The organism is Streptomyces wedmorensis (genome assembly GCF_000716445.1).
In the GTDB taxonomy this organism is placed as follows: Bacteria; Actinomycetota; Actinomycetes; order Streptomycetales; family Streptomycetaceae; genus Streptomyces; species Streptomyces wedmorensis.
Map to the genome: position 1 here is coordinate 57,672 of NZ_JNWK01000035.1, position 57,671 is coordinate 115,342.

Below are 57,671 nucleotides of genomic sequence, written 5' to 3' on the forward strand. Positions count from 1 at the left end.
CGCTCCGCTCGGCCCAGCAGGCGTCGTGCACCAGCGTGGAGGGCAGCAGCCCGGCGGTGAACCTCACCGACCCGTCCTCGGCCAGCGACACCAGGCCGGCCCGCTCGGCCGCCGCGAGGTCGGCCTCCGCGTTGGGTCGCCCGGCCCGGCGGACCAGGGTCGCCGAAGGGCGCAGCGCCAGCGCGGCGAGCAGCAGCGTCTCCCGTACGGCGGCGGGCGCGGCGCCCAGGAGCTGGCGGGCGAGGTCACGGGCGCGGCCGGAGAGGGTCAGGGCCTCCGCGTGGTGCACCGGGGTCCGCGCGTCGGCGAGGGAGCGCCCCACGGCGAGCGCGAGGCGCGGATTGCCGCCGCTCGCCCGGTGGATGCGGCCGGCCATCCGGGACGGCAGCCGGTGGTGGATGAGGAGTTCGGCGATCTCGTCGGCGGCCAGCGGCGGGACGAGCAGCACGTCGGCCTCGGACGGCACCCACAGGTGGGTGGCGTGCGGGTCCTCGGAGCGGTACGGCTCGCGGTAGGGCTCGTAGGCCTCGCCGTACGGTTCCGGGGTCTCCACGGCCACCACGCGCAGCGCCGGGGGCGCCAGGTGGAGGGCGAAGCGCAGCAGGTCCGCGCTGTCCGCGTCGACGTGCTGCACCCCGTCGACGACGAGCAGGACGGGGCCGTGGCAGGTCAGGGCGCGCAGGATGCGGGCGATGCCGAGGCGCAGTGCGATGGGGTCCCAGCCGCCCGCGTCGATCGGTGCCTCGCGGCACAGCATGGCGACGGCGGTGCGCTGGGGGCCGGGCAGTTCGTCGAAGACGCCGGAGGCGAGGATCCCCGGGGCGGGTGTCGCCGGTCCGGGACCCGTGGAGGACACCGTCGCGGCGACGGAGGCGACCAGCGCGGCCGCCGCTGCGCCGGGTATGTCCCGGTCGGACGGCAGGGGCGCCAGCCACAGCACGGTCTCGCCGCGCGCCTCGGCGCGGCCCGCCTCGGCCAGGGCGAGTTCGGTCTTGCCCACGCCTGCGGGGCCGGTGAGCAGGGCGCGGCCGCGTGCGTGGAGGGCCCGTTCGAGCCGGCCGAGGAGTTCCTCGCGCCCCACCGGGGCAGCGCGGTGCGGTGCTGTCGTCACTGTCCACCACCTCCGGCCCTCGGGTCCCGGCCCATGAGCCCCGTGCGCAGAGGATACGGAGCCCACCGGGAGAGTCCAGGCCCCGTGTCCGGCATACGGACAGAGGGCTCCGCCGCGACGTGCTCGCCCCATGCCAGAACGCGCCCGTGGTATAGACCACGAGCGCGTCGCTGACCAGCAAGGATGCTGTTGTGGGGGGTGGTTCAGTGGTGTGTCACCGGTGGATCAGAAGGTGAGGCTCCACGAGTCGATGTAGCCGGTGTCACCCGAGGCCACATCGCGGACCTGAAGCTTCCAGGTGCCGTTGGCGACCTCGCTCGACGCGTCGACCGTGTACGTGGTCAGGACGTTGTCGGCGCTGTCCGAGGAGGAGGACGCCTTCAGGTTGCGCACCGTGCCGTCGGGGGCGATCAGGTCGATGACCAGGTCCCCGCGCCAGGTGTGCTTGATGTCCACGCCGACCTTGAGGGCGGCGGGGGCGTTGCCGGTGCGGCCGGTGACGGCGATCGAGGACGACACGGTGGTGTTGTCGGCGATCGTCACGTCGGTCGCGTTGGTGAAGACGTTGCCGCTCGGCGGGGTGGTGCCGAGGACCGCGTCGACGGACTTCGCGGTGTCGGCGATGCCGGTGCCGCAGCCGCCGGTGCAGGTGCCGGGCAGCGGGCGGGCGTTGGTCTTGATCGCGGACTCGATCTCGGCCGGGGTGAGGGTGCTCTTGGCCGACTTCAGAAGGGCGGCCAGGCCCGCGATGTGCGGGGCCGCCATCGAGGTGCCCTGGTAGGGCTTGTAGTTCTCGGTCGACTGGGTCGTCGTGCCCGAGTTCAGCGTGGAGTAGATGCCGTTCTCGGGGGTGGTGACGGTACCCGGGGTGTCGGTCGAGCGACGGGTCTCGCCGCCGGGCGCGGACACGTCCACGATGGTGCCGTAGTTGGAGTAGTACGACCGGTTGCCCTCACGGCTGGTCGACGCCACGGTGATGACGCCGGAGCAGTTCGCGGGGGTGAAGCCGGAGGCGTTGGCGTTGCTGTTGCCCGCGGCGACGACGACGGTGGTGCCGCGCGAGACGGCGCCGTTGATGGCGGTCTGGTAGACGCTCGGGCAGGTGGAGCTGGCGCCGCCCAGGCTCAGGTTGATGACCTTCGCCGGGCTCGCGTTGGCCGGGACGCCCGGCACGGTGCCGCCGGAGGCCCAGGTGATGGCGTCGGCGATGTCGGAGGACGAACCGCCGCACTTGCCGAGCACGCGCACGGGCTGGATCTTCGCGTTGTACGCGATGCCCGCGATGCCCTTGGTGTTGTTCGTGGTCGCGGCGATGGTGCCGGCCACGTGGGTGCCGTGCCAGGAGGAGTTGGAGGCCTTGGAGCCGGTGCCGCACTCGCCGTCGGTGGCGTTCCAGTCGCCCTCGTCCTTCGCGTCCGCGTCGCGGCCGTTGCCGTCGCGGGCGTCGGCGGACGTGGAGATGAAGTCGTAACCGGCGACGACGTTGGACGCCAGGTCCGTGTGGGCGGCGTAGCCGGTGTCGATGACGGCGACGGTGACGCCCGTGCCGGTCGTCTTGTCCCAGGCCGCGGGAACGTTCATGCCGCCGGTGGCCTCGAAGAGGTCCCACTGCTTGGCGTAGTCGGTGTCGTTCGGGGTGACCGCCATCGCGTAGGCGCGGATGTCGGGCTCGACCGAGGCGACGGACGGGTCGGCGCGGAAGGCGTCCATGACCTCCGTCACGTCCTGCTTGGTCGCGCTGTCGCCCAGGTCGACCAGGGCGCCACCGCCGGCGAGGCGGCGCTCGAAGGAGAGCTTCTCGCCCGTCTTCGCGGCCTTCTCGGCCGTGTCGCTCTTCGCGGCGGTGTTGGAACCGGCCTCGGCGGCCTGGCTCTTGTAGGTCACGATGACCTTCTCGACGGGGGCGCTGGGAAGCGCCCGCATCGTCTGCGAAGCCGGAGCCGGCTTCGGGGTGGCAGCGCTCGGGGCGGCGGCGATCGCCCCGGTCGTGGCAGCGGCGCCGAGGATCGCGGCGCTCGCGACCACGGATATGACTCTCCGCCTGGAACCGTTCAAGGTGTGGCCCTTTCGAGTACGACGTAACTGCGGAGCAGTGGCGGCGGCGCGGGTCACACGGGGCGAAGTGGGGTCGCGTCCGAGGTTCCCTGGGCTTGGGGGGCCCGTGCGCCGCCACCGGCGCGACGGCCCGGGTCAAGGCCGTCACCGGCGGACATCACCCTCCGCATGCACCTGTCAGGGTGCGCTGGGGGGATGATATCTGCCGGTGCGGAGGACAGTAGGGAACGGGTGGGTGAACTCGATACGGGGAAAACCCTTGTCACCCCTCACGGGGCTGCGGGGGTGCGGTGAGGGGAGGCGACCCGGTTCCCGGCGGGGGAGGGCGCGAGGCCATCCCGGGGGTCCGCGCGACGATTTGGGCAGACACCGGAATTATTGATTCCGGAGTGCCGTCGCCCCGAACGATACGGCCTTCCTTCCGGCGGTACGACGGCGGGGTCACCCCCTCATTCCGAGGGTCCCGGGCGACCTCGACCCTCTTTCCGGGGTTGCGTGGCCGGTTGGGCCGCATGTCCGCACGCGGAGGGATGGTGCCCGTTCTGGGAGTACTGATACGGATTGCTCGGATTCACTGCAAATCGTGGTGAATCATGGGGAGATGGTGGGGATCCCGGCGGTAACAGGACCCGGGAGGCGAGCCCTTGGGGTGGCGTGTTCCGAGGGGGCTCACCCCTCGAAGACGTCAGCCCAGTTCGAGGGTGGTGACGCCGAATACGCGCTCCCGCGCGACGGGGCGGACGGGTCCGGTGTACATCCGGGCCGTCTCGAAGGTCGGCTCCAGGCCGCGTTCCAGGGCGAGGCGGGCGGCCGCCGGGTTCGCCTCCGGCATGTCCACCGCGATCCGGTCGGAGCCGAAGTCCCGCGCGGCGCCGGCGAGGGCGTCGAGCAGGGCGGCCGCGTCGGCGGCGGTGTCGGCGAAGAGCGGCCCGACCCGGGCCTCGTCCTGCGCGGGGCGGACCACCCCGTAGCCGGTCGGGCGCCCCTCGGCGACCCGGACCAGGGCGCGGTGGCCCGGCGTGCCCAGCCAGGCGGAGAGGAACCGCGGGCGGTCGGCGTGGTGGCACGCGGCGTCGTACGCGGCGAGCGCGGCCGGATCCACCAGCTCGGCGCCGACGACACCGGCCACCGGACCGTCGGGCGCCGGGACCTCGCCCACGTACCGCGCCGTGCGGTACGCCGTCGTGAACCCGGACCGGCGGTAGTTGTCCTGCTGCGCCGGCACCCCGTCGAGCCCGACGGACCGCCCGCCCGCGTGGGCGAGCGCGGTCCGCCAGGTGGTCAGGCCGTGACCGAGGCCGCGGAACTCGGGGCGTACGAGATAGAAGCCGAGGAACGCGTACGCCTCGTCGTAGTTCACGACCGAGATGGCCGACACCGGCTCCCCGTCGACCCGCCCGAGGAAGAAGCCCCCGGGATCCTGCGCGAAGAACGCCGGCGCGTCCGCCAGGCCGGGGTTCCACCCCTCCTCGGCGGCCCAGGAACGCACGAGGTCCCAGTCCCGCAGCGTTGCGGGCGCGACGGAGAGCGAACCGGTGGAGGCGGAGGTCATGCGGGTTCCTTCGGCGGCCGGGAGCGGGCGGACGTGCGGAAACGGGGCAAAGCGCGCCGAGCATAGCGCCGTTCCGCGCGCCCGCCGCCGGACGCCGATCGATTTCGGCCGGGCGCGCGGGGCGGCCGCGGCGCTCCCGCGGGGGCGCGCGGGGTGGGCGGGCGCGGTTCTGCGCGGGGGCGGCCAGGGGCGGCGGGAGCGGTCCGGCGCGGGGGCGGCCAGGGGCGGCGGGAGCGGTCCGGCGCGGGGCCGGGCCTCCTGGGTCCTGTCCGGCGGTGGCCGGGGGTCAGCAGACCAGGCGGAGGCGGGGGGTGGCGACGGTGAGGTGGACGGTCTGGCCCCAGGTGAGTTCGAGGGCGTCGGACTCGACGCCGTCGCCGAAGGCGACGAGGCGGTCGGACTCGACGGTGAGGCGCAGGCCCTGGCCCGCGGCGAGGAGGCCCTCGACGCGGGTGGTGCCGGTGGTGGGGGACGGCCAGGCCTCGCGGACGAACCAGGCGAGCCGGGCGTCCGAGGGCGCGGGCAGGGCGAGCGCGCTGGAACGCTGCTCCCACAACGAGCGGAGCCAGCCGGTGGCCCCGGTTCCGGTGCCGACCAGGACGCCGGACGAGGCCTGCGGTTCCGGCGGCAGGTCCGTGCCGTCGAGCCCGAGCGTGTAGCGGGCGGTCTGGTGGCCGGGCGGGCCGACGTAGATCTCGTTGAGGGCGAGGAGCCGCTGCGCGTCGTCGGTGACGGCCTCGACCATCGTCAGCTCGTCGACGGCCGCGCGGGCCTCCGCCGCGTACGGCAGCAGCCGGCGTGCCTGCGTCGAACGGTGCCGCACCAGGACGCCCGGATTGCGCCCCGGGTCGGCGTCGATGCCGACGACCGGCTGGCCGGTCAGGTACTTCGCCGCGTTGGCCACCAGTCCGTCCTGACCGACCACGACGACGACGTCCTCGGGGCCGAACAGGAACCGGTCCAGGTCGGCGCGCTCCACCCGGGTCTGGCGCCATGTCAGCGGGACCGCGCCCGCCACCTCGGCGAGCGCCCGCCGGGCGCGCTCGTGCCGTTCCCGGACGGCTTCGACCGAACGGCCGCGCGCGGTGAGGAAGAACGCGGCCTGGCCGTGCGTGCCGTGCCGGGCGAGCAGCTCCTCGTACTCCGTGGTGCGGTGCACGAGCACCGCGCGCGGCGCGAGGCTCACGACCCGGCCCCGGCCCCGGTACCGGCTCCCGTTCCGCCCTCGCCGAGCCTGGCGAGCAGTCCGGTCAGCACGTCGGGGGAGAGCGTGAGGTGCTCGATCCGGGGGAGGTTCTCGGCGGCGCGGTGCACGGCGAGGGCGTGCAGCGTGGCCGGCGCCACCTCGGAGTGGGCCCGCAGCCACGCGGACTGCGCTCCGGCGCGCGCCTCGCCGACCTCGCGGGCCGCCTCCGCCTCGGCCCGGGCGAGCCGGACCTTCCGTACGGCCTCGGCCTCGGCCCGCACGGCGTCGGCGGCCGCGTTCTCCTCGGCCTCGCGGCGCGCGTTGGTGCCGCGCTGCTCGACGAGCCGCTCCTCCTGCCGGGCGAGCTCGATCTTGCTGGCGAGCTCGTTCTCGGCGATGGCGCGTTCGCGCTCGACGGCGACCGCGCGGCGCTCGTACGTGGCCCGGTCGGCCTCCTGCTGGATCTGCTCGCGGGCCGGGGTGCGCAGCGCGCGTTCGACCTCGGGCTCGGGGCGGATCGCGACCACCCGGACCGCGACGACCTCGATGCCGGTGGCCGGCAGGCGCGGTTCGGCGCCCAGTCCGGCCGTGATGCGGTCCCGTACCGCCGCCACGCCGTCGACCAGGGCCGCCGCCAGCGCGGTGCGGGCGAGGACGTCGAGGGCGTGCTGCTGCGCGGTCTCGGTGAGCAGGGTGGCGATCTGCTCCAGCGGCGCGCCCCGCCAGGCGCCGGTGTCGGGGTCGATCGAGAAGTCGAGCCGCGCGGCCGCCGTTCCCGGGTCGCCGATCCGGTAGGTGACCGTGGCCTGCACGCTGACGTCCTGGAAGTCCGCGGTGCGGGCGTGGAACGCCATCGCGAGCTCCCGGTCGTTCACCGGCACCTCGGAGAGCGCGGCGGTCAGCGGCCGGAACCAGAAGCTCAGCCCCTCGCCGTCGTGGACGAGCCTGCCCCGGCGCTGGTGGCGGATGTGCGCGGTGGGCGCGGAGCGCAGATGGCGCCAGCCGGCCCGCCGGGTGATGTCAGCCATGGATCCCCCTTGTCGTCATGCTGACGATAGGGGGTTCCGGTGATTGTCGTCAAGGTGACGAAAGGGACTCCCGCCGGGTTCGGCTCAGTGACACGCCAGGTGCGACGGGCGGGGCGACGCGGCGGCGGGCGAGGGGACGACGGTGGGCTCGGCAGCCGGCCCGGGCCCGGATGCACCGGCCGGGTCGGCTGCTTGTACGACCGTGGTCGCGAACCCGGGTGCGTGCGCCGGGGTGGGCGCCAGGGCGAGCGCCGCCAGGGGGTCGGCCGTCTGTGCGGCGAGGGGTGAGGGCGCGAGCGCCGTCATGACTCCGGCCGCGGTCACGGCTCCGGCCGCCAGGTCGGCCGCTGCTCCGGCCGTGGGTTCGGACGCGGCGGCCGGGGATGCCGGCCCCGTCTCCGCGCCGGCCTCCTTCGCACCGCCCTTCGTCAGGAGCACCACGCCCCGCGCCGCGACGAGGGAGGCGGCCGCCGCGACGAGCCAGCCCCAGGCGCCGGCCCGGAAGGTCTCGCCGAGCAGGGCGACCCCGATGACGGCGGCGGCGGCCGGGTTGGCGAGGTTGACGACGGCCAGGGGGGCCGCGAGGCCACCGCGGTAGGCGGCCTGGGAGAGGAGGAGGCCGCCCGTGGCGAAGGCGGATATGAGGACCGCGAGCAGCGCCGTCTGCCACCAGACGGGCTCGTCGCCGGGGAGTTCCCGCGCGAGCGCGGCCGTGAGGGTCTGGGTGAGCGCGGACGCGACGCCCGATGCGATCCCGGAGGCCGTGGCGTGCCCGAGCCCGCGTCCGGTCCGACCGTCGCCGGACGCGCCGCGCGCGGTCGGTCGGCCCGAGGCGAGCGTGGCGATCAGGAGCGCGGTCGCCGCCGCGACGGCCAGGGACTCGCGCAGGCTGAGCGCCTCGCCGGGCGCCGTCGGGCCGGTCACGGCGACCAGGCCGACGAGGCCCGCCAGGGTCAGCAGCGCGCCGCGCCACTCGGTCCTGGTGACCCGGCGGTGCGCGAGGTGCGCGCCCAGCGGCAGTGCCGCCACGAGGGTGAGCGCGCCGAGCGGCTGAACCAGGGTCAGCGGCCCGTAGTGCAGGGCCACGACGTGCGCCAGCGCGCCGGCGGCGTTGAGGCCGACGGCCCACCACCACTGCCCGCGGGCGAGCAGCGCGCGCAGGGCGCCGCGTCCGTCGGCGGCGGCGGAGGTGGCGGCGAGCCGGGACTGGGCGACGGCGGCGAGCGCGTACCCGGCGGCGGAGACGAGGGAGAGGAGCACCGCGACCACGGTGCCGGCGGCGGGGCTCATCGCAGGGCTCCCGCCGGCAGGGCGGTCGCGCCGAGCGTGCGGCCCACCGGCGGAGGAGGTGCCGTGCTCCGCCGGCCGGGGGCGCGGACGGCCAGGAGCGCGAGGCCGAGGAGTACCGCGGCGGCAAGCGCGTCGAACCAGTAGTGGTTGGCGGTGCCGACGATGACGAGCAGGGTGAGCAGCGGGTGCAGCAGCCACAGGACCCGCCGGCGGGAACGCGTGGCGGCGATCAGGCCGATCGCGACCATCAGCGCCCAGCCGAAGTGCAGCGACGGCATGGCCGCGAACTGGTTCGCCATCGAGTCCGTCTCCGGCGTCGCCCCGTACACCGAGGGGCCGTAGATCCGGGCGGTGTCGACGAGTCCGGACGCGGCGAGCATTCGCGGCGGGGCGAGCGGCATCAGCAGGTGGAGCGCGAGCGCCGCGCCCGTGAGGAGCGCCAGCACGCGGCGCGACCACAGGTAGTGGGCGGGGCGCCGCCAGTACAGCCAGACGAGGAAGGCGATGGTGGCCGGGAAGTGCACCGCCGCGTAGTAGGTGTTGGCGGCCTTGACCAGCGGCTCGCCGTGCAGCAGCAGCTGCTGGACCGTCTCCTCGCCCGGCAGGTGCAGCGCCCGCTCGGCGTCCCAGACGCGGTCGGCGTTCCGGAACGCGCGGGCCTCGTGGCCGTTGGCGAAGAACCGGCCGAACTTGTAGACGAGGAAGAGCGCGGTGACGAGCAGGAGCTCGCGCAGCAGCGGGGGCCTGGCCGACCCGGTGCCGTCGGCGCCGGCGTCCTCCCGGTCCTCGATCCGGTCGTGCCCGGCGGGGTCGGGGGTGGGTGTCATCCCCCGTCCTGCAGGACGTGGTCCTCGTATCCCGCTCAACCCGGCAGCCATCGCGCGGCCCTCTAATCCGTCAAATCGCCAACAAACGGAGTGAGCCTAGATCCGATTTCATCGAGACGCAAGCGTCTCGATACGTTTGCGTCTCGATTGTGCACCCCCTACTCTCGTATGTGCAGAGACAGAGGTGTCCGGGAGGGATCGGATCGATGTCCACACAGGCCGCCAGCGCCGCAGCCCGTCGCAGCAAGATCACACCGGAGCGCGAGACGGAGCTGTACGACGCCGTGCTCTGCCTCCTCCGTGAGGGTGGCTACGACTCGGTGACCATGGAGGGCGTCGCCGCCCGCACCAAGTGCGGCAAGGCCACCCTCTACCGGCAGTGGGGCACGAAACCGCAGCTGGTCACCGCCGCGCTGGCCCAGCGGCGCTGCACCGTCTTCGCCGGCATCGACACCGGCACCCTCGCCGGCGACCTGCGCGAGGCCGCCCGCATCGCCGCCTCCCACCGCGAACGCGACGCCGAGCTGATGGAGGCCGTCGCCCAGGCCTTCATCCAGCACCCCGACCTGCGCGCCGCGCTCCGCGAGACCGTCATCGCCCCGGAGGTCGCGGCCATCGACGCCGTCGTGGCGCGCGCCGTCGAGCGCGGCGAGGTGGCCGCAGGCAACCCGGCCATCGGCTTCGTCGCGCCCTGCTTCATGGGCATGCTCCGCATCGAGCGGCTCTTCGAGGACCGCTTCGCCGACGCCTCCACCATGCGGACCTTCGTCGACGCCGTCCTCCTTCCGGCACTGCGCGTCGCCGAGTGAGTCCGCGTGTCGTCCGGCACGCTGACACCATGCCCGCAAGCGCCCCCGCCGTCCGCGTCCGCCGCGTCTACGACACACCGTCGCCCGACGACGGCGTACGCGTCCTCGTCGACCGCCTCTGGCCGCGCGGGCTCCGCAAGACCGACGCCCACATCGACGAATGGCCCAAGGCGCTCACCCCCTCCACCGAGCTCCGCCACTGGTACCACGGCCCCGACGGCCGGTACGACGAGTTCTGCCGCCGCTACGAGGCCGAACTCGCCGCCCCCGACGCCGCCCTCGCCCTCGACCGCCTGAAGGACCTCGCCACCCGCGAGACCATCACCCTCCTCACCGCCGCCAAGGACCCCACCCTCAGCCACACCTCCGTACTCCAGCGCGAGCTCGAACACCCGCGAAAGTAGAAGGTGTTCGGTGGGGCTGGGGCTGGGGCTGGGGCTGGGGCTGGGGCCGGGGGCTGGGTCTGGGGTGGTCGGGCCGCTCCGGCGCGGCGGTGGGTTCGGACGGCCCATGAGTGGGAGGCGCGGATCTCCTCGCAGGCCGCCGCGGCCGCCGGGGCGGTCTTCTCGACCGCGGCCGGGTCGGGGCGTAGAGCGCGACGGTCCGGGCGCGCCGAGCGTCCCTCCGCTCAGACGCCGTCCCGGCGTAGGCGGGGTGCCTCCGCGACGGGGTCGACGCCCGCGGCCGAGGCGCCGGGTGTAGCCGCGCCGCCCGTGGCCGAGGCGCCGGGTGTAGCCGCGCCGCCCGCGGCCGAGGCGTCGGGTGTAGCCGCGCCGCCCACGGCCGAGGCGCCGGTCGTAGCCTCGCCGCCCGTGGCAACGCCCGCCTTGCCGTCCGTGGCGCCGCCCGCCTCGCCGCCCTCCTCGTCGCCCGCGGAGGTGCCCGCTCCCGCCTCGCCGATCGCGGAGGCGTCCGCCTCCGTGTCCACGACATCCGCCGCACCGGGGCCGGCCTCCGTGCGGGCCGCCAACTCCCTTGCCCACGCCGTGAGTCCATCGGCGTCGATCCCGTACGCGGCGGCCTCCGGAGCCGCGTCCGCGAGGCGGGCGGCGCCCCGGCGCAGCAGGCGGGCGCCGCCGGTCGTGTTGCCGCGGGCGGCGTGGGTCAGGCCCACGGCGAGCTGTGCGAGGCCCTGCCAGAGGTCGCGTTCCGACTCGGGGCCCGACTTCCAGGCGTCCTCGAAGACCTCGTGCGCGTGGAAGGGCATCCCGGCGTCCAGGAGCCGCTGCGCCTCGCGAAGGGTCTCCTCCGGTCCGCGCACGACCCCTTCGGGCTGGCGGGGCACACCCTCGGCGCCGTACGGCAGCGGCCGCCCGAGTCCGTCGCGGGGGCGGGCGCTCCGGGCCCGACCCGCCGTGTCGCGATCCCTGCCGTCGTCACTCGCTGTCCGGTTCACCCGTCCATTGTGGCCCCCGCAACGATCGGGAACGCTAGGCTCGTCTGTCCAGTAACGGCCTGGTCCGCGTGGACCGCGCGGGTCGCGTCAGGCCGGATGTTCGTGTGGGGGAGTGAGTGCCCGGTGCCGTCGGAACCCGAACAGCCGCCGCCCGCAAAGACGTTCGCCGACTCCGCGGGGCCGGGCCCGGTGCGGCCCGCTCCCTGCCGGCCGCAGTCGGCCGGACTGCTCGAACGCGACCCGGAGCTCGCCGCGACGGCGCACGCCGTCGACGCGCTCGTCGCCGGCGCGGCGGCGGCCGGCTCGGGGCGCGGCGGGATACTCGTCTTCCGGGGCGAGCCGGGCATCGGCAAGACGGCCCTGCTCGCGGCGGTCCACCGCGCCGCGGGGGACCGCTGCACGGTGCTGACGGCCCGGGGCGGCGAGGCCCTCGCCTCGGTCCCCTTCCACCTCACCCGGCAACTGCTCCAGCCCGCTCTCGACCGGTTCGGGCCCGAGGACGTCCGAGGCCTCCTCGGCGACCACCACGACCTCCTGGCCCCCGCGCTCGGGATCGCACCGCCGCTCTCGCCCTCGGCGGCGCCCGCCGACCCGCAGGGTGTGCGGGACGGCCTGGCAGGGCTCCTCGGCCGCCTCGCGGACCGGTTGCGGGACAGGCCGCTGGTGCTGCTCGTGGACGACGCCCACTGGGCCGACGCCGAGTCCCTGGCCTGGCTGGACGCCTTCACCAGGGGCGGACGGGACCGGCGGCTCCCGGTCCTCGTCGTCCTCGCCCACCGCCCGCCGACGCCGCGGCCGGACCGGCCGGAGGCGGCGGCGAGCCTCGCGGCGCTCGCCGAACGCGCCATCCTGACCTTCGGCCTGCACGCCCTCACCCCCGGAGCCGCCGCCGCTCTCGCCCGCGAGACGCTCGGGGGCCACGCGGACGAGCCGTTCTGCCGCGAACTGTGGACGGTGACCTCGGGCAACCCGTACGAGACGGTCGAACTCCTCGCCAAGGCCCGCGACCGGATGCTCGAACCCGTCGCCGGTTCCGCCGCGCTCCTCCGCGACCTCGGCGCCGGCGCCCGCGGCGGCGGCCTCGTCGCCCGCCTCGAAGCCCTCGGCCCCGGCCCCACCCGCCTCGCCTGGGCGATCGCCGTCCTCGGCGCCGACGGCACACCGCATCTCCTCGCGGCCCTCACCGGCATGAAGGCCGACGAGGTCACGGACCACACCGCACGACTCCGCCGCGCGAGGATCCTCACCCCGCCGCCCACGAGTCCCACGGCAGACTCCAGCGACCAGCCCGACCAGCCCGACCAGCCCGACCAGCCCGACCAGCCCGACCAGCCCGACCAGCCCGACCAGCCCGACCAGCCCGACCAGCCCGACCCCCGCAGGCCGGAGCTTGCCGTCCCGATCGACTGGCCCGGCCCCGGCGACCCGCACGCTCCCCTGGAGTTCGCGCACCCCCTCATCGCGACGGCCGTCTACGGTTCGGTGCCGCCGGCCGTGCGGACCGCGCTGCACGGGCGCGCCGCGTGGGCGCTCGACGGAGCGGGCCGCGGGCCCGCGGCCGTGTCGCGGCATCTCCTGGAGGTGCATCCGGACGAGGACGAGGACGTCGTGCGGGGGTTGCGGGCCGCCGCGGGCGAGTACCTCGCCGTGGGGGCGCCGGACGCGGCGCGGCGCTGCCTGGAGCGGGCGCTCGCGGAACCGCCGCTGCCGGAGACGTACGCCGAGGTCCTCTACGAGCTCGGGTGCGCGTCGCTGCTCACGTCACCGGCGGCGACCGTGCGGCACCTGCGGTCGGCGCTCGACCTGCCGGGTCTCGACGACTCCCTGAGGATCGACGCCACGTATCGGCTGGCGCAGGCGCTCGCCCACAACAACCAGCTCCAGGAGGCCGCGAGGACCGTGGCGGCCGAAGCGCGCCGCACGCCGCCCGGGACCGGGCGGCGGCGACTCCAGGCGGCCCACTTCATGTACGAGGGCTTCCAGGCGGCGGAGGAGGACGGCCCGGGCCGCTCCCGCCGCCTCGCCGAACTCACCCGGGGCCTCACCGGCGCCGACAACTCCGAGCGGGCGCTCGTCGCCGTGCGGGGTTTCGACGCGATGCTGCGGGGCGAGCCGGCGGCGGAGGTCGTACGGCTCTGCGATCGGGCCCTCGTCGACGGCCTACCCGCCCGGGGGCTCGGCTGGACCGACCCGACCTGGGGTTTCGAGATCCCGTCCCTCACCGGCATCGCGTACGTCTTCGCCGACCGGCCCGACCGGGGCGAGGCCCTGTTCGCGGAGGCCGTCCGCGCCTTCGAGATCTCCGGGTGGAGCGGCGCCCACCTGGCCTTCGCCCACGCCCTCCTGGGCCTGGTGCACCGGCGTCGCGGTCAACTGGTCAGCGCGCAGCGGTACCTGGAGGAGGGGCTGCGCCTCGCCGACCGCGTCGGCGGCGGGCTGCCCGTGCACTGGGACACCGCCTGCCTCCTCGTCGACACCCTCCTCGCGCGCGGCCGCACCGAGGAGGCGCGGGCCGTCGCCGACCACCACGCCTTCGGCCCGCCCTGGCCGGGCGCGATCGTGCTCCCGGACGGCCCGAGCGTCCTCGGGCGCCTGCTGCTCGCCGAAGGCCGCCGCGAGGAGGCGGTCGACACGCTCGAAGCCGCCGCCGAGGCCCTGACCGGACGGGGCCGGCACCACGTCGTCTGGGCGCCGTGGCCCTTCGACCTGGCCCGCGCCCTCGCCTCCACCGACCCGGACCGCGCAGCCCGGATCGCCGCCGATGCGTACGCCCACGCGCAACGGCTCGGCACCCCCACCGCCCTCGGCGAGTCCCTCCGCTGCCTCGCCCTCTTCTCCGACCCGCCCGAGTCCGCCCACCTCCTCACCCGGGCCGTCGCCCACCTCGCCACCTCCCCCTCCCGCTACGAGGAAGCCCGCGCCCGTCTCGACCTGGCCCACGCCACCGCCGACCCCGCCACCCTCGCCCGCGCCACCGCGCTCGCCACCACCTGCGGCGCCGACCGGCTCCCCCACCCCCGGTGACTACCCGTGCGTCATCCCACCCCTCGAGTGAGGTAATGTTTTCCCTGCACGACGACGCGGGGGAAACCCCACGGAGACGCGCATCGGGACGTGGCGCAGCTTGGTAGCGCACTTGACTGGGGGTCAAGGGGTCGCAGGTTCAAATCCTGTCGTCCCGACTCGAAAGAGTCGTAGGTCAGAGGCCGTTTCAGAGCAATCTGAAACGGCCTCTTGATCGTTTTTGGGGACCTTTCGGGGACCAGCGCACTTGAGCGGGGCGAAGCGCATGGGGGGGGGGAGGGCCTCGCGGGTCCGGCGTCGGGCGGTCAGTACGGGAAGTCGCGGCGGGACTGGTACTGCTTGCCCCCGAGCAGCTCGACCACGAGGTCGGACGGGTCGGCGAGAGTGGCCAGTTGCGAGCGCATGTCCTCCTGCGGCACGCAGAAGGTGTGCGTGTAGGTGATGAGCAGGGCGGACCTCGACCCCGTGGAGCGGTTGGGACGGGACGTGTGCCACCAGGCGCCGTCGGCGAAGATCACGCTCCCGCGGGGACCGGCGAGGATCTCGCCCTCGTCGCACCACGACTCCCCCATGTCCGGCAGCCGGTTCGCCCGGTGCGAACCGGGAATGCCGGCGGTGGCGCCGTTCTCCACGGTGAAGTCGTCCAGGAACCAGATGCACTGCCCGGCGAGCGGGACGGCGGGCCACGGCGGGGTCAGCGTCCAGTAGGGGTGGTCGGCGTGCCAGTACTGCTCGACGGCGCCGGGCCAGAGCGTGTTCGAGCTGAACGTCGAGCAGATCAGGTCCTCGCCGAGATAGCGCCGCCACACGGCGAGGACGAAGGGGTGGACCAGGGCGTCGAGGAACACGGGATCCTTCGCCAGCAGATGCAGGACCCGTTGGTGTCCGCTGGGGTGCAGATTGCGCTGCTTCTCCGCGTACAGCAGCCGTTCGAGGGACTCCCGCATCCGGTCGACGGCCGGTTCGGGCAGCAGGTTCTCCACCAGCAGGTAACCGCGCTCGCCGATGGCGCGGACCACCGAGTCGGCCCGCGGCAGGTCGAGTTCTGTCGTCGTCATGGCGTTCTCCGGTCGGGATTCAGGACCAGCGGGGCAGCAGGTCGCGCAGGAGCGTCAGCCGGGCGCGCTCTCCGGTCGCAAACGGATTGTTGCTCTCCAGGCCAGGGACGATCACCCGCACGACATGGCCGGGCGCGGTCTCCGGGCGGGAAAGGTCGAGCACGGGAACGTGGGCGACACCGGCGTCGGCGACCCGCCGCAGGGTCCACCGCAGGTCGTCGAGCACGTCGTCACAGGTATGCCCTCGTGGGAGCGGGGTCGTGACGATGTCCGGGTCGAGCCAGAACCAGGCGTCCTCGTGCGAGATGGGACGAGGCCGTTCGTGCCGGCCGAGGCTGCGGGCCCTGATCGTGAGGTCCTCGCGACCTCCCGCCACCGAGCAGGCGATCGACTGGGCGGCCTCCAGCAGGGCCATCTCGACCGCCGTCCCGGGATCAGGATGGGTGCCGTAGCCCTCGGCGCGGTCCAGGCCCCGCCACACCGTCACCATGAACGTGGGGACCTTGACCTCCGACGTGATGTCGAGGACCCGGACCACGTGCCCGGCCCGGCGCAGCCGCTCCGCTGCCTCGCGCGCCCGGTCCGGAGCGGTGTCGGGGTCCACGAACCGGAACGGCGGCGCCCCCGTCCCGCCGGGGTTCACCAGGGCGACCTCCGCGAGGCGCTGGGCATGGCGCTCCACGTACTCGCACAGCCCGTGCAGCAACGCCTCCTCGAGGGAGAATCCCGACCCCAGACCGTTGGTCGCGATGACTTTCCGTGCCCCGCGCGGACTGAAGCAGATGTCGCCCCGGCCGCGTTCGAGCCGCAGCAGGTCGAGCGGGACGAGGACCGTCCGGGCGGTGAGGAGGTCCGGGCAGCGCACCCAGGTCAGCGGCAGCTCGGGGGTGTAACCGCTGTCGTACGGCAAGGCCAGTCCCGCCGGGTCCACGGCGTCGCCGCCCAGCTCGCGGTAGCTGCCCTCGACGAGGTCGTCGGCGCGCGGCACCCAGCGCTCCTGCGCCCACTTCTCCAACTCCTCCATGACGCTGCCGACGTACGCACCGTCCTCGGTGAGCCCCTTGCCGCTTCCGTACGTGCTGGACCAGCGGCCGTCGGGTCGGGCGGCCTGCGCGATCTGGACGCCGCCGATGTCCCCGAGCTCGCCGACCATCCCGATCCGGGTGATCCCGATGGTCTTCGCCAGCCGCTCCGCGTGGTCGCGCGCCTGACGCAGAGAGGTGCAGAAGCGTCGCTCCCCGGGGGGCTTCGGCCGACTGCGCAGCCCTGGGGCAGGGTGCGGTGCGGTGCGGGCGGCGGCGGGCAGGGCCCCGCCGGCCATCGTCGCGGCCAGCGTCCGTACGTTACGCCGAGCCCGCGCGAGCCCTTCGGCGAAGGCGTCCTGCGCGGCGCGGTCGCCATGACCCCACTGTGCCCACCGCTGCCGCAGGGCCTCCCGGTCGACCGCCAGGTTCGCCTTGCAGAGCACCTGCCACGCCTCGGCGAGTTCCCCGGCTCCCGCCGGGCGGGGATCCTCCTCGGCGAACAGGCGCAGCGCACCCTGCCGCATCACCTCCCGCTTGAGCGAGGCGTCGTGCAGGAACAGCGCGGCGCGCACCGATCGACGGAACACCTCGCGATCGGCCCTGGCCCACGCCGTCAGCCCGGCATCGGCCACGGCCTCCGCCTCGGCACGGCGGTTGAGGGTCGACAGGTCGATGCCGAGGTCCGCGAGCGTGACCCGGGCCTCCTCCGTGCTCAGCCACCCCCAGCGGCGCACGGCGGACCGGAACCCGGCCCGGGCGGCCTCGGCGTCGACCGCCGGCAACAGCTCGGGCGGTACGGGATGGGCGGCACGGCCCAGCGGTTCGAGCCGCCCCGTGTACGCGAGGAAGGCGAACAGTTCGTCGTCGTCGACCCGGTCGCCGCTCTCCCAGATCAGAGCCGTACCGGTGGCGACGGGCTCGGCGACCGGCCGCTCCACGTTCACGCGGGGCTCCCCACCGGGCATGGGCGCCACCCGGGCCGCCCCCACCGCCTCCAGGACCGACTGGGCATCCCGGTGCTTGAGGTCGTGCCCCGCCAGCATGGCGACGAGGTCCTCGCCGTCGGCGCGATCGAGCAGCCCGGCGGAGCGGACGACGCGGCGGTGGGTGCGCGCCTTGTACGGCAGCTCCAGCGCGGCCGCGAGCAGACGGTCGGCGGTGGGTCGGTCGATGGTGCCGCCGCGGTGCAGGCGGTCGACCGCGTAGCGGACGTTCACCATGGGCACGGTCAGAGGAGCGGCGGTCTCCGCGTCGAACAGCAGCGCGACCTCGTCGTCCCGGCTGATGGCACCGTCGCGGTACCAGGCGTGGACCAGCCCGATGCCGATGACACCGGGAACCTCGGCCGCGCGCAACGCGCCCATGCTGCCGCCGCCGTACACGACGACTCCCCGGTCGACGGCCGAGCGCACCTCTGCCGGGCTGACCGCGAGGGACTGCTCGAAGACGCCGTCGACGATCCCGACGACCTGTCCGGCAGGGAACGCGTCGAGGTCGCCGCGCCGGACCGGCCGACGGTAGTCGGCGTCGAGGAGCAGACGGGCCTCGGCGAGGGGCATCGACGGGCCGAGGAACACGACCGGCCGTGTGTTCACCGTACGAGCCCATCGATCTCGCCCGGTCGCGCGCGGCGCAGCAGCCCCTCGGACACCAGCTTCCGGACGACGTCGACCGCGGCGCCCGGGGCGAGGACGCCGGGCAGGTCGACGGCACGCAGCACGCGTGCCCCGGCCACGTGCTCGAACGCGGCCAGCACACCGCTCGGTCCGCGGACCGCGCCACCCGGGAAATGGATCGTCGCGGAGACGTCGTCCGTGGTCACGCGGCAGTCCGTGCCCCGTGCGCGCACCAGCCACGTCTTCTCGTCGATCCCCTCCAGGCCGCCGCGCTCGCCGAGCCCGCCGTCCGCCAGGACCACCCGGCGGGCGGTGCGCCGGGCGGACAGTCCGTCGAGGAGGCCCGGCAACGCCGTACGGATGCCCGGGGAGCCGAGCAGGTCGGCCAGCCCGGCGGCGAGCGCGTCGGCATCGGCCGTACGGGCATGCGGGACCGGCGCGTCCAGACCGGGCAGGCCCGCCACGACCTCGTCGAGGACGTCCCGCCAGCGCAGCGGGAAGAGCCTGATCGTCAGGTGCAGGGACGATGAGGTCCCGGTCCGGGCCACGTGCCCGCGGTACTCGGGCACGTACAACACGTCCCCCGGCTCCAGCGCGAACTCCCGCTGCGGGATCCGAGCCCAGTCCCGCGCCGGGACCCCGCACGGCTGCTGCGGGCCGTTGCCCTCCTCCACCCGCCAGGTCTTGTGCCCGTCGAGCTGCACGACCAGGCTCCCGTGGTCGTCGCGGTGCGGCGCGAACCCCTGCGCCGCGGCCGGTGTGGCGAACACGTGGGCACCGGCCGGCGCCCGGAGGGCGACGCCATGCTCCGCCAGGTCGAGTTCGATGCCGCGGCACAGGTCGGCCAGCGACGGCGAGAGCCGGTGCGCCTTGGTCAGGTAGAGCGTCTCGCCGTCCTCGAACAACTGCCGGACCTGTCGCAGGTCGAGCATGCCGTCCGCGTCGACGACCGTCGGCGGCAAGGGGCGTCGGTCTCCGCCGCGGGCCAGGTGCAGCACGCCCTCGTGCGCGTGGTGCAGGGCACCGAGCATGGCCTCGAAGCCGTCCATGTCGAGCGGTGGGGCACTCGAGGCGGCGCCGGGGAACAGGCGCGCCTCCCGACTCCGTACCGAGTCGACGAAGGCCGCCGCGTCCGTCGGGCGGAGCAGCTCGGCGAGCGTCACGCGTCCTCCTGCCCCGGCTCGGAGCCGGCCGGCGGCGCGGGGTGGGGGATCGGTCGGTAGCGCTGGACGAGGAAGCGCCGCCTGCGCAGCTTCTCCTCGGGCGTGCAGGTGGTCACCAGTCTGCTGCCGGTGTGCTTCTCGTCCTCCACACGGCAGGTTCCGCCGCACAGGTTGCGCAGGTCGCAGGAGCGGCAGCCTTCCCGGTTGTCGACCCCGAAGGCCGCGGCCGTGCGCCCGAGGTAGGTCGTGATCTCGCCGAGCGGCAGCTGGTCGACGTGGCCGAGCGCACCGGACATCAGGTGGCAGGGGTACACGAGCCCGTCGGGGGCGACCACGAGCTGCTCGGCGTATCCGCAACCGCTGATCTTCTGCACCATGTTGGACCCGTGGACCTTGTCGTCCTCCTCGCGCAGCTCGCCGAGCAGCGCGTCGACCCACGCCCGCACCTCGTCGGTGTCCAGGTCGTGGTCGAGGTCCGTGCCCCGGCCGTGCGCCATGGCGCCGTAACTGATCCGGAACCGCAGGTCGGTGTCGCGCCACTGCTCGGCGAAGCCCGGGAGTCCCGCCTTCACGGCTGCCCAGTTGGCGGCCATGACGGTCGTGCTGACCCGCGTCTGCACTCCGGCGTCGAGCAGGAGACGGATGGCGCGCACGGCCCGGCGGAAGGAGTGCGGGCCGCGGATCGCGTCATGGGACTCGGCGGTGGGTCCGTCCACGCTGATCTGCACGATGTCGGCGTAGCGGACGATGTCGCCGAGGTGCTTGGGCACGGCCATGCCGTTGGAGAACAGCGTGACCTCGAGCCCGAGTTCGTGGGCTCGCCGCATCACCGGGATGCAGCCCTCGTGCAGCAGCGCTTCGCCGCCGGTGAGGAGCAGCTTCTCCCCGCCGTTCGCCGCGAAGTCCTCCACCAGCCTGATCCAGCGTTCGGTGGTCAGTTCGCCGTCCTTGGGCAGCAACGGGCCGGAGCTGGTGTAGCAGTGCACGCATTCGAGCTGGCAGCGGTTGGTCAGATGGAAGCGGGCGAACACGTGCGGCCGTACCTGCTTGACCGAGTGGTGGCCGCGGATCCCGCGCACCATCCCGGCGTGTGCGACCCGCGCGACGAGCTTGGCCATCGCCTGCGTCGCCGCGTCCGGGGCGAGCCCGTGGGACCGGTGCAGCTCGCGGGCGGCGTCGGCGGGCGTCGTGCCGGCGACGAGGAGAGTGAGCAGCGCGTGGTCGACGTCGTCGGCGACCAGCAGCTTGCCGTCCTCCACGGCGATCCAGAGGTGGGCGTCGTCGACCTCGTGGTGGGCGAGCGAGGAGACGAACGGGACCGGCTCCTTCGTGGACAGGTCGTAGACGGCGCGGGCGCCGTCGGCGGACCGGCGGGCGGGGTACCGGGCGGGGGCGGCGACGGTGGGCGACGGATCGTCCGCCGGGCCGACGGCGCCGTACGGAGCCCGGTCCGGCGCACCGAACCGCGGGAACGGCTGTGCGTCGTCGGGTCCCGAGAGCGCCGGTCCCCCCTGCCAGGCGCGAAGGGTCAGCAGGGTCTGCTTGCTGCTCATCGTGGCTCCTTTGGGGCCGGATGGGGGAGGGGACGGAGAACGGAGGGCGGCCGGGGCGGTGATCTCGGGATCACCGCAGCCGCGGGCCGGCGACCCAGGCCACCAGAGCACGACGCAGCCCCTGGGTGACCGGCGTGACGCGGTGGTCGATCAGTGACGGGAAGACCAGCACCGAGCCGCGTTCGCGCGGCAGTTCCTCGGTATCGACGCCGAACATCTGCAATCCCCCGCCCTCGTACGAGGACGCATCGGACAGCTGGACGATGACGGTGATCTTCCGGGGGGAGTCGGTCTGGTCGTGGCTGTAGTCGTTGTGCCGGTGGAAGTGCCCGTTGCCGGGGAGGTACTCGACGTACTGCGGAGCGCGCGTGATGCCTGACAGGTCGAACCCGTAGGCGGTCCGCGCGGCCTCCCGCGCCACGGAATCGACCAGTCGGTAGATCCACTCGGTGCGTGGCCCCTTCGGTACGTACCGGGTCTCCGCTCGCCGATGGCCGGGATGCCCGGCCTCGTCCACGGTGGTCGGTGCCGTCAGCGGGAGACCGCGGCAGGCGGCGACGAGGTCGTCGCAGTCGGCAGCGGTGAGACGTTCCCGCAGGCGCATCCAGCCCAGGTGATGGCCGGCCGAAGGGCCGCTGTCACGGACCAGGGTCAGGTCGCGGGGCCGTGGGACAGGGTCTTCCGCTCGGGTGGGGGAGGCCGGAGCCGCGGCCGTGGCCGGGCCCCCCGCGGGAGCCGCGGTCAGCACGGGCGATGCCGGTCCCGCCGTGTCGTCGACCGGCCGAAAGAGGTTGTGCCGCACGAGGATCCGGGTCAGCTCGACGGCGTCGTAGTGCTGGCCGACCCCCGGCAGCTCCCTCGGGGTGAAGGACTCCGCCTTCGACACGTGGTCGACGACGGGCTGGAGCCGCCCGTCGAGGCGCAGGGTGCCGCCGGGGAAGGTCAGTCGCGCGAGCCCGTGGTCGCTGTCGGATTCACTGGGCATCAGCGGCACTCTGCGCACCGTGGTGTCCGGCGCGATCGCGGTGGCGGCGCTGCCCGCCGCCAGCTGCCCACCGGGCAGCGGGTCGAGTCCGACGATGCACCGTACGCGGCGCTCCCGCAGATAGGCGGGGACGTCGAGGTCCGGGAGGTCGGGCAGCGCGGGTCCGAGGGCCGCGGGTCCGGTGACCGAGCGGCGGAACGGCTCGTGGTCGCGCAGCATGTCCGCCATGGCGTCCGCCCAGGACAGCGTGTGCAGGCCGAGCGTGAGGTGCAGCGATGCCTCGTCAGCCGTGTGTGCGACGTGGGGGAAGTCCTGGGGGACGTACAGGACGTCACCCGGCTCCAGCGTCGCGGAGACGAGCGTTTCCGAGTCCTGCGACCCGGGTGCGAAGACCTCCCACCGCTTGGTGCCGTGCAGTTGGACGACGAGCACCGAATGGTCGTCGTGGTGGCGATCGAAGCCCTGCGCGCGCGGCGGAGTGAGGTACGCGTTGGCACTCACAGGCTCGGCGGGGAGCACGCCGAGCTCCAGCAGGTCGAACTCGATGCCGCGGCACAGCTCGCCGACCGGGGAGCAGCGGCGGGCCAGGAGGGAGAGCAGCAACGTGGCGCCGGAGCGGTAGGCGGTCAGGACGTCCCGCCCCGGAGACCGGTCGGAGTGGTGGGGGACGACCGGCCGTGCCCGGCCTTCCTGTACGACGCTGAGATCGGCGCCCCCGCCGCAGGCCAGCCGTTCGAAGTCGTCGATCGTGAACAGCCGCCCGACCAGCGGAGCGGCGGCCCCGCGGAGCAGCAGCGCTTCGCGCTCCCAGCTCATGCGGAGGAAGGACGTGACGTCCAGGCTGCCGAGGACGGAGGCCAGCCCTCGCTTCTCCGTGTCCATGGGAATCAGTCCCGAGCGGCGCCGCTCAGCAACTCGGCCCGCCGACGTTGGACGCGCACCCTGTGCAGGCCGTGATCATGCCGAAGCTCTGGTTGTCCAGTTCGATGTCGACGGTCTGGAGGGAGATGGACATGACCTCCTCGGGCTCCGGCGCCGTCTCGTCGCCGGCGTCGCCCTTGACGGCGGCATCGGAGGCGTCGGTCTGCCCGGTGCGGCGGCGGAGCTCGATGGCGACCCGGTCGCCGTCGTTCAGCTCCACCCGCGGCGTGTCGGCGCCTTCGAACACCTCCACCACGATTTCTTTGCGTGGCTGAGTCATGTCAGTGTTCTCGCACATGGTGCACTCCTGACTTGTTACATCAAGTGGGGATGAAGGGGACTATGTTGCGGGAAAGCCTTCCTAGCAGTGACCTGGATCACAGTCAACGAAATGGAGGTCCAGGCGAGGGTGCGGCACCCGAACGGCACTTTCCGCTGGACCTCGCCATCGGGTGCACCTTCCGGAACGAAGCCAGGTTCCTGAGGGAATGGATCGAATTCCATCGGCTGATGGGCGTGCAGCGCTTCTTCCTCGTCGACGACCGCAGCGACGACGACTACCGGGACGTGGTGAAGCCGTACGTCGACGAAGGCGTCGTCCAGGTCATCGAGAAACCCTGCCCGCCCGCGTACGCGGGGCGCCGGTGGAACCAGTACCAGCACCTGGTCCTGGGCGGGCTGTGCAGGGAACTCCGGGGAGCCGTGCGCTGGCTGGCCCTCGTCGACGTCGACGAGTTCCTCGTACCGACCGTCGCCTCCACCGTCATCGAGTTCCTCTCGGAGCACGAGGAGGCGGGAGCGGTGCACGTGGAATGGCGCATGTTCGGAACATCGGGCGTGCGGCGGCTGGGTACCGGGGAACTGCTCACCGAGCGCATGTGCCGACGCATGGCGGCACGCCCGAATCCGGGGAAGTCGATCGTCAAACCGCACCGAGTCGCCGAGGCGGGGATCCACCGCTGCGAGCTCCTGCCCGGCAGCGCCTACGTCACCGTTCCGGCCGACCCGGCCCCCGGGCGCGGCGGCATGCGCGTCCACCACTACTGGACCCGGGACGAGGAGTTCCTCCTCGGCACCAAACTTCCCCGTGCGGCGGAGACGAAGGGCTGGGAGCTGACACCGGAAGCCGTCGACTTCCATCGCACGGCGTACGACGACGTCGAGGACCGGCAGATCCGGCGGTTCCTGCCGGGCCTGCGGGAGCGGCTGGGGCGGGCTCGGTAGGACTCGCCGCCTTCCGCGGCTGGACCACCCCGAGGTGGTGGACGCCGGTCGTGCCGCGCCCGGTTCGCCGGATCGGGCGCGGGGTCGGTTTCTGCCGCGCACCTGTGACGCGTGGCCAGGTGCCGCCGAGCCCCCTCGTGGCGTCCGGGGAGTCTGAGCGGGGGTCTCCTGGTGAGTACTCCGCGGCGCCTACTGGAAGCTGAGCCGGTGCGGGTGTTTCGGGTCGGTGGGGCAGGTGTGGATGCGCATCAGGCCGCGGCCGAGGTGGACGCCGACCGGGTCGATCACGTCCGGGTCGTCGGTCGAATCACGGTCCTCGAGTGGGAGCCAGCTTCCCGAACCGCCGTCGCACTCCCACTTGTCGACCGTGAGGAGGGGAGGCATCGGGGTGGCGCAGACCGCACAGTCGACCGGGGAGGGATCGGTGAGGTGCCAGGACGCGAAGCCGCCGACTTTCCATCCCGGGGCGATGGACAGGTCGCCCATGTAGGTGACCTCGTACTCCTCCTCCGCCCGGGCCCGGGCCATCGCGGCCTCGTACTCCTCGTAGGTGTCGTAGCTCCGCGGCTCTGAGGAGTCGTCCGTGTCCTCGTCGTCCTCCTCCTCGTCGAGGAGGCCCTCCTCCCGGTCCGCGAGGGCGTCCTGGAGTTCTTCGCTCAACAGGCCCTGGTACTCGTGCTCGACGACCTGCTCGGGGTGCAGGACGCAGCGGGTGGGTACGCATGCCTCGCGGCCCGCGACCGGGGGCTCGGGCTGGTTCGGGAGGACGTCGCCGACTTCATGGGAGCGCCGCCACTTCAGCACGACGTCGATGGTGCGGTCGGGGCCGTGGGCCTCGAAGGGGCACCAGAAGACCTGGAGCAGGTCGTGGCCTTCCGGGCCGACGAGGTCGGGGATGTCGCGCGCGTACAGCTGGGCGACGGCCAGCAGAGGGAGGGGATCCTCGTCCCGGAGGTCCGGGGCGTGCCGTCCCGGGGCGATGGCGTCGAGGGTCCGTCGCTCCTCGTCGGAGAAGTCGCGTCCCCTCGCCTCCGCGAGGATGCGCCGCTTGAGCCGTACGTCGTCCAGCCGATGGCCTGTGCCCTTGGGGTGCACCGCGGTGCACACCGGCCACGGCTCGTCGGCCGGCCACAACAGCGGTCCCGCCAGTGAGTTCTCCTCGGCCTTCGCCACGCCGTGGCGGGGATGCAGGCGCGTGGCCGTACGCCGGTGGGCGGAGAGCGCGGGAAGAACGGCTTCGACATCGACGGGGCGCGGGGGTGTGGTGCGGGTCATGCGGGTCCTCCATGGCGCTTCGGCGACGATGCTATAGGGCGCGCCCGCGGTCTCCTGGGTGATGTCGTCGTCGACGGCGCGGAGACACAAGAAAGTCGATGTCGATTCGAATTCGAGTTCTATGGCGGGGTGATGCGCTGTCAACCCTTGACGTCGCGGCGACGTTGATACGATCTCGAATCGTGTTCGAGAAGAAGTCGACAGCCAAGGATCCCGCCCGCCCGGTCCAGCGCCGGGGCATGGAGCGCAGACGCGCGATCCTCGACGCGGCCGAGGCCCTGCTCGGCGAGCAGGGGTACGACGCCGCGACCCTGAAGGCGATCGGCGAGCGCGCGGGCATCCCGATCGCCTCCGTCTACCACTACTTCCCCGACCGCTATCAGGTCGACGCCGCACTTCTGCAGCGCCACGTGGAGGAGCTCGACCGGCTGATCGGGACCCTCCTGGAGGACCGCGTCCCGCACACGCTGCGGGAGGCCACGGACGCCGTCATCGACCCCGTCCGCGACTACTTCCGCCGCCACCCGAGCTGCACGGAGCTGTGGTTCTCCGCGCAGCAACCGACGGTGACCGACCTGGTGCGGGCCTTCGACGACGCGCAGGCGGAGCGGTTCCGGCACCTGCTGGTGGAGCGCCGGCTCATCGCCGCCGACACCCCGCCGCTCGTCCTCCGGGTGGCGTACGAGGCGGGCAACCGGCTCCTCGACATCGCGTTCCGCGAGACGAGGGAAGGCGACGACGCCACCCTCGACGAGGCCCGCCGGCTGGTGACCGCCTACCTGGAGACGTACGCGCCGTAACGGTCACCGCGGCCCGGCTACCGCGGCGGGGCGCCCCACCGGACCTCCTCCCGTATCCGGTTCTCGAGGAGCTTGCCGCCGGCGTTCCGGGGCGGCGCCCCGGAGACGACCGCCGCGTTCTGCGGGACCTTGGAGTCGGCCGGCCGGTCCCGGCAGTGCGCGAGGACGACGGCGAGGTCCAGCCCGTCCCCGGCGGCGTGCAGGACGGCTCGTTCGGCCCGTACTACGGCGACGTCGGCAGCAGCCCGGGGACTTCGAGGGCGTCCCCGCACCGCTGCCGTGAGATCGACGCACGGTGGTACGGCACGTTCCACCAGAAGGGCGTCGTCGAAGGGGCGGCGGAGTTCCGGCGCCGGCTCGACGCCTACGCGGGGGTGGTGGAGCGTGGGACCGCGACACGGCACCTGGAGCGGCCGGCGGTCTCGTCGCCGAGGTGGAGCCGGGCCGGTACCGCGCGACGTCAGGGATCCGGCGGGGATGCCGACGGGCCGGAGAGGGCGCAGTGTGGTGTACCGGAGCGGGTGGATGACGGGAGGCCACGGATGACGAGCCCCGGTGGCGGTGCGGGGGCACGACTGCTGGCGCGGCTGGCCGTACTCGCGGCCGTCGGGTCCCTGGTCGTCCTGGCCCTGACCGTGGGGGACGGCGGCCTGGAGGTCGTCGTGGCCGGTCTGCTCGGGCTGGTCCTCGGCGCGGCGGGCCTGTGGTGGTTCCTGGCCCACCATGGCCTGGTGCGCCTGCTCGGGGCGTTCGTCGCGGTCGCCGCGCCGGTCGGGGTCCTGGTGCTGTACGCGTTCGACGGACTGTGGCGGACGGCGCTGGTGCTGATCCTCTGCTGGGCCGCGTCGCTCGCCTGCGCCCGGGCCGCGCTGCGCAAGGCGCGCCCCGAGCGGTCCAGGAGGGCAGTCACCGCGCCCCGGCCGAAGCGGCCGTTCCTCATCATGAACCCGAAGTCGGGCGGCGGGAAGGTCGGCCGCTTCCGTCTGGTCGACCGGGCGGAGGCCCTGGGCGCCCGGGTGACGGTGCTCGACCCCGACGCCCCGGCCGACGTGGCCGCGCTGGCGCGCGAGGCGGCGGCCGGGGGCGCGGACCTGCTCGGTGTGGCCGGCGGCGACGGCACCCAGGCGCTGGTGGCGGCGGTCGCCGCCGAGTACGACCTGCCGTTCCTCGTCATCTCGGCGGGCACCCGCAACCACTTCGCCATGGACCTCGGTCTCGACCGCTCCGACCCGGCGCGGTGTCTGGGCGCCCTGACCGACGGCGAGGAGCTGCGGATCGACCTCGGTGACGTCGCCGGCCGGCCGTTCGTCAACACCGTGTCCTTCGGGGTGTACGCCGACGTCGTGCAGCGCCCCGAGTACCGCGACGACAAGGCGGGCACGGCCCTGGCCCTCATGCCGGACCTGCTGGTCGGCGACGGTGTGCAGCGGGTCGACGCGCGGGTCGACGGCACGGAGCTGTCCGCCCAGCAGGCCCTGCTGATCAGCAACAACGTCTACGAGTCGTCGGACGAGTTCGGCAGTGGCGCCCGCCGGCCCAGCCTCGACGGCGGCGAGCTGGGCGTGCTGGCGATCCGGGTGGAGGGGGCGGCGGGGGCCGCCGACCTGGCCGTGCGCGGTTCCGGCTCCTCGGCGCTGACGGTCCTGACGGCGCGGCGGGTCGAGGTGACCTCCGCCGCGAAGGAGATCCCGGTCGCGGTGGACGGCGAGGCGTTGCGGATGACGACGCCCGTCGTGTGCACCGTGCGACCCGGTGCTCTGCGCGTCCTCGTACCCCGCGACCGCCCGGGCGTCCCCGCGCCCGCACCGCGCGTGGACTGGCGGAAGGTGATCGACCTCGCGTTCGGCCGCCCCTGAGGCGATCTCGAATCGTGTCCGCGCGGAAGATCCCGCCGGCCGCGAGCACCCGCCCGTCGCCGAGCACCGTCGCCCCGAAGGCCCAGCGGCCGGTGAGCACGGGGCCCGTGGGCTGCCAGTGCCGGCCGCCGTCCCGCAGGAGCAGCGTGCTCGCGAACCCCGTGTGCCGGCAGGCGGCTTCGGTGCCGCCGAAGACCGGCACCCCGTCCGCGGTCGGCACCGCCCGGTGGCAGGAGCGCCCCCACGGCAGAGGTGGCCCCGGGCGCCACACGCCGGTCGTGCCGTCGTGGATCTCCGTGCTCGCCCGGCTGTACGGCCGGCAGCGGGCGTCGTCGGCGGCGCGTCCCGCTTCCCCGCCGATCGCCAGGACGGACCCGTCGGGGAGGGGCACGGCCTGGTGTACGGCGCGGGCCGCGTGCAGCGAGCCGGTCGGTTCCCAGGCCCCGCTGCCCGGGTCGTACACCTCGCACAGGCCGAGCGCCTGGTTCGCGTCGTGCCGAGCGGTGCTGACGAGGCCGCCGACGGCGAGGACGCGGCCGCCGGGCGGCGGCACCGTCACGTGGTCCCAGCGGGCGACCGTCATGGCTCCCGCCGGCTCCCAGGCCTCGTGCACCGTCGTGGACCTCGGCGGTCGCGAGGGTGAGCATGCCGCCGCGCGAACGGGGACGCCGGCCGCCCGCCACCAGGACGCGGCCGTCGCGGAGCGCGGTGACGGTGTGCATGTGCCGCTCCTGGACCAGGTCGCCGGTCACGGTCCACGCGCCGGGCCCGGGTCGTACGCGACGGAGTCGTCCAGGGACGTGTGCAGGCGGCGGGCCTGCCGCAGCGGTGGCGTGGAGGTCCACACCCCGGTGGCGGGGGTTGAGGAGCGCGCTGAGGTGCGTCGGCAGCCGACGTCCGTCCTCGCCGCCCGCGATCAGCACGCCGTCGGCGCCGAGCAGGGCCGCCGCCGCGTCCGGCTGCGCCCAGCCCCCCCCCCCCCCCCCCCCCCCCCCCGCGTACGGCATGTCGGGCGCCGGCCGGCACGCGCCGGGAGCGACCCCCGTGGCGACTCCACGCGCCGTCCTCTCCCGGAAGCCGCGGGTCCGCGGCGGGCGCATCGCTTCCCACATGGTGCGGCACCTCATCTCGTCCGGGCCTTGCTCCCCGGGGGAGTTGGGCGCGGACACACGGCGTCATCCGTCCGGGGTGGGAAGAAACGATCACTCCTGGTCGGCGGGCGTCTTCCGCATGCTCGGCGGATCCTGCCGGGGGTCGCGACGCCGGGTGGACCCTGATCCGCCGGAGGGGCGATAGCACGAGATCGGGCCGTTCCGGCGGCTGCGCGCCATGACATAAGTCATCCGATGCCGCACCAAGTCGATGTTGACGGGGGTGCGTTGCGGGATGCACAGTGGGCGCCCTGAGGTTAAGCAACCGCTTAGTATGTCAGGGGAGGTCCATATGCCGAAGCAGTGATCGTCTCGACCGCCCGGTCCCCGATCGGCCGGGCCGGAAAAGGGTCCCCGAAGGACGTGCGCGCCGACGAGCTGTCCGTGCAGACGGTCCGGGCGGCGCCGGCGAAGGTGCCCGAGCTCGACCCGCGCGAGATCACCGACCTGATGCGCGATCCCCGCCGCGCTGAAGAGCGCCGGCATCGGCATCGACGACATCGACCTCTACGACATCGACCTCTACGACATCGACCTCTACGAGATCGACGAGGCCTTCGCCGTCCAGTCGCTCGGCTCCGCGCGGCAGCTCGGCGTCCCGCTGGAGAAGCTCAACGCCAACGGCGGCGCCATCGCCGTGGGCCACCCCTCCGGCATGACCGGTGCCCGCATCACCGCCATCCTCGTCAACTCGCTCCAGTGGCGCGACAAGCAGTTCGGCGTCGAGTCCATGTGCGTCGGTGGCGGCATGGGGACGGCCATGGGCGTCGAGCGCCTGAGCTGACCACCACAGAAAAGAATCAAGGAGTACGGAAACCATGAGGCGTTTCGAGGGAAAGACCGCGATCGTCACCGGGGCCAGCCGCGGCATCGGCCTGGCCGTCGCCGAACGGCTCGTCTCCGAGGGGGCCCGGGTCGTCCTCACCGGCCGCACCAAGGAGACGCTCGACGAGGCCGTGGCCGGTCTGGGAGGTCCCGCGCACGCGCTGGGGGTCCCGGGCAAGGCCGACGACCCCGCGCACCAGGCCGACACCGTCCGCCAGGCGATCGAGGCGTACGGCAGCGTGGACCTGCTCGTGAACAACACCGGCATCAACCCGGTCTACGGCCCGATGATCGAACTCGACCTGGCGGCCGCCCGCAAGATCGTGGAGACCAACTGCCTCGCCGCGCTCGCCTGGGCCCAGCAGGTCCACCGGGCGTGGATGAAGGAGCACGGCGGCTCGATCGTCAACGTCGCCTCGGTCTCCGGCGTACAGCCCGCGCCCATGATCGGCATGTACGGCGCCAGCAAGGCCATGCTCCTCTCCATGACCCAGCTCCTGGCCGTCGAGCTGGGGCCGGACATCCGGGTCAACGCGATCGCGCCCGCCGTCGTCAGGACGAAGTTCGCCACCGCCCTGTACGAGGGCCGCGAGCGGGAAGTCGCGGCCGCCTACCCGCTCAAGCGGCTCGGCGAACCCGAGGACATCGGCGGCGTCGTCGCCTTCCTGCTGTCCGAGGACGCCGCCTGGCTCACCGGCCAGACCGTCGTCATCGACGGGGGCGTCACGCTCGCCGGAGCGGCGACCTGACCCCTGGCGGGCCCACGTCATGACCGGCGCGGCGCCGACCGCGCCCGCCGGGGCCGTCGCCTTCGACGCCGGCGGGGTGCTCGCCCCGTCGGCGAAGGAGCCGACCGCGGCACCGATCGACGCCGTCGGCGTCGAACCGCCGTCGTTTTTCCCGGCCGGGACGCCGCGGGACGTGAATCGTGCGCCGATCGGGGCGGTGTGGCATTGATCACGGCTGAGGCGCTTCCGGTGGAGGCGAGCGGGCCCGATTCTGATCGGGCTGAACCCGAACCGGAGTCGAGGTCGTGACCGGCCGTCGACGGCCGCAGCAGCGAACGGAGAACACTCGTGATCGTCGGAGTCCTCAAAGAAGCGCGGGCGGGTGAGAACCGCGTATCGGCCACGCCGGCCACGATCGAACCGATGCGCAAACTGGGGTACGACGTGGTCGTCGACTCCGGCGCCGGCGTCGCGGCGGGCTTCACCGACAGCGCCTACGAAGCGGCGGGCGCGACCATCGGCGCCGCGGCGGCCGCGGACGTGGTGCTGGCGGTCAACGCCCCGAGCCCCGCACAACTCGACGACGTGCGGCCCGAAGCGACGGTGATCGCCCTCTTCGCGCCGGCGTTCGACCCCGCGATGGTCGAGGAGCTCGGCCGCCGTCCGTTCACCGCGCTGTCGATGGACGCCGTGCCGCGCATCAGCCGCGCCCAGTCGATGGACGTGCTGTCGTCGATGGCGAACATCGCCGGCTACCGGGCCGTGGTCGAAGCGGCCCACGCGTTCGGGCGCTTCTTCACCGGTCAGGTGACCGCGGCCGGCAAGGTGCCGCCCGCGAAGGTGCTCGTCGCGGGCGCCGGTGTCGCGGGCCTCGCGGCGATCGGCGCGGCCGGGTCGCTCGGCGCGATCGTGCGGGCCACCGACCCGCGGCCCGAGGTGGCCGACCAGGTCCGCTCGCTGGGCGGCGAGTACCTGTCGATCGCGTCCCCCGAGGTCGAGGTCTCCAAGACGGGCTACGCCAAGGAGATGGGCGACGACTACAAGGCGCGCGAGGTCGAGCTGTACGGCGCGCAGTGCCGTGACGTCGACATCGTCATCACCACCGCGTTGATCCCCGGGCGCCCCGCGCCCACCCTGATCACCGCGGAGATGGTGGCCGGCATGAAGCCGGGCTCGGTGATCGTGGACATGGCGGCCGCCAACGGCGGCAACGTGGTGGGCACGGTGGCGGGGGAGCGGGTCGTCACGGAGAACGGCGTCACGATCATCGGCTACACCGATCTGGCGGGCCGACTCCCGGCGCAGGCCTCGCAGTTGTACGGCACGAACCTGGTGAACCTGCTGAAGCTGATGACGCCCGACAAGGACGGGTCGCTCGTCCTCGACTGGGACGACCCGGTGCAGCGCTCGATCACCGTCGTACGCGCGGGCGAGTCGGCCTGGCCGCCCCCGCCGGTCCAGGTCTCGGCCGCCCCGGCCGCCGCTCCCGCGGCCGCGCCGGAGCCGGCGAAGCCGAAGAAGGCGCCGATGACTCCGGCGCAGCGGTTCGGCGGGGTGGCGATCGCCGCGCTGGCGCTGTTCCTCGCCGCCGGGTTCGCGCCGGCCGCCCTGCTGCCCCACGTGACGGTCTTCGTACTGGCGATCGTGATCGGCTACTACGTCATCGGCCACGTGCACCACGCCCTGCACACGCCGCTGATGTCGGTGACCAACGCGATCTCCGGGATCATCGTGGTCGGCGCGCTGCTGCAGATCGGCCACTCGAGCACCGCGGTCACGGTGCTGTCGTTCGTGGCGATCCTTCTGGCCAGTATCAACGTCTTCGGCGGCTTCGCGGTGACGCGTCGCATGCTCGCCATGTTCAACAGGAGCTGACATGTCCGCGACCCTCGCCGCGCAAGCGGCCTACCTCGTTGCCGCGCTGCTGTTCATCCTGGCGCTGGCAGGGCTCTCCAAGCACGAGTCGGCACGACTCGGCAACGCCTTCGGCATGCTCGGCATGGGCGTCGCCCTGGTCGCGTCCGTCGTGCTCGCCGTGGACGGCGACGTCAGCACCGCGGGCCTGGGCCTGATGGGCCTGGCGATGGTGGTCGGCGCGCTGATCGGCGTACAGCGTGCCCGCGGCGTCGAGATGACGGGCATGCCCGAACTCATCGCGCTGCTGCACTCCTTCGTCGGCCTCGCGGCCGTCCTGGTCAGCTGGAACGGCTACCTGAACGTCGAGCACCACCCCCACGGCCCCGAGGCCGCCGCGCTGGACGCGCTCGGCACGCTGGGCATCCACCACGCCGAGGTGTTCATCGGCGTCTTCATCGGCGCGGTGACCTTCACCGGCTCGATCGTCGCGAACCTGAAGCTCTCGGCGCGCATCGACTCCAAGCCGCTGGTCCTGCCGGGGAAGAACGCCCTGAACCTCGGCGCGCTCGCCCTCTTCGTCGCCCTCACGGTCTGGTTCGTCATCGCGCCCGAGCTGTGGCTGCTGATCGCCGTGACCGTCGTCGCGCTGGCGCTCGGCTGGCACCTGGTGGCCTCGATCGGCGGCGGCGACATGCCGGTCGTGGTGTCGATGCTCAACAGCTACTCCGGCTGGGCCGCCGCGGCCTCCGGCTTCCTCCTCGGCAACGACCTGCTGATCATCACCGGCGCGCTCGTCGGCTCCTCCGGTGCCTACCTCTCCTACATCATGTGCAAGGCGATGAACCGCTCGTTCGTCTCCGTGATCGCCGGCGGCTTCGGCATCGAGGCGCCCTCGGACTCGGACGTCGACTACGGCGAGCACACGGAGATCACCGCCCAGGGAGCCGCCGAACTGCTCGGCTCCGCCCGGTCCGTGGTGATCACCCCCGGCTACGGCATGGCCGTCGCACAGGCCCAGTACCCGGTCGCGGAACTCACCTCGAAGCTCCGCGCCAAGGGCGTCGACGTACGGTTCGGCATCCACCCCGTCGCCGGCCGCCTGCCCGGCCACATGAACGTGCTCCTCGCCGAGGCCAAGGTGCCGTACGACATCGTGCTCGAAATGGACGAGATCAACGACGACTTCGCGAAGACCGACGTCGTCCTCGTCATCGGCGCCAACGACACCGTCAACCCGGCCGGAGCGGACGACCCCAGCAGCCCCATCGCCGGCATGCCCGTCCTCACCGTATGGGAGGCCGCCAAGGTCATCGTCTTCAAGCGGTCGATGGCCTCGGGCTACGCGGGCGTCCAGAACCCGCTCTTCTTCCGGGAGAACACCTCCATGCTCTTCGGCGACGCGAAGGACCGCGTCGAGGACATCGTCGGCGCGCTCTGACCCGCCGGGACCTGTACGGCAACGCGCCGCGGACCGGGCCGAGTACGCGCCGGTCGACCGGCGCCCCCTCCCGGCCGCCGCCTTCGGGCGCGGCCGGGAGTACCGTCTCGGTGGGCGGGGTGCCCGAACCCGGGGGAGGGGCGGTTCCATGGCGAGACGTCGTGCGGTCGTGGTCGGAGCGGGAATCGGCGGCCTCACCGCGGCGGTGGCACTGCACCGCCGCGGGTGGAGCGTCACCGTCTGCGAACGCGCCGCCGAACCCCCCGTCACCGGCGCCGGAATCGGCCTCGCCCCCAACGCGCTGCGCGCCCTCCGCACCATCGGCGTCGACGTCACCCGGACCACCGGCAGCGCCGTCCCCGCCACCATGGGGGTGCGCCGCTCCGACGGCCGATGGCTCACCCGGACCGCGACCGCCGACCTGGCGGCCCGCTACGGGACGCCACCGATCGCCGTCCCGCGCCCGGCCCTCACCGTCGCCCTGGCCACCGCGCTGCCCGCGGAGGCCCTCCGCTACGGCACCGCCGTGACGGCCGTCGAGGACGCCGAAGGCCGCCCCGTCGTGCGCACGGAAGCGGGGCCGGACCTGCCCGCCGACCTGGTCGTCGCCGCCGACGGGATCCACAGCCCGCTGCGCCACGCGTACTTCCCCGCCCACCCGGGCCCGCGCTACCTCGGCGAGACCGCCTGGCGGGCCCTCGTCGAAGCCCCGGACCTGAGCGTCCCGGCCATGAGCGAGTCCTGGGGCCGGGGCGAGCGATTCGGCGTCACCCCGCTCTCCGACGGCCGGTTCTACCTCTACGCCACCGCCGTCCTCCCGGCCGGCGCCCCGTCCGCCGACCACCGCGCCGAACTGCGCCGCCGCTTCGGCTCCTGGCACGACCCGATCCCGGCCCTCCTCGACCGCCTCGCCCCCGACGACGTGCTGCGGCACGACCTCCACGAGCTGGCCGCCCCGCTCCCGCGCCTCCACCACGGCCGCGTCGCCTGGCTCGGCGACGCCGCCCACGCCATGGCCCCCAACCTCGGCCAGGGCGGCTGCCAGGCCGTCGAGGACGCGGTGGTCCTCGCCCACCTCCTGCCCTCCGGTGACGGCGACGACGCCCCGGACGGGGTCCCGCCCGCCCTCGCCGCCTACACCGCCGCCCGGCGCGACCGCGCCGACGCCGTCCGCCGCCGCGCCCGCCGCGTCGGCCGCCTGGGTGCCCTGCGCCACCCGCTCGCCGTCGCCGTCCGCGACCTCGCCGTCCGCGCCACCCCCGACCGGCTGGCCCTGCGAGGCCTGGACGATCTGTTCGACGGCTTCCATCTGCCGGACCGGCCCTGAATCCAGTCGGGAAGGTCCCGCCCGTGCAAGGCTCTTGACGGGGTGCCGTCGATTCCGGAAGGCTCGATGGGAGCGCTCCCACCAGCATTCGTCGTGACCGTGACGGATCCGGAGCCGTCCCGACCGTGCCGTCGACGGAGGTCCCCCACCCATGCGCCGCAGAACCGCAGTCCGCGCGCTCGTGCTGCCCCTGGCTCTCGCCGCCGCCCTGCTGACGGGGCCGCCACCCGCCGGCGCGCAAGCGCCGGTGAGCTCCCGCGGCTCGCACGAGAGCCGCCTCTACACCCCGAAGGGCAACCCCGACGCGTACCGGCAGGCCGCCGGACTCCTGCGGGACGGCCGGTACGCGGACGCCGCCGGGATCCTCGCCATGGTCCGTACGCCGCAGGCGGTCTGGTTCGGCGACCAGCCGCCGGCCGAGGTCGAGCGGCAGGCCCGGACGGTCGTGCGGGACGCGGCAGGCAAGGGCGCCGTGCCCGTGCTCGCCCTGTACAACGTGCCCGGCCGGGACTGCTCGAACTACTCGGGCGGGGGAGCCTCGACGACGGCCGAGTACCAGGAGTGGGTGGACGCGGTGGCGCGCGGCATCGGCGGCCACGAGACCATGGTGGTCCTCGAACCCGACTCGCTCGCGCTGCTGCCCGCCGACTGCGGCCAGGACGACGCGCAGGGCACCAAAACCGCCGCCCGCTACACCGAGGTCCGCTACGCCGTCGACACCCTGGGACGGCTCGCCCGTACCAGGGTCTACCTCGACACCGGGCACCCCGGCTGGCACACCGTCGGCGCCCTCGTGCCGCGCCTCGTCCGGGCCGGCGTCGGCGGCGCCACCGGGTTCTTCACCAACGCGTCCAACTACCGTACCGAGGCGGACAGCCACTGGTACGGCACGCTGGTCTCCGCCTGCGTCGGATACGTGGAGGACGGCGGCGCCGCCGCCGACTGCCCCGACCAGTACTGGCCCCGCGCCGACGCCGAGGGATGGATCGCCGAGCACGTGACGACCCCCGCGTCCCGCCGGAAGCACTTCGTCACGGACACCAGCCGCAACGGCCTCGGCCCGTGGACCGCGCCACCCGGCAAGTACACCGACGCGCAGGACTGGTGCAACCCGCCCGGCCGCGGCCTCGGCGACCGGCCGACGACCGCCACCGGCGACCCGCTGTACGACGCCAAGCTGTGGATCAAGATCCCCGGCGAGTCGGACGGCCTGTGCCTGCGCGGCACCGCCGGCCCCCGGGACCCCGAGCGCGGCACGGTCGACCCCGCCGCCGGCGACTGGTTCCCGGAGCAGGCGCTGGAGCTCGTACGCCTCGCACAGCCGCCGCTCCCGACGACGGGGCTGCCCGCGACCGTCCGGTAGGCACGCGTCGGCGATTCGCACGCGGGCGCGTCCGACGAGGACGGGGCCGTTCCGGAGTCGTCCGGAGCGGCCCCGTCGTGTCAGGTCACGGCGTCTCCCGTACCGTCCCCGTGAACCGGGGGCCGGGTACGGGCTCCCATGAGCCGTCGTACGTGGTCAGGGCGGCGAGCAGGGACTCCGTCGGCTCGGCGGCGTCGTCCCGGACGGTCGGGACGCCGACCTCCGCGGCGGTCTGCCCCGCGGGGACGGTGACGCCGAGTCCCAGGCCGCCCTTGCCGGCTTCGGAGAGGGGCACGGCGGGGTCGGGCACGTGGCCGAGCTGCTCCTCCAGCCAGGCCGGGTCGACGTCGGCGGTGGAGAGCTCCGCGCCACCGGCGACGGGCAGGAAGGAGACGCCGCCGAAGACGTCGATGTCGGCGGCGGCGGAGAGGGAGACGCGCCAGCTCAGCCGGGCGCCCTCGGTCACGTCGTCGGAGACGGGGGTGAGGGTCACGGTCGGCATGGCGTCGTCGTCCAGGGCGGTGACGCCGCCGCGGTGGGAACCGATCACGGTGCCGCGCACGGCCTTGACGTAGGCGTCGTGCCGCAGTTCGTAGCCGTGGCGGGTGTTGCCCCGGACCTCGACCGGGATGTCGATGTCATGGCGCCCCGGGCGTACGGTCACCAGGCGGGAGGTGACGTCCCCCGTGTCCGGATGGGGCACGAAGAGGCGCACCTGGCCGCTGCCGTGTCCGGAGACCCGGACCGGCACCCGGTAGGTGCGGACCCCCGAGTCGCCCTCCTTCACCGTCAGGCGGCCGATGTCGACCCGGGCGAGGGCGGCGGGCCGGACCGCGGGGGTGCCGGGACGCCAGCCCCAGGCGTCCATCAGCCAGGCGTGGCCGGTGCCGCCACCGGGGGTCAGTTCGAGGGCGGTGATCCGCTTCAGGTCCAGGCCGGCCCGGGCCGCCGCCGACAGGGGCACGCGGACCTCGCGCGCCCAGTAGGAGGCGGTCCGTTCGGTGCCGGGCAACCCGTCGACGCGGGCGCGGCCGAGGGTCGCTCGGCGGCCCGAGGAGTCGGTGACGGCGACGTCCAGTGTGGTGCCGGTGCTGCCGGGCGGCACGATCAGCCGCAGGGCCAGAGCGTTCGAACCGGCCAGGGAGACGGGCCGCGCGGCGCGGACCGTGGCCGGGGATCCCGGGGCGGTCCACTCCAGGGCGACGGCGTCGCGTCCCGGTTCGGTGGAGGACTCCCACGAGGCGAAGTGGGGCGACCTGCCGCCGACTTCGGGGGAGAGGCAGGAACGGGTGGCGTCGGCGTCGACCTGCGCGCAGAGCCTGCCGGAACCGGAGACGGCGACCGAGGAGTCCGGCAGGAAGGCCGGTGTGCGGTGACCGCCGACGGCGTGGGTGAGGACCCGGGCCGGTCCGGCCGAGGGCGCGCGGCGGCCGGTGCCGTCGAGCAGCGGACGGACCCGGTCGTCCCCGCCGACGAACAGCCGGGCGGCGGCCGCGATGTACGTGGCTCCGGCGGCCTGCTGCTGCGCCGCGGTGAGCCGGGTCGCGGTGCCGGGGGAGCAGACCGGGTCGGTGCCGTCGTCGGACGAGAAGTCGTCGAAGGCGGCGGCCTTCGCCTGCCCCGGCGTCCACTCGCTGTTGAAGTAGTTGTGGTTGGCGCCGACCACGTACACCGCGCTGTGCAGGGCGGCGCCCCGGCTGACGCCCCGCGTGCCGTCGACGAGGTTCTGGCCCTGGAGGTCGTGCACGTCGCCGTCGCAGCCCGGCAGGATGGTCATGGAGGGCACGTCGGGGGCCGGGTTGCGGCCGAAGATCGTGGGGCCGATCGGGACGGTGCCGCGGATCCTCCACCGGACGGGTCCCCGGTAGCCGTCCTGGTCGGCGGGCGGCGGGGTGAGGCTGTCGACCGCGGCCCGGTTGACGCCCTCGCCGCCCCGCGAGTGGCCGACGAGCAGCACGCGCGAGAGATCGGCGGGCGAGGTGGCGCGCACGGCTGCCGGTGCGGTGGCGCGGTGCGCGGACCAGTCCGCCCAGCGGGCCAGGTGCAGGCGCACCAGGGACGAACGGGCCTGCGCGCCGGCGTCCTCGACGCGGTGGTCCTGTCCGTTGACGCCGTTGGCGGATATGGAGAACGTGACGTACCCCTGCGAGGCCAGGAGTCGCTGCGCGCGCAGGTACCCCTCGTGGCTCGGCAGCGGCCGTGTTCCCTCGGCGCAGGGCCACGCGCCGTTCATCTCGTCGGTGCCGGGGACGTAGCAGGTCGCGTGGCGGCCGTGCAGGAAGAGCGCCACGGGCCGCTTCCCCGGCGCGTCGGCGGGTCCCACCACGACGGCGCGCATCTCGATCGGCTCCGGGTACCCCGGCAGGCGTACGGAGTCGAGGTCGTACGAGCCGCTGACCGTCCGGTAGCGTCCGGGCGTCCCGGGGTCGACCGCGTTGGCCGGAAGCGGCGTCTCCGGCAGGGCGGCGGGGGCGGGGGGAAGGGCGCGTGCCGCGCTGCCCGGCGCGGCCGCGTCCAGTCGCCGCCCGCCGGCCGTCACCGACAGCCGTGTCCCCTCGTCGAGGCGGGTGGCTCCGAGGGCCAACCGGAAGGTGCGACCGTCGGGTTGGGGGACCGGGCGGCCGATGAGCCGGTCGTCCGCGTGGAACTCCACCCGGGCGTCGCCCATCGGTACGGGCTCGGGTGACGTCCACACCAGCTGCCTGCCCGCACCGGCTCCGGTGACCGTCCAGCCCTCGGGGAGCGCGACGCCTCCGTAGCGGCTCCCGGGCGACGTCGTCGGCGGCTCGCCGGGGGCCGGCTGCGCCGCGTACGCCGGGCCGGGCGACACCGCCGCCAGTGCGAGTAACGCCGCGGCGGTGGCCGCGGCGCGTGTGACACGTATCAAAGCGGTCTTCCTCACGATCGGTCGTGTCCGGGCACCGGGGAGCGGCTTCGACGTGCCGTCGGGGGCCCGGTTCCTGGCGCCCCCCGCTTCCCTGCTGCCCCTCTCGTCACCGGAGGACGGCAAAGGGGGCGCAGCGGTTGCCTTCTGACATATGAACAGATCATCGGAGGAGCATGGTCCGCGCGGATGTACGGCGGAGGCGGGACGGGCCTGACGGGTGATGTTCGCGCGGGTCGGCGGCCACCCTCCCGCCGTCGGGAGGCGTCCGGCCAATACTCCGGTCATGAGCCCAGCCCGCACCTCGCCCCGGACGCGCCTCGCAGCACTCACCGCGCTGCTCACCCTCGGCGCCCTCATCGCCCCCGTGGAGGCAGCCGGCACGCCGCCGGCCGGGGCCGGCCACCGACGGCCCTGCGTCGCCTCCCGGGTGCCCGACCACGGCCCGGCCCGTGACGTGTTGAGGATCGCCCAGCGGGCCAAGACCGAGATGGACCTGAAGTCGGTCATCGTGCGGGTCACGGTCGACGGCCGCGAAGTCGTCACCACCGCGCTCGGCGAGTCGATGACCGGGGTGCCCGCCACTCCCGCCATGCACTTCCGCAACGGCAACGTGGCGATCAGCTACATGGGCACCGCGCTCCTGCGCCTCGTCGACCGGGGCGTGGTCGGTCTCGACGACCCCGTCGCCCGCTGGCTGCCCGACCTGCCGGACGGCGAGCGGATCACGCTGCGCATGCTGGCCGCCTCCACCACCGGTCTCGTCGACTACGTCCGCCTCCCCGAGTTCCAGCAGGCCGTCGTCGCCGACCCGTACCGCCAGTGGACCGCCAAGGAACTGGTGGCCCTCGCCACCCGGAAGGAGCGGTGGTACGAGCCGGGCACCAACTGGAGCTACTCCCACGCGAACTTCGTCCTGCTCGGCGCCGCCCTGGAGAAGATCACCGGTACCCGTCTCGACGTCCTGCTGGAGGAGGAGGTCCTGCGTCCGCTCGGACTGCGCGAGACCCGCAACGGCTTCACCCCCGACATCCCCGAACCCGTCCTGCACGCCTTCACCGCCGACCGGGGCACGTACGAGGAGTCCACCTTCTGGAACCCCTCGTGGACCACCGCCCCCGGGGCGGTCGAGACCACGGACATCTGCGACCTGGCCCGCTCTGCAGGCGGCATCGGCTCCGGCCGGCTGCTCTCCCCGGAGGCCTACCAGGAGCTGCTGAACCCGGGAACGGTCGGACTCGGCCACCCGACCCGCACGTGCCCGGCGACGGTCTGCATCGCCCAGACCGAGGCCACCCACTACGGGATGGGCCTGCTCGTCCTCGGTGACTGGGTCTCCCAACACCCCTTGTTCTTCGGCTACTCCGCCTCCCAGGCCTACCTGCCGTCCGAGCGCCTGTCCATCGCGGTGTCCACCACGAACGGCCCCACCGCCGCCGCCGGACACAGCGCCCACACGATCGCCCAGCGCATCGCCGCCGACCTCGCCCCCGACCACCCGATCCCCGACTTCGGCTGACCGGCCCGGGTGCGGGGGCCTCCTCAGCCGATCCCCGCCGGGCTCCCCACCCCCTGGACGACGACCTTCCCGAAGGGCGTGCCGCCGGCGTAGTACGCGTACGCCCCCGGCGCCTCCTCGAAGGGGAAGACACGGTCGATGACGGGCCGCAGGCCGTGCTCCGTGATCACCTCGTTCATGGCGGTGGACCTCGCCGCCGACCTCGCCCTCACGGACCCGGACCACCCAGCGCACGACGTCACCCGCGCCCCGGCGCACCGTGCACGGCCTCCTCGCCGCCGGAGCGACCCGCCCCGACATCCGGCCCGCCCCCGCCGCCAGCGCACTGGCCGAGCACACCATCGACTCCGGCCTCAGCCAGGGGGCGTCGTCGATCAGGCCGGGCTCCCGCTAGGGCCGGGTCCTGAACGGCCGGGCCGCGCCCCGGCCCGAAATCCGCATGCACGGCTCCGTGCGCGGCTGGCAGCATGCCGGGATGGTCCACGCTCTCGAACGTCTGGTCGTCCGGCACACCCTCCGCGTTCCCGTACCGGCCGGCGCCGCCGGAGAGGGAGCCGTCGCGGCGCGCCGCTTCGACGCGGCGCTGATGTCCGTGGGGTTCAAGCTCTCGGCCGGGCTCCTCGCGGAACTCTCCGGGCGCGCGCCGGAGACGGTCGTGGCGATCGCCGCCCGGACACTGGACACCGTCCGCGAGATCGTCGGCGACCACGTGCGGCACAACGTCTACTTCGTGGACTTCCCCGCCAACGTGCCCGACACCTTCGAATTCTGGATGTCCTGCGTCGCCGAGGCGCTCGCCGACGACAAGTCCCGTGCCACCACCGCGGAGCAGCTGAGCAGCGGCGTCCTCGACCTGCTCACCCTCCCCGCCTACGGGAACTACCGCCACACCTACGCCGAGATGCTCGCCGCACACGACGAGCTGATCGCCGCCGCCGGCGACCGCGTGACCGTCCTGCACCTCGGCCGCACCCCCGCCGACGAGACCACCGCCCTCTACACGGCCCTGGCCGGCAGCGTGGCACCGCTCGGCGAGGACGACCTGAAGGACCTCGCGGTGCTCGCCGAGCACTGCGCGGACGGGCCCCAGCCCGAGACGATCCCGGTCCGCGAGAGCCGCGCCGTCGTCAACCGGGTCCGGCTCGCGGCGGGCGCCGACCTCCTCCTCGACACCGTCACCGACGTCCTGCGCCTCGCCTGCGCGCTCTCCGGCGGAGACGTCACCCTGCGGGAACCGACCCGGTTCCGCGTCCTGTCCCGTCCGGTCCGCCGCGCCCTGCTCGCGGGCCTCGACGCCGTCGTCGCCGCCGCTCCCGACAAGCTCGCCGACGTCGCGGCGCACCGCGAGCGGTGGAAGCGCCTCGGCGAGCGACTGCACCCGCACGAGTACCCGCGGTGGCCGCACGCCGCCGAGGTCTTCGCCGTCGCCAGGGGCGAGCGGCGGGCGCGGTCCTTCGACAGCCTCGTCGAGGAACACCTCGGCCGCGACGACGTCACCGGCGCGGCGGAGCTCCTGACCGCCGCCCCGGGCCGGCTGTTCCGCGCCCTCGACCGCCTGCTGCGCGCCGCGGACACGCCCGCGGCGCGGGACGCCGTCCTGGCCGCCGCCGAACGGGTCGCACCCCGGGTCGCCGGCCGCGTCGTCCTGTCCCTCCGCGAGCACGTCCAGAACCGCACGGACGCGGACGGCGGGCAGCGGGTGTTCGTCAACCGGACCGGCGGCGCCTGGGTCTGCGCCGACACCCGGCCGCCGCTGCCGGAGGACGTACGCGAGCGCCTCACCGCCCTCCTGGACGAGGAGACCCGCCGCCGACTGCCGGCCCCCGGCCACCTCGTCGTCGACCCGGCCGTCCTCGACGTCGCCCTCCCGCTCAGCGGCCGGGCGACCGCCGCGGGCCTCGGCGTCCTGCCGCGCGGCTCCGTCTCGCCCGTGGAGGGCGACCTGCTGCGCTTCTTCACGTACTGGAAGCAGACCCGCCGCAGCACCGACTACGACCTGTCGGCGCTCGTCCTGGACGCCGACCACGCGACCGTCACCTGGCTGTCGTACACCGAACTCACCACGCTCGAAGGCGCGCACTCCGGCGACGTCACCGACGCGGCGGACGGCGCCTCCGAGTTCATCGACCTGCGGCTCGGGGCCGTGCGCGGCACGTTCGTCGTCCCCCAGGTGAACATCTACTCCGGGGAGGACTTCGAGGAGGTGGAGGAGTCCTTCTTCGGCTACATGCTGCGCGAGGCCGAACAGCGGGGCCGCCCGTTCGAACCCCGTACCGTCCGCATGAAGTCGGACCTGCGCGGCCCCGGCCGGGTCGCGCTGCCGCTCGCCTTCCAGCGCGACGACGACGGCCGCTGGAAGGCGCGCTGGCTGCACCTCTACCTCCGGGGCGAGCCGTCGGCGAACCGGGTCGAGGAGAACCGCGTGTCGGTCTCCGTCCTGCTCCGGGGCCTGCTCGCCCGCACCCCGCTGACGGTCCGCCACCTCACCGCGCTGATGGCGGACGCCGCCACGACGACACGGCTGTGGGACGGCGGGACGGCGACCCCCTGGGACGCCGGCACCGCGCCGGAGGGCCCCGTCACGTACATCGGCCTGGAACGCCCCGTGGGCCTCCCGGCGGGCTCGCGCGTCCTCACGCCGGAAAATCTGCGCGACCTGATCCCGTCCTGACTGTTACCGTCGTCCCGGGCGAGGCCATGAAGGGGCTTCCTTCTCACACTCCACCAGATAGCCCCTTCGCCTTCCTCGCCCCCACACGGCACCCCGGTCCACGCGGCCGGGGTTTTCCGTGCGATCCCCGTTCGGAGGGTCCGGGAGCGGCCGGACCGTGTCCACGCGCGCGCCGGTCCGTTGTGTGGGTGTGATCTCAACCCGACGCATTTCCTCCGTCCTGGCCGTCGCCGCCGCCTTCTCGTGCCTCGGCGGGGCCGCGACCACCGCCGTCGCCGCCACCGGCCCGCTCGGCCCGCCGGTCAACCCGGTCGCCGAGCTCGACGCCCTCACCACGACCGGCATCCCCGAGGAGTCCCGCGACCGGTTCCCCGGCATCTCAGGACAGCTGGGCGGCCTCGACCGGCTCAACGACCTGAACCAGATCCACCAGCTCACCGACCTGGCCGCGCCGGCCACCGGGCTGCTCCCCGAGATCTCCGCCTGACCGACCGTCCCGAGGGACGACACCCACCGGACCGGCACCGCGCCCCTGGGCACGGTGCCGGTCCGCCGTTCAGGCCCGGGGCCCGTCGGCGGTGTCCCGGACCGAGACGGCCCGCACCGGGCAGGCGCGTGCCGCCACCCGGACCAGCGCCCCGCCGCCCCCGTCCTCCCGGCCCGGCAGCACCGTGCCGAACCCGTCGTCGTCCTGCGTGAAGACGTCCGGGGCGGTCAGGGCGCACTGTCCGGCGCCGATGCAGACGCCGTGGTCGATCGAGACACGCATCGCGGTGCTCCTCTCACCAGGTGACGGGGAGTTCGAGCATCCCCTGGATCGTGTCGCCCGGCTTGAACGGGACCTCGTCGGCGGGCACCGCGAGCCGCAGCCCCGGCAGCCGCCGCAGCAGCGTCCCGAGGGCGATCTCCAGTTCGGCGCGGGCGAGGTTCTGCCCGAGGCACTGGTGGATGCCGAAACCGAAGGCGACGTGGTGGCGGGCCGGGCGGGCCCAGTCGAGGGTGTCCGGATCGGGATAGGCGACGGTGTCCCGGTTGATGACGGAGGTAGGGAAGACGACGCCCTCGCCCGCGCGGATGACCGTCCCGGCGACCTCGACGTCCTCCCGCGCGACCCGGATGAGTCCGTCGGCGATCGACAGGAACCTGAGGAGCTCCTCGACCGCGGCGGGCACGAGCCCCGGATCCGCCCGGAGTTCGGCGAGCCGTTCCGGGTGGCGCAGCAGCGTGTACGTGCCGAGGGAGATCATGTTGGCCGTGGTCTCGTGTCCCGCGACCAGCAGGATCGTGGCCAGTTCCACCAGCTCCTGCCGTCCGGGGCCGCCCTTCGCCGCCCCGCGGGCGACCAGTTCGTCGAGGACGCCGTCGCCCGGATCGCGCCTCTTGCGGTCGATCAGGTCGCCGAGGTAGTCCTCGAGCCGGGTGAGCGCGTCCTCGGTGTCCTCGCCGGTCGGGCCGCGCAGCAGGCGCCGCGACTGCTCCTCGAAGAAGTCGTGGTCGGCGTACGGCACGCCCAGCAGGTCGCAGATGACGATCGACGGTACGGGCAGCGCGAACGCGGCGACCAGCTCGGCCGGTGGTCCCTGCGCCTCCACCGCGTCCAGGAGCCGGTCCACGGTCTCCTGGATGCGGGGCCGCAGGCCCTCGGCGCGTTTGAGGGTGAAGCTGGGGATCAGCATCCTGCGCTGGGCGTTGTGCTCGGGGTCGTCCCAGCCGAGCAGCGCGGGGCGGCGGCGCCGGCGCAGGCCCGCGGCCCGCTCGGTGGGCAGCGGGAAGTCGTCGCGGGTGGAGTCGGTGGACAGCCGCTGGTCGGCGAGGAGCGTCCGGGCGGCGGTGTGCCCGGTGACGAACCACACCGCGCGTCCGTCCCAGAGGGTCGCCCGCGACAGTGGTCGTTCGTCGTGGTCGCGGGGGTAGGCGGCGGGCGGGTGGTAGGGGCAGGTCCGGTCCTGAGGGAACGTCACGGCTTTCGGCATGGGGGCCTCGCAGGCGCGCATCGGTGGCTCTGACGTGGTTGCCGTCCTCCACTACATGCCTCAGGCACCTATCAGGTCTACGCGGAGTTCGGCCAATCCACCGGAACGGGCTCGTCCATTCGAAGGGGTCTTCGGTGCACGCGCACGCGTCGCCCACCGGACGGGGTCACGCACGTCCGTTACCGGGACTCGCGCGTCCGAGGCCGCCGATCGGTCCGGCGCCGTGGGGTCGCGAGGGCGGGTCGGAGAGTGCGCCGGGGGTGCGCTCGGCCAGGTGGCTCGAATGCCGCTGGTCGCCTGGATAAACCACGCGCGAAGCAAGATCACTGCATCGAGGTAATGCCTTCGGGCTCTTGGCGCGAGGCGGGCTTACCGGCCGTTACTGTTCCCCGGGATCTGGACGAATTCCCAGAGATTGACCCGCTTTCATTCCTCTTCCGCCGGTTGGCGCCCCGGTGCCGACCCACCCGCACGCGTAAGGAGAGCTCGCCCCCATGACCGTTGAGACCGGTCCGGAGGTCCAGGTGGAGCCGCCCCGGCAGTCCAGCCTGAGCACCGCGGCCGCCCGCAACCTCGCCACCACCACCAAGTCCGCCCCGCAGATGCAGGAGATCAGCTCCCGCTGGCTGCTGCGGATGCTCCCCTGGGTGGAGACCAAGGGCGGCGCCTACCGCGTGAACCGCCGACTGAGCTACACCGTCGGCGACGGGCGCATCGAGTTCGTCCAGGACGGCAGCCAGGTCCGGGTGATCCCCCGTGAGCTCGGTGAACTCGCCCTGCTGCGCGGCTTCGAGGACGACGCGGTGCTCGCCGCGATCGCCGACCGGTGCGTCCAGCGCGACTTCCGCGCCGGCGAGGTGCTGGTCGAGCGCGGCACCCCCGCCGAGCGGATCCACATGATCGCCCACGGCCGGATCGGCCAGACCTCCGTCGGCAAGTACGGCGACGAGGTGGCCGTCTCCGTGCTCGCCGACGGCGACAGGTTCGGCGAGAACGCCCTCCTGGACGCCGACGCCAGGTGGGACTACACCGCCACCGCCGAGACCTCCGGCACCCTGCTCACCCTGTCCCGCGCCGACTTCGCCTCCGTCGTCGGCCAGGCGCCCGGACTCCACGCGCACATCGAGGAGTTCGGGTCGCTGCCCCGACAGCGGCAGAACAAGCACGGCGAGGCCGAGATCGCGATGTCGGCCGGCCACACCGGCGAAGTCGCCCTGCCCGGCGCCTTCGTCGACTACGAGCTCAAGCCGCGCGAGTACGAACTCTCCGTCGCCCAGACCGTCCTCAAGGTCCACACCCGGGTCGCCGACCTCTACAACGGGCCGATGAACCAGACGGAGGAGCAGCTCCGGCTGACCATCGAGGCGCTGCGCGAGCGCCAGGAGCACGAGCTCATCAACAACCCGGAGTTCGGCCTCCTCGCCAACGCCGACTTCAAGCAGCGGATCCAGCCCCACTCGGGACCGCCCACCCCGGACGACCTCGACGAGCTGCTCTGCCGCCGCCGCAGCACCAAGCTCTTCCTGGCCCACCCGCGGACGATCGCGGCGATCGGCCGCGAGTGGAACGCCGCCGGGCTCTACCCGGACACCGTCGAACTCCACGGTCAGCGGGTCCCGGCCTGGCGCGGAGTCCCCATCCTCCCCTGCAACAAGATCCCCATCAGCAAGGAGAACACCAGCTCCATCCTCGCCATGCGTCTCGGCGAGGACAACCAGGGCGTCATCGGCCTGCGCCAGACCGGCCTGCCCGAGGAGTACGAGCCGGGCCTCTCGGTGCGCTTCATGGGCATCAGCGAGCAGGCGATCATGTCGTACCTCGTCACCACGTACTACTCCGCCGCGATCCTGGTGCCCAACGCACTCGGCGTGCTGGAGAACGTGCAGATCGCGCGCCGGCGCGACTAGGCCCCGTCCGGCGACTCCGCCGGGTCCGGCCCGCCCGGCACGCACGTTCGGCGCACGGCCGGAACGCCCCGGCCGTTCCGCTGCGAGGGCGCCCCGGCCGCACGCCGATCGCACGCGCAGAACGCCCCGGCCCGATCCGACGCGCATCGTCCGACCGGCTTCAGGGCCCGCCCCAGGCGCCCTCCCCAGGCCATCACCTCCCGGACCCGTCCGGGCCGGGCCGGCATGCCCGGAACGCGGGACGGCCCACCCACCTCTCCAAGGAGCCACGGATGCCCGACCCCGGGCTTTCCCCTCTGCAGTCCAGCCTGCCCTCCGGCGTGGCCGGGTTCGCCGCCCGCGTCCTCGCCGACGCGGCGGCGCACGGCCTCGCCGGAGCGCCCGCCGTCCCCACCGCGGCGCCCACCGAGGTCCCGGCGGCCGCCCCCGTGGCGGAACCCGTCGCCGAAGCGGCGGCCGAACCCGTCGCCGGATCCGCGGCCGTGGCCACCCCGCCCCGGCCCGACCTGGGCCGGATCCTGGGCGGTCCCACCGGCCTCGGCACGACGGCGCTGTCGCTGGTCCCGCGTGCGGAACCGCCGGCCGCGCCCCTCGGGCCGCCCGCCGACGCACTGATCATCCCGGGCCTCTACTACCACCCGGTGCCGGAGCCCGACCCCGTCCGCGTGGACGAGGTCAGCCTCCGTATCAAGTCCTGGGCGGTGGACGAGGTCCGGCTGTTCCCCGACGACTGGGAGGGCGAGTTCGACGGCTTCTCCGTCGGGCGCTACATGGTCGCCTGCCACCCGGACGCCCCGACCGTCGAGCACCTCATGGTCGCCACCCGCCTGATGGTCGCCGAGAACGCCGTGGACGACTGCTACTGCGAGGACCACGGAGGCTCGCCCATCGGTCTGGGCGGCCGGCTGCTCCTCGCGCACACGGCGCTCGACCCGCTGCACTCGACGGGGGAGTACCAGCCGCACTGGGCGGAGTCGCTGCACGCGGACGCGCCCCGGCGCGCCTACCGGTCCGCCATGGACTACTTCGTCCGCCAGGCGACGCCCTCCCAGGCCGACCGGTTCCGGCACGACATGGCCCGGCTGCACATGGGCTACCTCGCCGAGGCCGCCTGGGCGCAGACGGACCACGTGCCGGAGGTGTGGGAGTACCTGGTGATGCGGCAGTTCAACAACTTCCGCCCCTGCCCCACCATCACCGACACCGTCGGCGGCTACGAACTGCCCGCGGACCTGCACGCCCAGCCCGGCATGCAGCGGGTCCTGGCGCTGGCCGGCAACGCCAGCACCATCGTCAACGACCTGTACTCGTACACCAAGGAACTCGCCGGCCCCGGCCGGCACATGAATCTGCCCGTGGTGCTCGCCGACCGGGAGTCCCTCTCGGAGAAGGACGCCTATCTGAAGGCGGTCGAGGTCCACAACGACCTCATGCGCGACTTCGAGGCGGCCTCGGCCGAGCTGGCCGCCGCCTGTCCCGTCCCCAGCGTGCTCCGCTTCCTGCGGGGCGTGGCCGTGTGGGTCGACGGCAACCACTACTGGCACCAGACCAACACCTACCGATACAGCCTGCCCGATTTCTTGTAAGAACGGATTCTTCTGTGACCAACACCGAGCTCCCCACCCTCAACGGCACCTCCGCGTTCGTCCCCGCCCCGTCGACGCCGTACCAGGGAGACATCGCCCGTTACTGGAACGCCGAGGCCAGGCCCGTGAACCTGCGCCTGGGCGACGTGGACGGGCTGTACCACCACCACTACGGCATCGGTGCCGTGGACCACGCCGCCCTCGGGGACGTCGAGGACAGCGAGTACGAGAAGAAGCTGATCGCGGAGCTGCACCGGCTCGAGTCGGCGCAGGCCGAGGTCCTCCTGGACCAGCTCGGTCCGATCGGCGGCGAGGACACCCTGGTCGACGCCGGCTGCGGCCGCGGCGGTTCGAGCGTCATGGCCCACCAGCGCTTCGGCTGCAAGGTCGAGGGCGTCACCCTCTCCTCCACGCAGGCCGAGTTCGGCAACCGGCGGGCGAGGGAGCTGGGCATCGACAGCCACGTCCGCGCCCAGGTCTGCAACATGCTCGACACGCCGTTCGAGAAGGGCAGCATCGCCGCCTCGTGGAACAACGAGTCGAGCATGTACGTCGACCTGGACGACCTCTTCGCCGAGCACTCCCGGTTCCTCAAGGTCGGCGGCCGCTACGTGACCATCACCGGCTGCTGGAACCCCAAGTACGGCCAGCCGTCGAAGTGGGTCTCGCAGATCAACGCGCACTTCGAGTGCAACATCCACTCCCGCCGCGAGTACCTGCGGGCCATGGCCGACAACCGCCTCGTCCCGCAGGCCGTCATCGACCTGACTCCCGACACCCTCCCGTACTGGGAGCTGCGTGCCACGTCGTCGCTGGTCACCGGCATCGAGGAGGCGTTCATCGAGTCGTACAAGGACGGCTCGTTCCAGTACGTCCTGATCGCGGCCGACCGCGTCTGACTGTCACCTGCCGCAAGGGCCGGGTCCGTCGTGCGACGGACCCGGCCCTTCCGACATGGATTCAGACCGCCGCCGCGTCGGCCTTCTCCGGCGCGGGGACGGGCGCGCTCACCGGGGCCGTACGGGGGGCGTGGCCGCCCCGCAGGCCGACCCGGGCGATCACCGCGACCAGCGCGAAGGCGGCCGCCCCGATCCAGAAGGTGAGGGTGAACCCGGACTCGGCGGGCAGCGCCGGGGCGCCGGCGGGCAGGTGCTCCAGCGTCTGCGAGGCCAGGATCGTGGTGACGACGGCGCTGCCGATCGCGCTGCCGGTCGAGCGGGAGATGGAGTTGATGCCGTTGGCGATGCCGCTCTGGTGGTGCGGGACGCTCGCCATGATGACGGCGGGCATGGCCGCGTAACCGAAGCTGACGGCCGCGCCGACGACCACGCCGGCGCCGATCACCGAGGCGATGTGGCCGTGGTCGAGGGCGAGCCAGGCGAAGCCCAGGGCTCCGAGGCCGGCGGCCAGGCCCAGCGCCGTGCGCGGACCGCGGTGGCGGACCAGCTGGCCGCCGATCGGGGAGGCGAGCAGCGAGACGATGGCGCCCGGCAGCAGGAACTCGACGGAGGCGCGCAGGATGGAGGCGTCGAAGCCGTAGCCGGTGAGGGCCTCGGGCATCTGGACGAGGTAGGAGACGCCGAGGAAGTTCGCGAACATCCCGAAGCCGACGATGACGCCGGCCAGGTTGGCCATGAGGACCGGCCGGTGGACGAACATCTTCATGTCGACGAGGGGTTCGCGGACCTTGAGCTCGGTGAGGACCCAGACGACGGTCATGACGGCGGCGCCGGCGAAGCTGCCGAGCGTGCGGCCGGAGGTCCAGCCCCACTCGTGGCCCTGGGAGATGGGCAGCAGAAGCAGCAGCAGGGTGGCGCCGAGGGTCAGCGCGCCGAGGAAGTCGGTGCGGCCGCCGGTCTTGTGGCGGGTCGCCGGGACGAGGACGACGACCGCGAGCAGGGCGAGCACGGCGAAGGCCGTCGCCATCCAGAAGGCGCTGCGGTAGTCGGCGTCGGAGCCCGACGTCAGCAGGCCGGTCGCGACGAGCGCGAGGCCGCTGCCGAAGGCGAGGGTGCCGCTGACCAGCGACATCGCGCCGGGCAGCTTCTGCGGGCGGACCTCCTCGCGCAGCACGGAGAGGGCGAGCGGGAAGATCGCGGTGGCGGCGCCCTGGAGGACGCGTCCCAGGATCAGCAGGGGGAGCGAGGTCGCCAGGGCCGCGACGACGGAGCCGACGACCATGACGCCGAGGACGGCCACCAGGGTGGGCTTCTTGCCGTGCTGGTCGCCGAAGCGGCCGAGCAGCGGGGTGAAGACGGCGGCGGAGAGCAGGGTGGCGGTGGTCACCCAGCTCACGCCGGCGGTCGTGGTGCCGAGGTCGTTGCGGATGAGGCCGAGGATCGGGACCGGCAGGGTCTGCATCATCGACACGACCATGGCGGCGAGGCTGAGGGCGAAGACGACGAGCGTCTCGCGCCGCTGCTCTCCGGCGGGCGGGGGAGTCACGTTGCTCATGGGTGGGGGCCTTCTCAGTGCTTCAGGACATAGACCGTTGATGTCATCAAGTATTCGTCGAAGGTAGACCTCGATAGTTGAGGAGGTCAAGTAAACAATTGATAATGTCAAGCATCGCCAGTACGCTCGAACCATGAGCGCGACCACCCCCGAGACGCCCACCAAGCTCCAGCTCCTCGAGCTCCTCGCCGCCATCGGCACGGCCCAGTGGCGCGACTTCGCCGCGGCCGCGTCCCACCACGGCCTCACGTCCACGCAGGCCAAGGTCCTCGCGCAGCTGGGCGGCCCGCTGCCGATGCGCGCCCTCGCCACCCTGCTGGTGTGCGACGCGTCCAACGTGACCGGGATCGTGGACCGCCTGGAGGCCCGCGGCCTGGTGCGCCGCGAGCCCGACCCCACCGACCGGCGGGTCAAGAACGTCGTGGCGACCGACCAGGGCCGGGACGTCATCCGGCGCGTCCGCGAGGAGATGCAGGCCACCCACGGCGCCCTCGACACGCTCGGCGCGGACGACAGCGCCACCCTGTACGCCCTGCTGGCACGCCTGCGCCCGGGCATGGAGAAGGACGCCTGACGGCGAGCCCGTACCGTGGCACGGAGAGAGGTGTCCGACGGCGAGCCCGTACCGCGGCACGGAGAGAGGTGCCCGACGGGCGACCCGCACCCGGGCATGGAGAAGGACGCCTGACGGGGGATCCCGTGCAGGCGTCCTCGGTGCCGCTTGTCGGCCGGGGTCTCCGGCCGGGGCTCAGTCCCGGCGCTCCCCGAAGGCGGCCAGGATCCGTTGGGCGGCCAGCGTCGCCGTCAGCTCGCCGTCCCTGACCCGGCGCTCCAGGACAGGGGCCAGCTCGCGGACCGCGGCATCGCCGTGGAGGCGGCGGAGGAGCTCGTCGCGGACCATGCTCCACGTCCAGTCGACCTGCTGGTCGTGGCGCTTCGCCGTGAGGCGGCCGGTGGAGTCGAGCAGGGCCCGGTGCTGCTTCAGACGGTCCCAGACCTCGTCGAGACCGGCGGACTCGCGTGCGCTGCAGCTGAGGACCGGCGGCGCCCAGAACGCCTCGGCGCCGTGCATCAGCCGGAGCGCCCCCGCGAGCTCGCGCGCGGCGGCGCGCGCGTCGCGCTCGTGCGGGCCGTCCGCCTTGTTGACCGCGACCACGTCGGCCAGTTCCAGGACGCCCTTCTTGATGCCCTGGAGCTGGTCGCCGGTGCGGGCCAGGGTGAGCAGCAGGAAGGAGTCGACCATGTTCGCGACGGCGGTCTCCGACTGGCCGACGCCCACCGTCTCCACGAGCACCACGTCGTAGCCCGCGGCCTCCATCACGACCATCGACTCGCGGGTCGCCTGCGCGACCCCGCCCAGCGTTCCGGCGCTGGGCGAGGGGCGCACGAAGGCGGCCGGGTCGACGGCGAGCCGCTCCATCCGGGTCTTGTCGCCCAGGATGGAGCCGCCCGTACGGGTCGACGAGGGGTCGACGGCGAGGACCGCCACCCGGTGGCCGAGCCCGGTCAGCATCGTGCCGAACGCGTCGATGAACGTCGACTTGCCGACCCCCGGCACCCCGCTGATACCGATCCGCACGGCCTTGCCGGAGTGCGGCAGCAGCGTGGTCAGCAACTCCTGCGCGAGGGCCCGGTGCTGCGGGCGGGTGGACTCGACGAGGGTGATCGCGCGGGCGACGAGCGCCCGCTTCCCGCCGAGTACACCCTCCACGTAGGCGTCGAGACCGATCACCGAGCGTGCCCGAGGTCGGCCGCGAGCCGGGTGACCAGGTCGTGGGCCGCGTCCGGGATCACCGTCCCCGGCGGGAACACCGCGGCCGCGCCCATCTCCAGGAGCGTCGGCACGTCCTGCGGCGGGATGACGCCGCCGACGACGATCATGATGTCCTCGCGTCCCTCCGCCGCCAGCTCCTCGCGGAGCGCCGGCACCAGGGTGAGGTGTCCCGCGGCCAGCGACGAGACCCCGACGATGTGCACGTCCGCCTCGACGGCCTGGCGGGCCACCTCGGCAGGGGTCTGGAACAGCGGGCCGACGTCCACGTCGAAGCCCAGGTCGGCGAAGGCGGTGGCGATGACCTTCTGACCCCGGTCGTGGCCGTCCTGGCCCATCTTGGCGACGAGGATGCGCGGTCGGCGCCCCTCCTCCTCGCCGAACGCGTCCACGAGGGCACGGGTGCGGTCCACGGACGGCGACTCGCCGGCTTCGTTGCGGTACACACCGGAGATCGTACGGATCTGGCCCGCGTGGCGGCCGTACACCTTCTCCAGGGCGTCCGAGATCTCGCCGACCGTCGCCATCGCGCGGGCGGCGTTCACCGCCAGCTCCAGGAGGTTGCCCTCGCCGCCGGCGGCCCGGGTGAGCGCGGCGAGCGCGTCCTGGCAGGCCTGCTCGTCGCGCTCCTCGCGCAGCCGGCGCAGCTTGGCGATCTGCTGGGCGCGCACGGAGGAGTTGTCGACCTTGAGCACCTCGATCTGCTCGTCGGTCTCCACCCGGTACTTGTTGACGCCGATCACCGGCTGCCGGCCGGAGTCGATGCGGGCCTGGGTACGGGCCGCCGCCTCCTCCACGCGGAGCTTGGGGATGCCGGCGTCGATGGCCTTGGCCATGCCGCCGGCCTGCTCGACCTCCTGGATGTGCTTCCAGGCGCGGCGGGCGAGGTCGTACGTGAGCTTCTCGACGTACGCGCTGCCGCCCCACGGGTCGATGGTCCGGCAGGTGCCCGACTCCTGCTGGATGAGGAGCTGGGTGTTGCGGGCGATGCGCGCCGAGAAGTCGGTCGGCAGCGCGAGCGCCTCGTCGAGCGCGTTGGTGTGCAGCGACTGGGTGTGGCCCTGGGTCGCCGCCATCGCCTCCACACAGGTCCGGGTGACGTTGTTGAACACGTCCTGGGCGGTGAGGGACCAGCCGGAGGTCTGCGAGTGGGTGCGGAGCGACAGCGACTTGGCGTTCTTCGGGTCGAACTGCTTGACCAGCTTGGCCCACAGCAGCCGCGCCGCGCGGAGCTTGGCGACCTCCATGAAGAAGTTCATGCCGATCGCCCAGAAGAACGACAGGCGCGGTGCGAACGCGTCCACGTCGAGGCCGGCCTCGCGGCCCGCGCGGATGTACTCGACGCCGTCCGCGAGCGTGTACGCGAGCTCCAGGTCGGCCGTCGCGCCCGCCTCCTGGATGTGGTACCCGGAGATGGAGATGGAGTTGTAGCGCGGCATCCGCTGCGAGGTGTAGGCGAAGATGTCGGAGATGATCCGCATCGAGGGCCCGGGCGGATAGATGTACGTGTTGCGGACCATGAACTCCTTGAGGATGTCGTTCTGGATGGTCCCGGCCAGCTTCTCGGGCGGTACGCCCTGCTCCTCGGCGGCCACGATGTACAGCGCGAGGACGGGCAGCACGGCGCCGTTCATCGTCATCGACACGGTCATCCGGTCCAGCGGGATGCCGTCGAACAGCTGCCGCATGTCGTAGATGGAGTCGATGGCGACGCCCGCCATGCCGACGTCGCCGGTGACGCGCGGGTGGTCGCTGTCGTAACCGCGGTGGGTCGGCAGGTCGAAGGCGACCGACAGGCCCTTCTGCCCGGCGGCGAGGTTGCGCCGGTAGAAGGCGTTCGACTCCTCGGCCGTGGAGAAACCGGCGTACTGGCGGATCGTCCAGGGCTGGTTGACGTACATCGTCGGGTACGGGCCGCGCAGGTACGGGGCGACGCCCGGGTAGGTGCCCAGGAAGTCCAGGCCTTCCAGGTCCTGCCCGGTGTAGAGCGGCTTGACGGAGATGCCCTCCGGGGTCTCCCAGAGCCGGCCGTCACCGCCCGCCGCCTTCTCGAAGGCGGAGCGCCACGCGTCGGGACCTCCGTCGGCGGCCGGTGCCCCGAGCTCGATCCCGGAGAAATCGGGGATGGTCATCAGGACACTCCCATGCGGTCAAGGGTGGTGGAGAGCAGCGCGACGGCGTCACAGCCGGCGAAGGCGTACGCGTCGACACCGGCGTACTGCGCGGGGCGGCCGGCGAGGAGGACGCGGCCGGCACCGGCCGCCCGCAGCTCCGCCGCCGTGGCCTCGGCCATCTCTTCATACAGCGCGTCGCTGGAGCAGAGGCAGGCCTCGACGGCGCCGCTCTCCTCGAACGAGCCCTCGGTGACGGGCTCGATGCCGCCGGTCCTGAAGAGGTTGGCGGCGAAGGCGAGGCGGGCCGAGTGGGCGGCCGCAGGGCCGAGCGCGGCCAGGTAGACGCGGGGTCGGGCGCCGGTCGCCGCGAGGTGGGCGTCGGAGCGGGCCCGCAGCGCCTCGAAGGCCTCGTCGCGGCGCACCCGGGGGAGACCGCCGGTCGGCTGCTCGGGCGCGGGGGCGCGGTCCACGGGCTTCTCGTCGAGGTGCGGGAACTCGCTGACACCGGTGATGGGTTCGCGGCGGGTGGCGAGCTTCGCGCTGCGGGCGGCCCAGGTCTCGGCGAGGCGCTCGCCGATCGCCCCGGAGCGCAGCGCGGCCTCCTGGCCGCCGGCCTGCTCGATGCCCTGGAAGAACTCCCAGGCGGCGTGGGCGAGTTCGTCGGTGAGCCGCTCGACGTACCAGGAGCCGCCGGCCGGGTCGATCACCCGGGCGAGGTGGGACTCCTCGATGAGGATGGTGGAGGTGTTGCGGGCGATGCGGCGGGCGAACGCGTCCGGCAGGCCGAGCGCGTCGTCGAAGGGGAGCACGGTCACGGAGGCGGCGCCGCCCACTCCGGCGGCGAGGGTCGCCACCGTGGTGCGGAGCATGTTCACCCACGGGTCGCGGCGGGTCATCATCACCGGCGAGGTGACGGCGTGCTGGAGCTGCGCCCCGGCCTCCGGCGCGCCGCAGGCCTCGGCCACCCGGGCCCAGAGGCGGCGGGCGGCGCGGAGCTTGGCGATGGTGAGGAACTGGTCGGCGGTGGCCGCGTAGCGGAACTCCAGCTGGGCGCAGGCCTCCGTGACGCTCAGTCCGGCCTCGGTGAGACCGCGCAGGTAGGCGACGCCGGTCGCGAGCGAGCAGCCGAGTTCCTGCGCCGCCGAGCCGCCGGCCTCGTGGTACGGCAGCGCGTCCACGGTCAGGGCCCGCAGGCCGGGGTACGCGTCGGCGCAGCGGCGGGCGAGTCCGGCGACGGACGCCAGGTCGTACGCCGGGCTGCCGGTCCTGGCCTCGAAGCCGAGCGGGTCCGCGCCGAGGTTGCCGCGTGCGGCCGCGGGGGCGACGCCCCGCTCCTCGTACAGCCGCAGGAGCCGGTCGGCGGCCGCGGCCGTCTCGTCGCCCGCGTCGAGGACGACGGGCGCCAGGTCGAGGTACACGTCCTTGAGGACGGTGGCGAGGGAGGAGACCGGGATGCCGGTCCCGCCGACGCGCAGCCAGAGGGAGGTGACGCCGTTCTCCAGGTCGGAGAGGACCGCGTCGCCGTCGGCGGCCGCGTGGCGCTGGCGTACGTCCCAGCCGCCGGCGGTGTTCCCCTCGGCGCGGTCGCCGCGTACGAAGGGGGCGAAGCCGGGCAGGCCGGCGTCGGGTGTGGTGTCGTGCGCGGTGTACAGCGGCCGGGTGCCGATCCCGTCCTCGAGGACGGTGGACAGGGCGTCCTCGGCCGCGGGGCCGGAGACGTCCTTGCCGGACTTGCGCAGGACACCCGCCACCAGGTTTTGCCACTGCTCGTGTGGCGCGTCAGGGAATTCGGACGCCAAAGAGAGGCCGTCGTCAGGCAGGACCGTCATGCTCGGATGCTAGGGGAGATCGACAAAGGAGCAGGAGGGCGTACGACTGTGACCTTCTTCTCTTCCCGATCATGGGTTAGGTTAGGCTTACCTAAGTGGCGAGCCAAGGTGTCTCCGTCACCCGTCCCGGGAGAACGTGCATGCGTCCCTTCAGTACCCGCGCCGGCCGGCCGACCCCCGCCGAGCGCGTCCGGTCCGTCCTGTCCGCCGCCCACTCGATGAACGTCGTCACCGACGGACTCCACCAGGAGGTCCACCGCCTGGACGGCACGGGACCGATGGGCCACATCCACCTGCACGACCCCTCCGAGGACTGCCCCGCCGGACGGACCGCCCGCATCCCCGTCCGCCTGGAGTTCACCGACATCGCCCCCACCCCCGTCCGCCACCGCCTGCGAGCCCGCGTCACCCTGACGGGAGTGCTCTCCGCGCCGTACACGTCCGACGCGACCACGAGCACCTGCATGGAGTTCGGCCAGGCCCTCCTCGAGGACTCCGACGGGCGCACCTTCATCGGACT

43 protein-coding genes, 1 tRNA gene and 2 pseudogenes (2 of these 46 cut by a window edge) are annotated in these 57,671 nt (G+C 73.6%); 22 read left to right on the plus strand and 24 right to left on the minus strand.

The features are described from left to right. The 7 genes from OO54_RS25405 to OO54_RS25435 all read right to left on the minus strand — a co-directional run. Window positions 1–1,111, minus strand: the beginning of a protein-coding gene (locus tag OO54_RS25405; protein WP_033206913.1) for a LuxR family transcriptional regulator. The gene continues 1,769 nt to the left of window position 1, outside the view; only the first 1,111 of its 2,880 coding nucleotides appear in the window; the start codon lies at window positions 1,109–1,111; its stop codon lies off the left edge, out of view. A 225-nt stretch (window positions 1,112–1,336) separates the two neighbouring features. Beyond that, the gene (locus tag OO54_RS25410; RefSeq protein WP_033207080.1) at window positions 1,337–3,034 is read right to left on the minus strand and encodes a S8 family serine peptidase; all 1,698 of its coding nucleotides are present in this window, start codon (window positions 3,032–3,034) and stop codon (window positions 1,337–1,339) included. An 817-nt stretch (window positions 3,035–3,851) separates the two neighbouring features. Beyond that, window positions 3,852–4,718 (minus strand): GNAT family N-acetyltransferase, encoded by an 867-nt coding sequence (locus OO54_RS25415; protein ID WP_033206915.1) that lies wholly within the window; start codon window positions 4,716–4,718, stop codon window positions 3,852–3,854. Window positions 4,719–5,004: 286 nt separating this feature from the next. Further along, entirely contained in the window at window positions 5,005–5,904 is a 900-nt protein-coding gene (locus tag OO54_RS25420) for an NAD(+)/NADH kinase (protein WP_033206916.1), read from the minus strand. Further along, window positions 5,901–6,932 (minus strand): SPFH domain-containing protein, encoded by a 1,032-nt coding sequence (locus tag OO54_RS25425; protein WP_017240905.1) that lies wholly within the window; start codon window positions 6,930–6,932, stop codon window positions 5,901–5,903. Before OO54_RS25425 ends, OO54_RS25420 begins: the two co-directional genes overlap by 4 nt. A gap of 84 nt (window positions 6,933–7,016) precedes the next feature. Next, window positions 7,017–8,222: a DMT family transporter gene (locus OO54_RS25430; protein ID WP_033206918.1), complete on the minus strand. Its 1,206-nt coding sequence runs from the start codon at window positions 8,220–8,222 to the stop codon at window positions 7,017–7,019. Further along, entirely contained in the window at window positions 8,219–9,049 is an 831-nt protein-coding gene (locus tag OO54_RS25435) for a phosphatase PAP2 family protein (protein WP_033206920.1), read from the minus strand. The genes OO54_RS25430 and OO54_RS25435 overlap by 4 nt, the downstream gene beginning before the upstream one ends. Window positions 9,050–9,255: 206 nt before the next feature. Between OO54_RS25435 and OO54_RS25440 the strand changes: the two genes are divergently transcribed. Beyond that, entirely contained in the window at window positions 9,256–9,858 is a 603-nt protein-coding gene (locus OO54_RS25440) for a TetR/AcrR family transcriptional regulator (RefSeq protein ID WP_017240902.1), read from the plus strand. Window positions 9,859–9,887: 29 nt separating this feature from the next. Then, window positions 9,888–10,262 carry a DUF488 domain-containing protein gene (locus OO54_RS25445; protein ID WP_033206922.1) on the plus strand — a complete coding sequence of 125 codons (375 nt, stop codon included), beginning with the start codon at window positions 9,888–9,890 and terminating at the stop codon, window positions 10,260–10,262. 503 nt (window positions 10,263–10,765) lie between these two features. Here OO54_RS25445 and OO54_RS25450 read toward each other — a convergent pair. After that, window positions 10,766–11,254: pseudogene (locus OO54_RS25450) on the minus strand (DUF309 domain-containing protein); the annotation flags it as partial. Between the two features lie 123 nt (window positions 11,255–11,377). Here OO54_RS25450 and OO54_RS25455 point away from each other — a divergent pair. Together OO54_RS25455 and OO54_RS25460 are read left to right on the plus strand one after the other, a co-directional pair. Continuing rightward, complete coding sequence (locus tag OO54_RS25455; protein ID WP_063738326.1) at window positions 11,378–14,278, plus strand: ATP-binding protein; 2,901 nt, start codon at window positions 11,378–11,380, stop codon at window positions 14,276–14,278. Window positions 14,279–14,362: 84 nt separating this feature from the next. Beyond that, window positions 14,363–14,436: transfer RNA gene (locus tag OO54_RS25460), tRNA-Pro, on the plus strand. A gap of 147 nt (window positions 14,437–14,583) precedes the next feature. On the opposite strand, the gene OO54_RS25465 is transcribed toward OO54_RS25460, so the two are convergent. From OO54_RS25465 to OO54_RS25490, 6 genes are all read right to left on the minus strand, one after another. Beyond that, window positions 14,584–15,336, minus strand: coding sequence for a phytanoyl-CoA dioxygenase family protein (locus OO54_RS25465; RefSeq protein ID WP_033206924.1), 753 nt, complete (start codon window positions 15,334–15,336; stop codon window positions 14,584–14,586). Window positions 15,337–15,355: 19 nt separating this feature from the next. After that, complete coding sequence (locus tag OO54_RS25470) at window positions 15,356–17,956, minus strand: YcaO-like family protein (protein WP_051787174.1); 2,601 nt, start codon at window positions 17,954–17,956, stop codon at window positions 15,356–15,358. Then, entirely contained in the window at window positions 17,953–19,140 is a 1,188-nt protein-coding gene (locus tag OO54_RS25475; protein ID WP_033206926.1) for a JmjC domain-containing protein, read from the minus strand. The genes OO54_RS25470 and OO54_RS25475 overlap by 4 nt, the downstream gene beginning before the upstream one ends. Further along, entirely contained in the window at window positions 19,137–20,693 is a 1,557-nt protein-coding gene (locus OO54_RS25480; RefSeq protein ID WP_051787175.1) for a radical SAM/SPASM domain-containing protein, read from the minus strand. The genes OO54_RS25475 and OO54_RS25480 overlap by 4 nt, the downstream gene beginning before the upstream one ends. 70 nt (window positions 20,694–20,763) lie before the next feature. Further along, window positions 20,764–22,560: a JmjC domain-containing protein gene (locus OO54_RS43850; protein WP_078905337.1), complete on the minus strand. Its 1,797-nt coding sequence runs from the start codon at window positions 22,558–22,560 to the stop codon at window positions 20,764–20,766. Between the two features lie 25 nt (window positions 22,561–22,585). Next, entirely contained in the window at window positions 22,586–22,879 is a 294-nt protein-coding gene (locus OO54_RS25490; protein WP_234439298.1) for a hypothetical protein, read from the minus strand. Window positions 22,880–22,941: 62 nt separating this feature from the next. On the opposite strand from OO54_RS25490, the gene OO54_RS25495 reads away from it, so the two are divergent. Continuing rightward, window positions 22,942–23,823: a glycosyltransferase family 92 protein gene (locus tag OO54_RS25495; protein ID WP_157856509.1), complete on the plus strand. Its 882-nt coding sequence runs from the start codon at window positions 22,942–22,944 to the stop codon at window positions 23,821–23,823. Window positions 23,824–24,012: 189 nt separating this feature from the next. On the opposite strand, the gene OO54_RS25500 is transcribed toward OO54_RS25495, so the two are convergent. Beyond that, on the minus strand, window positions 24,013–25,098 hold the full coding sequence (locus OO54_RS25500; RefSeq protein ID WP_033206932.1) for a hypothetical protein: 1,086 nt from the start codon (window positions 25,096–25,098) through the stop codon (window positions 24,013–24,015). Window positions 25,099–25,280: 182 nt separating this feature from the next. Between OO54_RS25500 and OO54_RS25505 the strand changes: the two genes are divergently transcribed. Next, window positions 25,281–25,898: a TetR/AcrR family transcriptional regulator gene (locus OO54_RS25505; RefSeq protein ID WP_033206934.1), complete on the plus strand. Its 618-nt coding sequence runs from the start codon at window positions 25,281–25,283 to the stop codon at window positions 25,896–25,898. Window positions 25,899–25,915: 17 nt separating this feature from the next. Here OO54_RS25505 and OO54_RS25510 read toward each other — a convergent pair whose 3' ends face one another. Then, the gene (locus OO54_RS25510; RefSeq protein WP_157856510.1) at window positions 25,916–26,170 is read right to left on the minus strand and encodes a hypothetical protein; all 255 of its coding nucleotides are present in this window, start codon (window positions 26,168–26,170) and stop codon (window positions 25,916–25,918) included. Between the two features lie 270 nt (window positions 26,171–26,440). Between OO54_RS25510 and OO54_RS25515 the strand changes: the two genes are divergently transcribed. The 8 genes and pseudogenes from OO54_RS25515 to OO54_RS25550 all read left to right on the plus strand — a co-directional run bounded on the left by OO54_RS25515 (window position 26,441) and on the right by OO54_RS25550 (window position 36,443). Then, entirely contained in the window at window positions 26,441–27,754 is a 1,314-nt protein-coding gene (locus tag OO54_RS25515) for a diacylglycerol/lipid kinase family protein (protein ID WP_033206937.1), read from the plus strand. Between the two features lie 1,617 nt (window positions 27,755–29,371). After that, window positions 29,372–29,689: pseudogene (locus OO54_RS43855) on the plus strand (acetyl-CoA C-acyltransferase); the annotation flags it as partial. Between the two features lie 34 nt (window positions 29,690–29,723). Beyond that, window positions 29,724–30,479 (plus strand): SDR family oxidoreductase, encoded by a 756-nt coding sequence (locus OO54_RS25525; protein ID WP_033206939.1) that lies wholly within the window; start codon window positions 29,724–29,726, stop codon window positions 30,477–30,479. Between the two features lie 19 nt (window positions 30,480–30,498). Beyond that, window positions 30,499–30,687 carry a hypothetical protein gene (locus OO54_RS25530; RefSeq protein ID WP_033206941.1) on the plus strand — a complete coding sequence of 63 codons (189 nt, stop codon included), beginning with the start codon at window positions 30,499–30,501 and terminating at the stop codon, window positions 30,685–30,687. Window positions 30,688–30,806: 119 nt separating this feature from the next. Continuing rightward, window positions 30,807–32,333, plus strand: a complete 1,527-nt coding sequence (locus tag OO54_RS25535; protein ID WP_033206943.1) for a Re/Si-specific NAD(P)(+) transhydrogenase subunit alpha — start codon at window positions 30,807–30,809, stop codon at window positions 32,331–32,333. Between the two features lies 1 nt (window position 32,334). Further along, window positions 32,335–33,753: a Re/Si-specific NAD(P)(+) transhydrogenase subunit beta gene (pntB, locus tag OO54_RS25540; protein ID WP_033206944.1), complete on the plus strand. Its 1,419-nt coding sequence runs from the start codon at window positions 32,335–32,337 to the stop codon at window positions 33,751–33,753. Window positions 33,754–33,901: 148 nt separating this feature from the next. Then, the gene (locus OO54_RS25545) at window positions 33,902–35,080 is read left to right on the plus strand and encodes an FAD-dependent oxidoreductase (protein WP_033206946.1); all 1,179 of its coding nucleotides are present in this window, start codon (window positions 33,902–33,904) and stop codon (window positions 35,078–35,080) included. Window positions 35,081–35,231: 151 nt separating this feature from the next. Further along, window positions 35,232–36,443 (plus strand): glycoside hydrolase family 6 protein, encoded by a 1,212-nt coding sequence (locus tag OO54_RS25550; RefSeq protein WP_033206948.1) that lies wholly within the window; start codon window positions 35,232–35,234, stop codon window positions 36,441–36,443. 85 nt (window positions 36,444–36,528) lie between these two features. On the opposite strand, the gene OO54_RS25555 is transcribed toward OO54_RS25550, so the two are convergent. Next, window positions 36,529–39,330, minus strand: coding sequence for an alpha/beta hydrolase family protein (locus OO54_RS25555; protein ID WP_033206950.1), 2,802 nt, complete (start codon window positions 39,328–39,330; stop codon window positions 36,529–36,531). Window positions 39,331–39,613: 283 nt separating this feature from the next. Between OO54_RS25555 and OO54_RS25560 the strand changes: the two genes are divergently transcribed. Beyond that, complete coding sequence (locus OO54_RS25560) at window positions 39,614–40,846, plus strand: serine hydrolase domain-containing protein (protein ID WP_051787178.1); 1,233 nt, start codon at window positions 39,614–39,616, stop codon at window positions 40,844–40,846. Between the two features lie 23 nt (window positions 40,847–40,869). On the opposite strand, the gene OO54_RS43860 is transcribed toward OO54_RS25560, so the two are convergent. Beyond that, the gene (locus OO54_RS43860; protein ID WP_078905340.1) at window positions 40,870–41,025 is read right to left on the minus strand and encodes a zinc-binding dehydrogenase; all 156 of its coding nucleotides are present in this window, start codon (window positions 41,023–41,025) and stop codon (window positions 40,870–40,872) included. Between the two features lie 296 nt (window positions 41,026–41,321). Between OO54_RS43860 and OO54_RS25565 the strand changes: the two genes are divergently transcribed. After that, window positions 41,322–43,517, plus strand: a complete 2,196-nt coding sequence (locus tag OO54_RS25565; RefSeq protein WP_033207088.1) for a TerD family protein — start codon at window positions 41,322–41,324, stop codon at window positions 43,515–43,517. A gap of 190 nt (window positions 43,518–43,707) precedes the next feature. Beyond that, window positions 43,708–44,004 (plus strand): hypothetical protein, encoded by a 297-nt coding sequence (locus OO54_RS25570; protein ID WP_033206951.1) that lies wholly within the window; start codon window positions 43,708–43,710, stop codon window positions 44,002–44,004. A gap of 69 nt (window positions 44,005–44,073) precedes the next feature. On the opposite strand, the gene OO54_RS25575 is transcribed toward OO54_RS25570, so the two are convergent. Beyond that, window positions 44,074–44,286, minus strand: coding sequence for a ferredoxin (locus OO54_RS25575; protein ID WP_033206953.1), 213 nt, complete (start codon window positions 44,284–44,286; stop codon window positions 44,074–44,076). Window positions 44,287–44,299: 13 nt separating this feature from the next. Continuing rightward, window positions 44,300–45,511, minus strand: coding sequence for a cytochrome P450 (locus OO54_RS25580; protein ID WP_033206955.1), 1,212 nt, complete (start codon window positions 45,509–45,511; stop codon window positions 44,300–44,302). A 473-nt stretch (window positions 45,512–45,984) separates the two neighbouring features. Between OO54_RS25580 and OO54_RS25585 the strand changes: the two genes are divergently transcribed. The 3 genes from OO54_RS25585 to OO54_RS25595 all read left to right on the plus strand — a co-directional run bounded on the left by OO54_RS25585 (window position 45,985) and on the right by OO54_RS25595 (window position 49,882). Continuing rightward, window positions 45,985–47,397, plus strand: coding sequence for a family 2B encapsulin nanocompartment shell protein (locus tag OO54_RS25585; RefSeq protein ID WP_033206957.1), 1,413 nt, complete (start codon window positions 45,985–45,987; stop codon window positions 47,395–47,397). 272 nt (window positions 47,398–47,669) lie between these two features. After that, the gene (locus OO54_RS25590; RefSeq protein WP_033206959.1) at window positions 47,670–48,983 is read left to right on the plus strand and encodes a family 2 encapsulin nanocompartment cargo protein terpene cyclase; all 1,314 of its coding nucleotides are present in this window, start codon (window positions 47,670–47,672) and stop codon (window positions 48,981–48,983) included. Between the two features lie 14 nt (window positions 48,984–48,997). Then, the gene (locus tag OO54_RS25595) at window positions 48,998–49,882 is read left to right on the plus strand and encodes a geranyl diphosphate 2-C-methyltransferase (protein WP_033206960.1); all 885 of its coding nucleotides are present in this window, start codon (window positions 48,998–49,000) and stop codon (window positions 49,880–49,882) included. Window positions 49,883–49,943: 61 nt separating this feature from the next. Here the strand turns inward: OO54_RS25595 and OO54_RS25600 are convergent, their stop codons facing one another. Further along, a complete protein-coding gene (locus tag OO54_RS25600; protein WP_033206962.1) occupies window positions 49,944–51,437 on the minus strand; it encodes an MFS transporter in 1,494 nt (497 codons plus the stop codon). A gap of 133 nt (window positions 51,438–51,570) precedes the next feature. Between OO54_RS25600 and OO54_RS25605 the strand changes: the two genes are divergently transcribed. After that, window positions 51,571–52,011 (plus strand): MarR family winged helix-turn-helix transcriptional regulator, encoded by a 441-nt coding sequence (locus OO54_RS25605; RefSeq protein ID WP_033206964.1) that lies wholly within the window; start codon window positions 51,571–51,573, stop codon window positions 52,009–52,011. 174 nt (window positions 52,012–52,185) lie between these two features. Here the strand turns inward: OO54_RS25605 and meaB are convergent, their stop codons facing one another. The 3 genes from meaB to OO54_RS25620 are packed head-to-tail and all read right to left on the minus strand — an operon-like array spanning window position 52,186 to window position 57,151. Beyond that, window positions 52,186–53,169 carry a methylmalonyl Co-A mutase-associated GTPase MeaB gene (gene meaB, locus OO54_RS25610; RefSeq protein WP_033206966.1) on the minus strand — a complete coding sequence of 328 codons (984 nt, stop codon included), beginning with the start codon at window positions 53,167–53,169 and terminating at the stop codon, window positions 52,186–52,188. Further along, on the minus strand, window positions 53,166–55,340 hold the full coding sequence (gene scpA, locus OO54_RS25615; protein ID WP_033206968.1) for a methylmalonyl-CoA mutase: 2,175 nt from the start codon (window positions 55,338–55,340) through the stop codon (window positions 53,166–53,168). The genes meaB and scpA overlap by 4 nt, the downstream gene beginning before the upstream one ends. After that, complete coding sequence (locus tag OO54_RS25620) at window positions 55,340–57,151, minus strand: methylmalonyl-CoA mutase family protein (protein WP_033206969.1); 1,812 nt, start codon at window positions 57,149–57,151, stop codon at window positions 55,340–55,342. The genes scpA and OO54_RS25620 overlap by 1 nt, the downstream gene beginning before the upstream one ends. A gap of 140 nt (window positions 57,152–57,291) precedes the next feature. Here OO54_RS25620 and OO54_RS25625 point away from each other — a divergent pair, with 140 nt between their 5' ends. After that, window positions 57,292–57,671 carry the 5' portion of a DUF2470 domain-containing protein gene (locus OO54_RS25625; RefSeq protein ID WP_033206971.1) on the plus strand. 325 nt of this gene lie beyond the right edge of the window, so the window shows 380 of its 705 coding nt (coding positions 1–380); the start codon lies at window positions 57,292–57,294; its stop codon lies off the right edge, out of view.

Excerpts from the sequence above, each read along its gene's own strand:
- OO54_RS25410 (WP_033207080.1), bottom strand. The coding sequence starts at position 3,034 with ATGCGGGCGCTTCCCAGCGCCCCCGTCGAGAAGGTCATCGTGACCTAC.
- OO54_RS25415 (WP_033206915.1), bottom strand. The coding sequence starts at position 4,718 with ATGACCTCCGCCTCCACCGGTTCGCTCTCCGTCGCGCCCGCAACGCTG.
- OO54_RS25425 (WP_017240905.1), bottom strand. The coding sequence starts at position 6,932 with ATGGCTGACATCACCCGGCGGGCCGGCTGGCGCCATCTGCGCTCCGCG.
- OO54_RS25430 (WP_033206918.1), bottom strand. The coding sequence starts at position 8,222 with ATGAGCCCCGCCGCCGGCACCGTGGTCGCGGTGCTCCTCTCCCTCGTC.
- OO54_RS25435 (WP_033206920.1), bottom strand. The coding sequence starts at position 9,049 with ATGACACCCACCCCCGACCCCGCCGGGCACGACCGGATCGAGGACCGG.
- OO54_RS25440 (WP_017240902.1), top strand. The coding sequence starts at position 9,256 with ATGTCCACACAGGCCGCCAGCGCCGCAGCCCGTCGCAGCAAGATCACA.
- OO54_RS25445 (WP_033206922.1), top strand. The coding sequence starts at position 9,888 with ATGCCCGCAAGCGCCCCCGCCGTCCGCGTCCGCCGCGTCTACGACACA.
- OO54_RS25465 (WP_033206924.1), bottom strand. The coding sequence starts at position 15,336 with ATGACGACGACAGAACTCGACCTGCCGCGGGCCGACTCGGTGGTCCGC.
- OO54_RS25480 (WP_051787175.1), bottom strand. The coding sequence starts at position 20,693 with ATGAGCAGCAAGCAGACCCTGCTGACCCTTCGCGCCTGGCAGGGGGGA.
- OO54_RS43850 (WP_078905337.1), bottom strand. The coding sequence starts at position 22,560 with ATGGACACGGAGAAGCGAGGGCTGGCCTCCGTCCTCGGCAGCCTGGAC.
- OO54_RS25490 (WP_234439298.1), bottom strand. The coding sequence starts at position 22,879 with ATGACTCAGCCACGCAAAGAAATCGTGGTGGAGGTGTTCGAAGGCGCC.
- OO54_RS25495 (WP_157856509.1), top strand. The coding sequence starts at position 22,942 with ATGTTGCGGGAAAGCCTTCCTAGCAGTGACCTGGATCACAGTCAACGA.
- OO54_RS25500 (WP_033206932.1), bottom strand. The coding sequence starts at position 25,098 with ATGACCCGCACCACACCCCCGCGCCCCGTCGATGTCGAAGCCGTTCTT.
- OO54_RS25515 (WP_033206937.1), top strand. The coding sequence starts at position 26,441 with ATGACGAGCCCCGGTGGCGGTGCGGGGGCACGACTGCTGGCGCGGCTG.
- OO54_RS25525 (WP_033206939.1), top strand. The coding sequence starts at position 29,724 with ATGAGGCGTTTCGAGGGAAAGACCGCGATCGTCACCGGGGCCAGCCGC.
- OO54_RS25530 (WP_033206941.1), top strand. The coding sequence starts at position 30,499 with ATGACCGGCGCGGCGCCGACCGCGCCCGCCGGGGCCGTCGCCTTCGAC.
- pntB (WP_033206944.1), top strand. The coding sequence starts at position 32,335 with ATGTCCGCGACCCTCGCCGCGCAAGCGGCCTACCTCGTTGCCGCGCTG.
- OO54_RS25545 (WP_033206946.1), top strand. The coding sequence starts at position 33,902 with ATGGCGAGACGTCGTGCGGTCGTGGTCGGAGCGGGAATCGGCGGCCTC.
- OO54_RS25550 (WP_033206948.1), top strand. The coding sequence starts at position 35,232 with ATGCGCCGCAGAACCGCAGTCCGCGCGCTCGTGCTGCCCCTGGCTCTC.
- OO54_RS25560 (WP_051787178.1), top strand. The coding sequence starts at position 39,614 with ATGAGCCCAGCCCGCACCTCGCCCCGGACGCGCCTCGCAGCACTCACC.
- OO54_RS43860 (WP_078905340.1), bottom strand. The coding sequence starts at position 41,025 with ATGAACGAGGTGATCACGGAGCACGGCCTGCGGCCCGTCATCGACCGT.
- OO54_RS25565 (WP_033207088.1), top strand. The coding sequence starts at position 41,322 with ATGGTCCACGCTCTCGAACGTCTGGTCGTCCGGCACACCCTCCGCGTT.
- OO54_RS25575 (WP_033206953.1), bottom strand. The coding sequence starts at position 44,286 with ATGCGTGTCTCGATCGACCACGGCGTCTGCATCGGCGCCGGACAGTGC.
- OO54_RS25580 (WP_033206955.1), bottom strand. The coding sequence starts at position 45,511 with ATGCGCGCCTGCGAGGCCCCCATGCCGAAAGCCGTGACGTTCCCTCAG.
- OO54_RS25585 (WP_033206957.1), top strand. The coding sequence starts at position 45,985 with ATGACCGTTGAGACCGGTCCGGAGGTCCAGGTGGAGCCGCCCCGGCAG.
- OO54_RS25590 (WP_033206959.1), top strand. The coding sequence starts at position 47,670 with ATGCCCGACCCCGGGCTTTCCCCTCTGCAGTCCAGCCTGCCCTCCGGC.
- OO54_RS25600 (WP_033206962.1), bottom strand. The coding sequence starts at position 51,437 with ATGAGCAACGTGACTCCCCCGCCCGCCGGAGAGCAGCGGCGCGAGACG.
- OO54_RS25605 (WP_033206964.1), top strand. The coding sequence starts at position 51,571 with ATGAGCGCGACCACCCCCGAGACGCCCACCAAGCTCCAGCTCCTCGAG.
- scpA (WP_033206968.1), bottom strand. The coding sequence starts at position 55,340 with ATGACCATCCCCGATTTCTCCGGGATCGAGCTCGGGGCACCGGCCGCC.
- OO54_RS25620 (WP_033206969.1), bottom strand. The coding sequence starts at position 57,151 with ATGACGGTCCTGCCTGACGACGGCCTCTCTTTGGCGTCCGAATTCCCT.